Raw genomic sequence first — 55,498 nt, 5'->3', positions numbered from 1 at the left:
TGCTGGGCTCCGACGGGGAGGACCCGCCGGAGGCGGCGGCGCCGGACGACGCGGCGCCGGCCGAGCCGGAGCCGCGCCCCGAGCCGACGTCAGAGCCGGTGGCCGAACCGGAGCCGCTGCCGCGCCCCGAGCCGACGCCCGAGCCGTCCCCGTCCCCCTCCCCTTCACCCTCGCCCGAGCCCGCGCCGGCGCCGGCGCCGCCGGTGCCCGAACCCGAGCCGACGCCCGAGCCGTCCCCCTCGCCCACGCCCGAACCGGCGCCTCCCCCACCGGCGCCCCAGCCGTTCGAGCTGCGGCACCTGGCGTTCGACGTCGCCGGCGACGGCACGTCGCCGACCGTCCGGCTGGTGGGGAGCAGCCCCGTCTGGCAGCGGGACGACCTGACGATCGGCGGCCGGACGTACGAGCACGGGATCACCGTGAGTGCCTGGTCCTCGGTGACGATCGACCTGAACCTGGCCTGCGTCACCTACCAGGCGCTGGTGGGCGTCGACGACCTGGCGGCGGGCCTCGGCGCGGCGGTGTTCAGCGTCTACGGGGACGACCGGAAGCTCTGGGAGTCCGACGTGGTGTCGGGCGGCGACGAGGCGGTGCGGATGAGCGTGCCGCTGGCCGGCGTGGAGACCCTCCGCCTCGACGTCCACGGCGAGGGCTGGCTCGGCGCCACCACCCTGGCGGACTGGGCCGACTCCGAGATCACCTGCGAGTAAGGCCTGCCGGCCTACCGGCTCGAAGGACCGGTAGCCTCGCGGCGCCCGGACGGCGCGGATCGCACGCCGGACCGATCGGTTTCGGCACCCGGACGACACGGGCCGGGCCGCCGGCCCGAAGGCCAATCGATTACGGCGCCTGGACGGCGCGGGCCGCGCGCCGGGCCGCAGGCCCAAGGAGGCGGCGCTTGGCCGCCATCGCCCGGAGGGGCGGCGCCTGGGCGGCGCGGGGTCGTGGGCCCACCGGGCATGCCCGGCGGCGACGCACCGGAAGAGCGGACCGACCTCGCCGAGGCCCGGCGCCCAGCCGCCCGCGGGCCGCGCCGATGAAGCCGGCCGGGCCGCGCGCCAGCGCTGACGCGCCAGCGTGCCGTCGTGTTACAGGGTGACGCCGCTGGTGACGGCGCGGGGGTCGTGGTTGCCTTCGGCGGTCCAGCAGGAGCCGCGGCGGGTGAGGAGGCGGCGGAGCCAGACCTCCGTGGAGACGAGTTCGGCGAGGCCGTCGAGTGGGAGGCGCTCGCCCTGGGCGGCAGCCCGTAGCGCCTTGCGGACGACGCGGGCCTCGATCAGGCCCGCGTCGGCGAGCAGGGGCGCGTCGAAGAGGTTCACCAACTCGCCGATGTTGGCGCGAAGTCCCGCTCGCACGGATTCGGTGTGCGTGGCGTGGCTGGTGGCGCCCCAGCCCGGCGGCAGTTCGCGAACGCCCGCGCCCTCCAGCACGGCGCGCAGCACGTCCGCACGCGCCCCCGGCTGCACCCGCAGGCTCTCCGGCAACGCCTGGCAGGCCCGCACCACCTGGTTGTCGTAGAAGGGGGCGTGCAGTCGCTGGTGTCTGACCTCGGCGGCCTGCTCGAAGACCCGGTGGTCCGCGGCGTGTCTGGCCAGCACGGCGCGCGCCCGCTGCTCGCCGGGGCGCGAGCTGGCGGAGGCCGAGCGTGGCCGCGCGGCCGCGGCTTCGAGACGAATCGATACTTCGGCCAGCGCCTCGCCGGTCAGCCAGCGCGCCGCCGGGCCCGGGCGGCACCAGGCGAGCGCGGCCAGCGAGGCGCCGAGCGCGCCGTCGGCGTCCGGCGCGTCGCTGCCCGGGCCCTCGATGGTGTTGCGCAGCGCCAGCGCCGCCGAGGAGAGGCCCTCCGGATAGGGGGTGCGGGCCAGTCGCCGCGCCGCCCGGTACAGGGTGAACGGCACCAGCATCGCGCGGCCGCCGCCGCCGCTGGCCTTGGCCAGCGCGGTGGCCGGGCGCAGCAGGTGGCGGCGTCTGCGGTCGAGCAGCAGGTCGGCGAGGCGGGCCGGGTGCGCGTCGAGGACCTGCCGGGCGCCGTGCCCGACGAGGTGGTCGGCGCTGCCGGCGGCCAGCCGGTGGCGGTGCCGGGCGGCGGTGACCAGGGCCGGTCCCGGCTCGTCGGTGAGCGGCCCGTTCTCCAGGTCGGCGTAGGGCAGGGCCTCGTCGCCGGCCGCCACCACCACGTGGTGCAGCCGGGGGTTCTCGGCGATGGCGCGGGCCCGCTCCAGCTCGGCGGCGCGCGCGATGCCGCCGGGGCCGCCGCCGCCCGCGGTGAGGTCGTTGAAGGTGACGGCCAGCAGCCGCTCGCCGGCCTGGGTCGCGCCGGTGCCGAAGACCGTGCCGGGCATCCCCGGCAGTCCGGCGGCGAGCAGCGCGAGCGTCGCCGAGGCGCTGCCGCCCGAGAGGTCGGCGCCGACCCCCGGCGCGGGCTCGGGGCCGAAGCGCGCGGCACGCCGGTCGGCGGGGCCCATCCCGGGGACCGGGCCCGCGTCGCGCGCCGGCGCGTGTCGGGGCGCGGCGAGCCGGGTGCGGACGGCCTCGACGAGCGCGTCCCGGACGCCGGAGACGGCGGCTTCCCGCTCGACCGGGGGCGCGGCGACGACCAGCGGCGCGGTGGGTTCGTAGCCGACGACGTCGTGGCTGCCGCCCTCGCGCAGCATCAGCGCGTGCCCCTGCGGCACCCGGTGCACGCCCCGGTAGGGGGTGCCGGTGCCGAGCGCCTCCGGCGCCTCGGGGGCCGCGAGCAGCGCGGCGAGGTGGGCGACGTCCAGCTGGGCCTCGGTGAGGTCGGCCAGCGGCAGGGCGGCGGTGGCGTAGGCGGAGCCGCCGGCCCAGTCGGCGTGGAAGACGGGGCGGGTGCCGGCGAGGTCGGCCGGGATGACGGTGCGGCGGCCGAAACGGGCGATGGCGGTGTAGCTGCCGGGCCAGGTGGTGAGCTGGCGGAGTGCGCCGGCGCGCGCGGAGACGAGGGAGCGGCGCAGGGTGGCGTCGTCCGCGCCGCAGTAGCCGAAGACCGCGAGGTGGGTGTCGCCGTCGGCGTACACCAGGCGGATCTCGTCGGGGCGCCAGTCGCCGACCGCCCAGAGGGGGTCGGGGCCCTCCCACAGCAGTTGCGCGCCCAGCGGTTGGATGTCACGGGCAGCGCTGGCGGACGCCCCACACCACCCGACCAACCACCGCATCGCCGCCTCCCCCACGGAAGAACACTGAAGAACCGCGCCGTCGTTGAGCCCCATGCTGCCATGCGGCCGGCGGGAACGGGGCATGCCGGTGCGGTGGTTCGCCCCATGTGACGCGGCACATGGCGAACCACCTGATCACATCCGCCGGTTGTCGAAGGGGCGTGCGACGACGCCCGGTGCGGCCGGCGGCCCGGGAGCCGCGGCCCGATCGGGGACCGATCGCGGACCGGTCAGCCGACCGGTCGGCAACCGACGATTATTGGCCAAACTCTGGCTGGGGAACGGCTCATGAGGCGATCGCCCCTGGGCAGGAGATGTTGTGGTCCGGGAGACGCTGTCCGCCTCCCGGACCAGACCGCCGTCCGCGGGGAATGAGACGACGGCTTCCCCCGGCCCGCTTGCGCCTTCAAGGTGCTGCCCTCGAGGCAGCGGGCCGACCCACGCGGTACACATCGAAGCGCCGACCCCCCGCACTGCCCAGAGCGCACACCCGGGCGCACGGCCACATGCCCGGAGCACAATCCACTGGCGCGTAAGCGCTCGTACGCGCGTACGGTCACAAATCCGCCATCCGGGATCCACCCCCTTAACGGTCAGCAGGCACCGAACTACGCTGGGTTGGCGGAGCACGGAAAGGCCCCGCGCTGGTCGTGGGGCTGCCGTTGGTGTGTCAGGGGTACGCGCATGTCCAGGGAGCCACGCGGGCCGAACGAGAAGCTAGGGGCAGTTCTCGCTCTTGCGGGAATCAGCAACGCGGGTCTAGCCCGCAGGGTCAACGATCTCGGGGCCCAACGGGGATTGACGCTGCGATATGACAAGACGTCCGTCGCCCGCTGGGTGACCAAAGGCATGGTGCCACAGGGCTCAGCCCCCCATCTGATAGCCGCCGCCATCAGCAGCAAGCTGGGGCGTCCGGTGCCGTTACACGAGATCGGCCTCGCGGACACCGATCCGGCGCCCGAGGTGGGTCTCGCCTTCCCACGGGACGTGCCGAGCGCCGTGGAGTCCGCCACCGAGCTGTACCGACTCGACGTCACGCCCGGCAAGGGCATCTGGCAGTCCCTCGCCGGCTCGTTCGCCGTCACCGCCTACGCCACGCCCGTCTCGCGCTGGCTGATCAGCCCGGCGGACGCCTCGGTCGCCAGGGAGGCGCCGGCACCCCAGGAGGGCACCTTCGGGCGGGTCGGCCACTCCGACGTGTCCAAGCTCCGCGAGGCCGCCGAGGAGGCCAGGCGCTGGGACTCCAAGTACGGCGGCGGGGACTGGCGTTCCTCGATGGTGCCGGAGTGCCTGCGCACCGACGCCGCGCCGCTGCTGCTCGGCAGCTACAGCGACGACGTGGGCCGGTCCCTGTTCCGCGCCACCGCCGAACTCACCAGGCTCGCCGGCTGGATGGCGTTCGACACCGGCCAGCAGGAGGCCGCCCAGCGCTACTACATCCAGGCGCTGCGGCTCGCCAGGGCCGCGGCGGACGTGCCGCTCGGCGGCTACGTGCTGGCGTCGATGTCGCTCCAGGCCACCTACCGCGGCTTCGCCGAGGAGGGGGTCGACCTGGCGCAGGCCGCCCTGGAGCGCAACCGCTCGCTGGCCACCGCCCGCACCATGAGCTTCTTCCACACGGTCGAGGCGCGGGCCCTGGCCAAGGCGCAGGACGCGGCGGGCTGCGGCCTGGCGCTGTCGGCCGCCGAGGGCTGGCTGGAGCGCTCGCGCGACGGGGACGGCGATCCCAGCTGGTTGGACTTCTACACCTACGACCGGCTCGCCGCCGACGCCGCCGAATGCTACATCGACCTCAAGGTGCCGGGACAGGTGCGGCGCTTCACCGAGCAGGCGCTCTCCGAGCCCACCGAGGAGTTCGTCCGCTCGCACGGCCTGCGCCTGGTGGTGGGGGCCGTCGCCGAGCTGGAGTCCGGCAACCTGGACGCGGCCTGCGCGGCCGGCGCCCGGGCCGTGGAGGTCGCCGGGCGCATCTCCTCGGCGCGCACCACGGACTACGTCCGGGACCTGCTCAGCCGTCTCGCCCCCTATCAGCACGAGCCCTCGGTCAAGGAGTTGCAGGAGTTGGCGCGCCCGCTGCTCACGGCTCCGGCATGATGTCGCACATGACAGCGGCACGGGCTCTGCGAGGGGTGGCGTACGACTGTGACGTGGTGGTGGTCGGGGGCGGCATCGTCGGCCTCGCCACCGCCCACGCGCTGCGCGCCGCGCGGCCGGGTCTCGTCGTCACCGTGCTGGAGAAGGAGCCGCGGCTCGCCACGCACCAGAGCGGCCGCAACAGCGGGGTGATCCACAGCGGTGTCTACTACCGCCCCGGCTCGCTCAAGGCACGGCTCGCGGTGCGGGGCGCGGCGGAGTTGAAGAAGTTCTGCGCCGAGCACGGCATCCCGCACGCGGTGCCCGGCAAGCTGATCGTCGCCACCTCGCCGGCGGAGCTGCCGCGGCTGCACGAGCTGGCCCAGCGGGCCAGGCGCAACGGCGTGCCGGTGCGGGAGTTGGGCCAGGCGCAGATGGCCGAGTACGAGCCGGGCGTGCACGGGGTCGCGGCGCTGCGGGTGTTGACCACCGGGCAGTGCGACTTCGGCGCGGTGGCCCGGCGGTTGGCGGAGCTGGTCGACGTGCGGCGGGGCGCCGAGGTCGTCGCGATCGACCGGCGCCCCGGGCTCGGCGTCGCGATCCGCACGGCGCGCGGCGAGGTGCTGCGGGCGCGTGCCCTGGTGAACTGCGCCGGCCTGCACAGCGACCGGATCGCCCGGCTGGCCGGCGACGACCCGGGGCTGCGGATCGTGCCGTTCCGCGGCGAGTTCTACCGGCTGCGTCCCGAACGGGCCCACCTGGTGCGGGGCCTGGTCTACCCGGTGCCCGACCCGGCGTTCCCGTTCCTCGGCGTCCACCTGACGGTCGGCCTGGACGGCGAGGTGCACATCGGGCCCAACGCGGTGCTGGCGCTGGCCCGCGAGGGCTACGACTGGGGCGTGGTCCGGCCGGCCGAGCTGGCGGACGCGCTGGCCTACCCGGGGCTGTGGCGGATGGCCGCCCGCCACTGGCGGGCCGGCGCGGGCGAGCTTCTCCGCTCGCTCTCCAAGCGGGCCTTCACGGCGGCGGTGCGGCGCCTGCTGCCGGGCATCGAGGAGGACGATCTGCTCCCGGCGCCGGCGGGCGTCCGCGCCCAGGCGGTGCGGCCGGACGGCGGCCTCGTCGACGACTTCCACTTCGTCGAGCGCCCGCACACCGTGCACGTGCTCAACGCGCCCTCCCCCGCCGCCACCGCGTGCCTCCCGATCGGCCAGGAGATCGCCGCCCGGACCCTGACGGCGCTGGCCGGCGCGACGGCCGACACAGCCGGCCGGTAAGCCGGCGAGACCGGCGGTCGGGCGAGCCCACTAAAATCGGGCGTACTGTGACCGACAAGCACTCCTCCCACATGTTTCCCTCCGGCGTCGGGCCGGCCGCCGATCCGGCGGGGGATCGGCACGAGCGCCGGATCCGGAGCTTCCAGCCGCGCCGCAGCCGGGTCACCCCGGCGCAGCGCGAGGCCCTGCTGCGGCTGTGGCGGCGTTGGGGGGTGGAGGTCGACGGCGACGCCCGGCTCGACCTCGCGGCCCTCTTCGGCGGCCTGCCCGTGGTGCTGGAGATCGGCTTCGGGATGGGCGAGGCGACCGTGGAGATGGCCGCCGCCGACCCGGGGATCGGGATCCTGGCCGTCGACGTGCACACCCCCGGCCAGGGCAACCTGCTGCGGCTCGCCGAGCGCGCGGGTCTCACCAACGTCCGGGTGGCCAACGGTGACGCGATCATCCTGCTGCGCGAGATGATCGCCCCGGGCGCCCTGGCCGGGATCCGTGTCTTCTTCCCCGACCCCTGGCCCAAGAAGCGGCACCACAAGCGCCGCATCGTCCAGCCGGAGTTCGTCGAGCTGGCCGCGTCCCGGCTGCGCCCCGGCGGCCTGCTGCACTGCGCCACCGACTGGGAGCCGTACGCCGAGCGGATGCTGGAGGTGTTGTCCGCCAGTCCGTCCCTCGTCAACGCCGTCTCGTCCGGCGGCTTCGCGCCGGACCGGGCGGGCGGGCGGCCGCTGACCAGGTTCGAGCGGCAGGGGCTGGCCAAGGGCCACGTGGTGCGGGACCTCCTCTTCCGCCGCCCGGACTGACGCCGTACCGACGCCGGCCCGGCGGCCGCCCGGGGCGGCCGGATGAAACGACCGGACGGCGGCCGGATGACGTCCGACTCCGGCTGACGCATGGCCTGTTGGCGTGTCGGCGCCAGGACGTACAGTCAGGGGGTGCCCCCTGCGCTCCCCCCACGCGACCGTGCTCCCCGTCTGCGCCCGCTGGCCGGCATCGTGGGGCCGCTGGCCGTCTGCGGCGTGGTCGCGGCGGTGCTCGTGGGGCGCGAGACCGGCTGGGCCGGGTTCGGGGTCGGCTTCGGCCTCGCGCTGCTGCCGCTGCCGCTGCTGGTGCTCACCTTCCGGTGGATCGACGCGGTGCTGCCCAAGCCGCCGCGCACGCTCGCGTTCGCCTTCGGCTGGGGCGCCTGCGTGGCCACCCTCATCGCACTGTTCGCCAACGGGCTGCTGGTGCGGGTGCTCACCGGCTCCTCGGCCACCCTGGCACCGTCCCACGCGGACACCCTGGAGATGACGGTGATCGCGCCGGTGGTGGAGGAGACGGTCAAGGCGATCGCGGTGTTACTCGTCTTCCTGCACCGGCCCGAGGCGTTCAACGGCGTGCTGGCCGGGCTGGTGACCGCCGGGATGAGCGCGGCCGGCTTCGCGTTCACCGAGAACATCCTGTACCTGGGCAGCGCCTTCGACCAGGACCTGGAGTGGGGCCCCGAGACGGCGCTCGACTCGGCGACGGTGGTGACGTTCGTGGTGCGGATCGTGCTGGCGCCGTTCGCCCACCCCGTGTTCACGGCGCTGACCGGCATCGGCTTCGGCTTCGCGGCGATGCTGGCGCCCGACCGGCGCGCCCCGCGGTTCGGGCTGCCGCTGCTCGGGCTCGCCGCCGCGATGCTGCTGCACTCGGTGTGGAACGCGTCGACCTCGCTGCCGTTCCTCGGCTTCGCCGCGGTCTACGCACTGGTGATGGTGCCGGTCTTCGCCGCCCTGTGCTGGCTGGCCAGCACCGCCAGGGACCGCCAGCTGCGCCTCGTGCGGCGCACGTTGCCGGTGTACGCGAGCGCCGGCTGGCTGTCGCCCGAGGAGCCGGCCGCCCTCGGCTCGCTCGGCGCGCGCGCCGCCTCCCGCCGGCTGGCCCGCCGCAGGTACGGTCCCGCGGGCGTCCGCGCCGTCGCCGAGTACCAGGCGGCGGCCACCACGCTGGCGCTGCTGCGCGAGCGCGCCGACCGGGGCGCGGCCGGGCTCGACTTCCACGCCAGGGAGCGGGCGCTGCTCGGCCGCCTGTGGCGGCAGCGCGCCGTGGCCGGCCCGCTGACGGTCGCCTCGGCGCAGGAGACCAGGGCCGCCATGGCCGCCGAGCGCGCGGCCTGAGCGCGCCGGTCACCGGGCGGGTGGCGCCCCGGTCGACTCCATGAGCCGCTTGAGCCGGTCCAGGTCGGCGGCGACCGTGTCGGCGTCCCGCTGGAAGTCGGCGTCGCTCATGCCGGGCCGCCGGCGAAGGGTGAACACCACCTCGCTCCCGGCGCCGTCGGCGAGCACGCGGACCGGGTTGTGGACGGTCTCGCCCGAGGGGAGCGTGACGTCGTGGTCCAGCACGCCGAGGTCGTTGTCCGGGGCGAAGGCGATCTCGACCCGGCCCAGGGGCGAGGACGTCGCCACCCAGCGTCCATCCATCCGCTCGACGCTCCCGGTGCCGCCGAGGCCATGGGCCCACTCGGGCAGGTTGGCCGGTTGCGAGGCGTAGGCGTAGACGTCCTCGGCGGGTCGGTCGACGCGGACGGCGAGGTGGCGGGATTCCCAGGCTGCGCTGTTCATGGCGGCGACGGTAGTGGGCCACCGCGGTCGGTTTCTTGAACGAATCGGCCATGACCGGCCACGGCCCCGCGCCCGGGCCTCGGCCCCGGACAGCCGACGACACCGGGACGCCACCCCGGCGCCCGGAGGGCCGAGGCCAGCGCCGCGCCGCCGTGGTTGCCCTAGCGGAGCGAGACCCGGGGGCCGTCCGTGGCGCGGGCGTGGGCCAGCAGCCACTGGCGTTCCTCGGCGCGCAGCTGTCCCGGCAGGGTGAAGCCGACGAGGTCGATCCGGGCGGAGACGTCGAGGTGGTCGAGGAGCCGCGCCATGACGAAGCCGGTGCTGGCTTCGGCCGCCCATCGCGACTCGTTGATCAGCGCCGGGTCGCGGACCGGCCGGCTCAGCGTCCAGTCCCCGAGGAAGTCCTGCGCGCCCGGCACCAGACGGCGGCGGATCGCCTCCCGCCACTGGGCCGGCTCCTCGCCGAAGACCAGCCGGGTGCGGGCCTGCCGCCGCCAGCCGGGGCCGCCGCTGCGGCAGGAGACGGCGTGCAGGTCGACGCGTTCGCCGGTGGACGGAGCGTCGGTCTGGAACGAGTCCACCCGCACCACCACGTCGTAGCCGTCGATCACCCCGCCCAGGGCGCTGCCGGCGAGCCCCTCGCCGTTGGCCACCACGCACACCCGGCGCCCCGCCAGCTGCCCGCGTAGGTCGCCGACGCCGATGGTCCGCGCGCCGCGCGTCACCAGTTCCGGGTCGGCCTCGCCGGTCAGCGCGCGGCTCCGCTCGTGGGCGTCGGCCGCCTCGCGGTCCCGGCCGTCGGCCTCCAGCGCGCGGGCGCGCAGCCGCCAGGCCGCCCCCGACCTGCTGCGCAGCGCCACCGCCGAGTCGGCGACCCGGCGGGCGAGACGCACCTCGCCGGCGTCCAGCGCCCGGCGTCCCACCGTGAGCAGCGCGTCGAACGCGCGGTCCGCCGACGGCTCGTGGGCGGCGTGCTCCACCACCAACGCGCCGACAGCCGCGACGAGCTTCCTGTCCTCGGGTCCGGTGGCGACGTACGCGGCGCACTCCCGCACGCAGGCGGTGAGGAGGTCCACCGCCCGCGCGACGCTTCCCGGCCGCAGCCTCAGCTTCATACCCCGACTGTCGCCGAGCCAGGCGGCGCCCGGGTGAACGCCGGTTTGCGGTGAGCGGTCGCCGGCTTACGTCCGGCTGACGGCCGGGGCCGGATTTGACGTGGACGGCCCTGGCGCGGGGGACCGACGGACCGTAACGTCTCCCTCACACACCGCTGGGATGGAGCGCGATGTTCACCGATCACCAGCTGCAGCTCCGGGAGCGTTTCCTGGCCGCGCCGGTCGCCCCGGCGCCGGCCCCCTGGCGGCCGGTCTTCCGTCCCGGTCCCGCCGTCCGCATCGGCGGGCTGCTCGGCATCGGCTTCGCCGCCGACCCGGTGACCGGCCGGGACCTGGTCATGATCGTCTCGCAGGACGGGCACGGCGTGCTGGACGGCGCCACCGGCGCCGTGCTGGCGCGGGACCGGGACCCGGACCCGGATGTCTGCGATCCCACGGGGCCCTTCCTCACCTGTCCCGGGCTCGGCCCGCTCGCCGGCCTCCAGGTCCGCATAGCGGGCCTCTACGGCGGCGGGCTGCACGCCACCACGGCCGACGGCTGGACCCTGGACGTCGTCAGCCCGGACTGGCCGCACCAGCGCGTGCTGCTCTCCACGGACGGCGGCCTCTGCCACGGCCCGGCCGGCGGCTGCTGGTGGCACATCCACCACGCCACCCACGCCACCCTGCGCACCGCGGGCTTCTCCCCCTCGGGCCGCACCCTCGCCATCGCGACCAGTGCCGACCTGACCCTCCTCACGCGCGCCGACACCTCGTCAGAACCGAACGGTCACAAGACGAACGGACACGGTCATCCCCGCGCAACATCTCGCGCGTGAACAGTTCGGTTCACGGAACTTCTCGGTAGGCAACACGGCGCAACACGGATACGCCTCCGGCATTCGAACGAAACAGCGCTGACGGAACCTCGTGGGGCACGCCGGTCACGTCCGTATCACCCCGGTACGGCCTGATCGTTCACGCACCACCGCGACTCCGGCCGGCCCCCCGCCCACGGCCGCCACGGCCCTGGCCCTGGCCTCCGGGCGCCCGCTCGCCGCGCGTCGCGCCCCAAAGGAGGCAACATGGCAGTGGCAGCGTCGCGCCGCGACTTCCTGAGATCCGTCGGCGTCGCCGGCGGCGCCGGAGTGCTCTACTCCACCATGGGCGCCCTCGGGCTCGCCCCCGTCCCCGACGCCCGCGCCGAGGCGTACCGCCCGCCGTCGCCCGGCGACTTCACGCTCACCGGCCGCGCCGCGAAGAAGGTCCTGATCCTCGGCGCCGGTGTCGCCGGCCTGGCCACCGCCTACGAGTTGGGCAAGGCCGGGTACGACTGTCACATCCTGGAGGCCAAGGACCGCCCCGGCGGCCGCAACTGGACCGTGCGCGGCGGCACGACCGAGACCGACCTCGACGGCCGCACCCAGCGCGCCACCTTCTCCGACGGCGAGTACCTGAACGCCGGGCCCGCCCGGCTCCCGCAGTCCCATGTCTCGCTCGACTACTGCCGCGAACTCGGCGTCGAACTCCAGGTGTTCACCAACCAGAACGCCAACGCCTACATCCACCACGCCAACGTCCCCGGCGCCCTGGCCGGGCAGTCGGTGCGCTGGCGCACCGCCAAGGCCGACGTCTACGGCTATGTCTCCGAACTCCTCGCCAAGGCCACCGACCAGGGGGCGCTCGACGCCGAACTCACCGCCGACGACAAGGAGCGACTCCTCTCCTTCCTGCGGAACTTCGGCGCCATCGGCGGCCGCGCCGACGGCTGGTCGTACACCGGCACCAGCCGCCGCGGCTACTCGGTCGAGCCCGGCGCCGGTCTCGAGGCGGGCACCGTCCTCGGCTCGGTGCCGGCCATGTCCGACGTGATCTCCAGCGGCATCGGCACCCGCTTCTCCTTCGAGTTCGGCTACGACCAGGCCATGCTCATGTTCCAGCCGGTCGGCGGCATGGACGCGATACCGCGCGCCCTCGCCGAGGCGATAGGCCGCCGCCGCGTCAGCTACGGCGCCGAGGTCACCGCCGTCACCGACCGCGCCGACGGCGCCGAGGTGACCTGGCGGGACGGCCGGGGCCGGGTGCGCACCGAGACCGCGGACTTCGTGGTCGCCGCCATCCCGCCCATGGTCATGGCCCGCGTCCGGCACAACCTCGGCGCGGACGTGACCGCGGCGCTGCGGTACGCCACGCCGACCCCGGTCGGCAAGATCGGCCTGGAGTACCGGCGCCGCTGGTGGGAGGAGGACGAGCGCCTCTACGGCGGCATCACCAACACCGACCTCGACCTCTCCACCATCTGGTACCCGTCCCACGGCTTCCACGGGCGGCGCGGCACCGTCGTCGGCTACTACAACTTCGGCGAGAACGCGCTCGCCTACAGCCGGCTGCCGCACGAGGAGCGGCTCGCGCGGGCCCTCGACCGGGGCGTCCGCATACACGGCGAGAAGTACCGCTCGGAGCTGGCCCGTTCGTTCAGCGTGGCCTGGCACCGCACACCGTTCATCGAGGCCGGCTGGGTCGGCTGGCCGTCCCAGACCGGACCCGAGTACCGGCTGCTCAACGAGCCCGCCGGGCACGTCTACTTCGCCGGCGACTGGCTCAGCCACGCCATCGCCTGGCAGCACGGCGCGTTCACCTCGGCCCGCAAGGTCGTCACCGAGATCCACGAGAGGGTGCTGTCCGCATGACCACCACGATCCCGCGGAAGCTGACCGCGCTCACCGCCACCGGGCTCCTCGTGCTCACCGGAGCCACCGTCGCGCAGGCCGGCGGCTGGTGGCAGCCGCGCCCCACCCAGGTGCGGGTCATGCTGCCCGAGGGCAACACCAACCCGGCCATATCCAACGGCGTCGCCATGGGCGGCCAGGTCGCGACGTACGCCAGCAGCGGTCTCGGCCCCAGCGCCCTCAACCCGGCCGCCCCCACCGGCTCCCCCGAGCGCTACACCGACCCGTCACTCACCGAGGGCGCGACGGGCGTCACGGTCACCGAGGCCCAGGCCCTGGTCGTGCTCCGCAACATCGTGGACAACCTGGAGGCGGCCGGACTGCGCCCCGAGGACGTCGTCACGATGAAGTGCTACCTGATGGCGCCACCCGGCGCCGGCACCGCCGACTACGCCGGCTGGAACCGCGCCTACCGCCAGTACTTCGCCAACGTGGACCTGGCGACCGAGGAGGTCGTCCCGGTGCCGATGGGCACCTCGGCCCCGGCGCCGCCGCTCGTGGTCAACGACGCCCGCCCGGCCCGCGCCACCATGGAGGTCGCCTCGCTGGCCGTCCCCGGCTGGCTGGTGGAGGTCGAGGTGACGGCCACCTATCCGAACCGGCGTTAGTCCCCGACCGGCGTGCCGTCCGCCGCGATCTCCCGGAAGCCCAGGTAGGGCGCGAGCGCCTCGGGCAGCACGATCGAACCGTCCGCCCGCTGCCCGTTCTCCAGCAGCGCGGCCAGGGTGCGGCCGACCGGGAGGCCCGAGCCGTTGAGCGTGACCACCGGCCTGGGCTTCCCGTCGGCGCCCCGGGTGCGGATGTTGGCGCGCCGTGCCTGGAAGGTGCCGAAGTTCGACACTGACGAGATCTCGCGGTAGGTGTCCTGGCTCGGGAACCAGACCTCGATGTCGTAGGTGAACTGGGCGGAGAACCCGGTGTCGCCGGCCGGGAGGACGATCACCCGGTAGGGGAGGCCGAGTTCCTGCAGGCAGGCCTCGGCGTGGCCGAGCATCCGCTCCAACTCCTCGTCCGCGTGCTCGGGGTCGCAGATCCGCACCATCTCCACCTTGGAGAACTGGTGTTGCCGGATCAGCCCCCGGGTGTCGCGGCCGTAGGAGCCGGCCTCCGAGCGGAAGCACGGCGTCAACGCGGTGAGCGCGACCGGCAGTTCGGCGGGCGGGATGATCTCGTCGGCGTAGAGGTTGGTCAGCGGCACCTCGGCCGTCGGGACCAGGAACAGCTCCCGGTCACCGACGCCGGTCCTGAACAGGTCCTCCTCGAACTTCGGCAGCTGCCCCGTGCCGGTCATCGTCCGCCGGGTGACCAGGAGCGGCACCGCGTGCTCCACATAGCCGTGCCGGCGGGTGTGCAGATCCAGGAAGAACGCCCCGAGCGCCCGCTCCAACGCGGCCCCGGTACCACGCGAGACGGCGAAGCGCGGCCCCGACAGCTTGGTGGCCCGCCCGAAGTCCAGGATGCCGGCCGCCTCCCCGAGGTCCACGTGGTCCTTCGGCGCGAACGAGAACGCCGGCGGCTCCCCCACCCGCCGCACCTCGACCGCGAACTCCTCCGTGTCCCCGTCGGGCACCCGGTCGTCCGGCAGGTTGGGAATCCCGAGCAGCAGCCTCCGCAGCTCCTCGGCCACCGCCTCCTGCTCGACCTCCAACTCCCGGACCCGCTCCTTGATCTCCCGGGCCCGCTCCTTCGCCTTCGAGACGTCCTCACCGCGCCTCGCCCCCTGCTGCACCTCGGCCGCCACCCGCTTCCCCTCGGCGCGCAGCTCGTCCGCCGCCCGGATGGACCCGTTGCGTCGGGCCAACAGCCCCTCCACCGCGGACAGATCCAACGCGTACCCACGCCGCGCGAGCCGCCGAACCGCCTCTTCCCCCATCTCCAGCAGGGTGCGGGCATCATGCATGAGGAGTTTCCCGTTCTCCGACGAGTGACCTACGGACGTCGAAGGTAGCAACCGCCGGCCGGGCGTGCTTCACCACAGCCAGGGGTAGCCGAGCCGCTCGGCGAACTCCGCCGAGCCGCCGACGACTTCGGCGCCGGTGCGGGGGTCGGTGGCGGTGAGGTCGGCGTACAGGGTCTCCGGCTCGGCCAGGGGGAGGGCGCGGCGGAACTGGAGCCAGGGGGCGTCCGGGTGGCCGGTGGGGCGGTGGAAGAAGAGCAGGTCGAGTTGGGTGGGGGTGGCCGGGGAGGTGGCGAGGGTGGGAGTGTCGCACTCCCAGCGGGTCAGCCAGGCGGTGGCGTCGCGGAGGGCGGGTTCGAGGTGGCGGGCTATGGTGCGGGCCGGCCACTCCCAGGAGAAGTCGCCCATCGCACGGGCGAGTTCGGCGTCGTAGTGGCTGACGGGGAAGCGCAGGGTGGGGAGGGAGAGGCCGGGGCGGTCGGGGTCGCGCCAGCCGTGCCAGCGGACCTCGGTCGGGGTGCGGGTGATGGTGACATAGAGGGCGCCGCAGCAGCTCTCCATGCACTCGGCCTCGGCGAGGCGGGCCTCGTGCGGCTCCGCGGTGGCGGTCAGGGTCGGGAGGTGGCGGGGGTCCATGCCCGGTTCTTCGGGGAGGGCCGTGGCAAGCAGGTCGACGCCGTCGACCAGGGGGCGGGTCTGCACCCGGTGGTCGGCGGCGGCGATGTGGAGGGTGAGGCGGTTCACGCCTCGGAGGCCTCCGTCAGCTTCGTGACCTCCGCGTCGGTGAGGGTGAGGTCGGCGAGGGCGAGGAGCGCCGGGAGTTGGGAGAGGGTGCGGGCGCTGGAGATCGGGGCGGCGACGGTGGGCTGGGCGGCGAGCCAGGCCAGGGCGACGGTGGCGACCTCGGCGGAGTGCGCGGCGGCCACCTCGTCGAGGGCGGCGAGGACGCGGCGGCCGCGGTCGGTGGCCAGGTACTCGGCGGCGCGGCCGGCGCGGGCGGAGGCGACGTCGGTGTCGGGGCGGTACTTGCCGGTGAGGAAGCCGGCGGCGAGGGCGAAGTAGGGCATGGCGGCCAGGCCGTGCCGGGCGGCGACGGCGGCCAGGTCGCCCTCGTAGGTGTCGCGGGAGACCAGGTTGTAGTGCGGCTGGATCGCCACGTAGCGGGCCTTGTTCTCGCGGCGCGAGAAGTCGCGGGAGGCTTCGAGGCGGGCCGGGGAGATGTTGGAGGCGCCGATCTCGCGGACCTTGCCCTCCCGGACGAGGTCGTCGAGGGCGGTGACGATCTCGGAGACCTCGACCGACTCGTCGTCGAAGTGGGTGTAGTAGAGGTCGATGTGGTCGGTGCCGAGGCGGCGCAGCGACGCCTCGGCGGCGCGCTTGATGGTGGGCGCGGCCAGGCCCTTGAAGTCCGGGTGGGCGCCCACCTTGGTGGCGACGACGATCGCGTCGCGGTTGCCGCGGCTGGCCAGCCAGCGGCCGATGATGGTCTCGGACTCGCCGCCGCTGTTGCCCTCGATCCAGGCGGTGTAGGAGTCGGCGGTGTCGAGGAAGTTGCCGCCGGCCTCGGCGTAGGCGTCGAGGACGGCGAACGAGTCGGCCTCGTTCGCCGTCCAGCCGAAGACGTTGCCGCCGAGGCAGAGGGGGGAGACGCGGAGGTCGCCCACGGTGCGGGGAGTAGAGGTGGTCATGCGGCCAGCGTAGGCCGCGTGACCGGGGAGGCTCAGATCGACTGGCCCATGGAGCGGAGCCAGGCGAGCGGGTCGACCGGGTCGCCGCCGCCGGGGCGGACCTCGAGGTGGAGGTGGGCGCCGGTGACGTTGCCGGTGGCGCCGACGAGGCCGATCTGGTCGCCCGTGTTGACCGCCTGGCCCGCGCTGACGCTCATCGACGACAGGTGGTTGTACCAGACCTCGGTGCCGTCCTCCTGCTCGATGATGACGCGGTAGCCGTAGGAGCCGGCCCAGGCGGCCTCGACGACGGTGCCCGTGTGGATGTTGCTGACCGGGGTGCCGGTCGGGGCGGCGAAGTCCAGGCCGGTGTGGGAGCCGGAGCTCCACATCGAGCCGCTCTGGCCGAAGCTGGCGGTGAGGCGGTAGTTCTTCACCGGGATGGTGTAGCTGGCGCGCAGCTCGGCGAGCCGACGCTCCTCCTCCTGGCGCTGCCGCTCCTCCTCGAGCTCGCGCTGCCGCTCCTCCTCGGCGATCCGCTGCTGCTCGGCGAGCTCGGCCGCGGCGTCCGCGGCCTGGGTCTCGGCAGCCTGGATGGCGGCGGTCCTGGCCTGCGCGGCGGCGTTGCTCTCCTGGAAGTCGGCCTGCTGGAGGATGCGGGCGCGCAGCGCCTCGCCGGCGTCCTCGCTCATGCCGGCGGTGGTGAACGGGCTCGCGGTGGGGGCCGCTTCCTCCTCGCTCGCGAGGAAGCCGCCGACCACCGGGATGTTGCTCATGGTGTCGGTCGCGGCGTCCACGCCGGGCACGGAGGCGCCGCCCTCGTTGGCGGTGGCCATGCCGCCCGCGCCGACGGCGGCGATGACGCCGACGCCGAGCACGGCGCGGCTGCGGGCCATGGTGCCGCCGCGCTGGCGGGAGACCCGGTGCCGGCCGCGGACCGGGGCCAGCGTCTCCTCGCTGGGGTTCCAGGGCTCGCCGCCGACGGGCTCGGGGCCGTAGACCTCGGCGCCGTACGCGGCGAAGCCGGCCTCGGTCGTGTCGTCGGCCGGGCCGGCGGGGGTGTGCCCGGTCGGGGAGTCGCCGAACCAGCCACCGTCCCGGTCGTCGCGGACGGCGGCGAACTCACCGGTGGCGGTGGGGTCGTAGGCGCGACTCGGGTCGAACTCGCCGTAGGCGCCGAAGGCGTCCTGGGAGGGCTGGGCGTCGATCAGGTCGTAGGTGCCGTAAGTGCCGTACGGGGCTCCGGAGTCGTCGTCCGGGTGCCGGTCCGCGACGGAGGTCCCGGAGGCAACGGAGGCATAGCGATTCGACGCCACTGCAGGCGCTCTCCTTTCCTTCCTTCGCCTACCGGGTTAGCTGACGGGTTCGGAGCAGGAAGGTCTCCTACGGTCGGTCGAAGGGCCAGGGCTCTGCCCTCGACTGTCCGATTCACCCCAAGTGGTGGTTCCCCGGTTCCTTTGGTGCAGTTGTTGTGCACGTGCCGGATTCGGCGACAGAGCACGGTGCCGTCTCTTGCGACGGCGGTGACGACCGCGCTGCGTTATCGAACGTTAATAGACCCGGGCCCGGATTTCCAAGAGTCCCCGGGAATAAATGCGGAGCGGGGCGGGGACCTTAGGCGCCAAGGTCCCCAAAACGGGCGAAAAGTCGGCCGTTTCTCATGTCACTGTGCTCCAAATCGCATCCTGACGTTTCGTCAATTGTTATGCGGAGCGGTGCCTTTCACTCACGCACCGTGATCCTCAGGCGTCCCGCGCGGCTCCGGGTGGTGCAGGGCGAGCAGCGCCATGTCGTCGTTGAGCCGGGTGCTGTGCTTCACCACGTCCGCCACCACCCGGTCGAGCAGCAGCCCAGGACCGGGGAAGGAGCGGCCGTTCAGGTCCTCGACCGGGTCGAAGAAGACGCCGTGCTCGTCCCTGGCCTCGCTCACCCCGTCCGTGTACAGCAGCAGGTGCGAGCCGGGCGGGAACGGCGTGCTGCGCACCCGGCCCATCGGCGTGGGCAGCAGGTCGCCGAGGCCGAGCGGCAGCGCCGGCTCGGCCTCCAGGTAGCACGCGTCCCCGTCCGGGGTGAGCAGCACCGGCTGCGGATGGCCCCGGTTGAGGATCCGCACCGTGACCGGCCGCTCCCTCGGCACCTCGGCCAGCACGGCGGTGGTGAAGCCCTCCACCGGGTCGAGCGGGGCCCGCTGCTCGCGCTCCCGCACCAGCGCTGCCTCCAGGTAGGCGGCGACCTCGGCCAGCTCCGGCTCGCGGTCGGCGACCTCGCGGAAGGCGCCGAGGATGACGGCGACCGCCTCGGTGGCGGCGAGGCCCTTGCCGCGCACGTCCCCCACCAGCAGCCGCACCCCGAACGGCGTCTCGCGCACCGCGTAGAGGTCGCCGCCGATCAGCGTGTCGCGCTGCGCCGCCTGGTAACGGGTGGCGACCCGCAACGTCCCGGCCCGGTCGGGCGGCTCCGGCACCACGGCCCGCTGCACGGCCTCGGCGACCTCCCTGGCCGAGGCGAGACGCCGGTCGCGACGGGCCACGATGCGGTTGACGACCACCGCGAGGGCGGAGATGGTGGCGACGGTCGTCACCTTGACGATCGCCTCGCCGACGCTGGGCTCGCGCAGCAGCATCTGGACGCCGACGGAGGCGGTGGCCAGCAGGCCGTAGAGCGCGGTCACCCGCAGCGAGAGCACCGGGGCGGCCAGCATCGGGGCCGCCACGTAGAGCGGCGTGAGGGTCAGGTGCGGCGGGGTCAGGAGATCCGCCACGGTGCCGACGACGAGCAGCACGAGGGGCAGCCAGGGGTACCACGCCCCGCCACCCGCCCACCAGGGCGTTCCCGTCCGCACGTTCCCAATCTGCCCGCACCGGGGACGGCCGGCGAGTCGATCTTGCCGCCCCCGGTGCGCTCGTAGGCCGTGTGGGACTCGAACCCACAACCAACGGATTAAAAGTCCGCTGCTCTGCCAATTGAGCTAACGGCCCACCGGGAGAGCAGCATAAGCCCCCTGGCGGGGGCAGGGCCGAGACCCCCTGGCGGGGGCAGGGCCCAGAAGGGACACCGGGGAACGGAACGGGGGCCGGTGCGGACGGCGCGAGCCGCGCCGGAGGCCCGGCGGGACGGAGGGCGGAGGCGCGAGCGGCGCCGGCGGGATCGGAGGGGTCTGAGGGGTCGGAGGGCAGACGGCGCGGGACACCGCGGGTGCAGTGCAGACGGCGCGGGCGGCGCCGAGGCGCCGGAGGGCGGACGGCGCGGCGGTGGACGGGGCGCGGGGCTGCGGCGAGCCGCGGAACGGCCGGGACGCGAGGGCTCCGGAGGACGCGGAGCGCCGACGGACCGACCGTGCGGAACAGCCTGGAGCGCGACGACCCCGGACAGCGCGGGACACCGCGGGCGCAGCACGTGCGGCGCGGGCGGCGCCGAGGCCCCGGAGGGCGGACGGCGCGGCGGTGGACGGGGCACGGGTAGACGGAGCGCGGGGCTGCGGCGAGCCGCAGAACGGCCCGAAGCGCGAGGGCCCGGACGGCGCGGAACGCCATCGGACCAGGGCGTACGGAACAGCGCGGAGCGCGACGGTCCCGGACGGCGCCGGAACGCCGGCGGACCGGGCGCGGGCCGCGCAGCGGCCGGCCCGGTCCCCAACCGTCAGCCGGCCCGGCCGTCGGCAGACGGTTCCGCAGACGGTTCGTGCAGCGTGGTGCCCGGCAGCGCGTACTCGTCGCGGCGCCCGCACATGCCGTACCCGCCCTCCCGGCTCGGCGTGGCGTCGAAGGCGGTGGCCTCGGCCAGGTAGCCGGGGTCGCCCGCCTCCAGCGCGGCCAGCTGCGCGCCGGTGCGCTCGGCGGTCGCCAGCGCGCCGGCCCGCCACAGCTCCCGCCAGGCCGGCACCTTCGCGGCGACGAGCCGGGCGGCGGTGCGCTGGAACTCCAGGTAGGGCCCGTTGTCGCCGGCCGCCAGCGCCTCGCGCAGCGGCAGGTAGCCCTCGACCGCCAGGTCGCGCCGCCGGCGGGCCGCCTCGGCGACCTCGGCGTCGGTGCCGGCCGGCAGCGCCGCGGCCGCCGCGTACCGCTCGGGGTCGGCCAGCACCTCGGCCGGGAAGGTGAAGACGGCGTCCCCGGCCTCCGGCAGCCCGCTGTTCTGCATCAGCACGGTGATCCGCAGCCCGCCGCCCTGCACCATCCGGTGCACGGTGCCCGGCGTGAACCAGGCGACCGCCCCCGCCCGCAGCGGGATGTCGCGGTAGCCGTCCGGGCTGAGCGTCTGCACCGCGCCCTCGCCGCCGGTGACCACGTACGCCTCCGTGCACACCAGGTGCAGGTGCGGGCTGCCGCCGCAGACGCCGTCGGCGGCCTCCCAGTCGTACGCGCTCAGGTGCGAGAGCCCCACCGCGCCGGGCAGCGGGTGGGGCAGGCTCACCATGCCAGGCCCGCCAGGTGGGCGGCGATCCGGTCGGCGTCCCAGGTGCCGTCCGCGACGACCGTGCGGTAGCGGTAGGCGAACGAGGCGCCGGGCGCGAGTTCGAACTCCTCGAAGAACGCCCAGGAGAACGCGACCGTTGGGATGGGGTTGGAGCGGACGAACCAGTGCGACTCGTGGATGGCGCCGCCCGCCGGGTCGAGGTTCTCCGGCGCGTGCGCGAAGACGAGGGTGGTCGAGGCGTCCACGTCGTCGTGCACGGCGCTGAAGCCGAGCCACGGCGCCTGGGCGGCCGGGGTGCCCATGGTGTCCTGGTCGGTGGCCGGGCCCTTCGGGGTGATGACCTGGCCGCCGGTGAAGTCGCGCGGGCCGCGCCACTGGAGCCCGGTGTAGCCGGCCATCTCGCGGCCGGCCGTGGTCGGGGAGCCGAAGCGCAGCGGCTCGCCACGGACGTTGGTCAGGTCGATCGTCCAGTCAAGCGCCCAGGAACCGGAGGCGGGGTCGACGGAGTGCACGGTGATGGAGCGCTCCTCGCGCGCCCACTCCTCGCCGCCGTTGTTCACCCAGGTGAGGTTCTCGGTGAGGGTGAACCGGTCGTCGGCGGTGTCCAGCGCGGCGAAGCCGTCGTGCCGCATCGAGCCGACCCGTTCCTCGACCCGCTGGTAGCCGACCTCGGGGTTCAGGTAGCTGTTGCCGCCCCAGAAGTTCTGCTCGGAGAGGTGGCTGGCCGTCATCTGCAGGCCCTTGTGCCAGCGGTGGTCGTTGGGCCGGTAGCCGGAGGCGAGGTTGCCGGCCAGCGTGCGCAGCGGGTGCACGTAGGGCTTGCGGGACTCGAAGGCGTCCGGGTCGGGGCGGTAGACGTAGTGCAGCAGTTCGACGTCGCCGTGGCCGACGACGATCCGCTCGCCGAGGGTGTGGGTGACCTTGATCGTCATCGTGCGGGGCTCCAGTCCGGGTGGTTGCCGTGCATGGACGTGTAGAAGGGGTCGTCGGCGGTGATCTCGCCGGCGTGGACGGGCTTGCCGGTGAACGCCGACTTGTACAGCGCCGCGGCGAACTCCACGGTGGCGCGCGCGGCGGGGCCGCTGCCGGCCGGCCGCTCGCCGCGCTCGCGGGCGTCGAGGAGGGCGCCGAGCTGGGCGGCGTGCGAGCTGGGGACGTCGGCGGCCGGGGTGCGCCAGCGCTTGACGCGCGCCTCGTCGTCCAGGCCGGGGCGCGGCGTGTAGACCCAGTCCTCGTTGCGGTGGCCGTAGAGGTGGGTGAGCTCGACGGTGGCCTCGGCGCAGTCGACCCTGATCCGGCTGACCTCGTCCGGCGAGAGCACGCTGTTGACGACGGTGGCCAGCGCGCCGCTTTCGAACCTGACCAGCGCGGTGGAGACGTCCTCGCTCTCCACGTCGTGCACCAGGCGGCCGGCCATGGCGCGGATCTCGGTCCACTCGCCCAGCAGATGCAGCAGCAGGTCGTACTGGTGGATGCCGTGGCCCATGGTCGGGCCGCCGCCCTCGCTCTCCCACCGGCCACGCCAGGGCACGGCGTAGTAGGCGGTGTCCCGGTACCAGGTGGTCTGGCAGTGCGCCACCAGCGGCCGGCCGAGCTCGCCGCTCGATATCAGCTCGCGGGCGTGCACGGCGCCCGAGCCGTAGCGGTGCTGGAAGACCACCGCCGCGTAGTTGCCGGTGGCCTCCTCCGCCGCCGCGATCGCGTCGTACTCGGCGAGCGAGAGGGTCAGCGGCTTCTCCGACAGCACCCAGGCGCCGGCCTCCAACGCGGCCACGGTCTGCCCGTGGTGCAGCGCGGGCGGCGTGCCGATCAGCACCAGGTCGGGCCGCTCGGCCGCCAGCATCGCGCCGAGGTCCTGGTAGCCGGTGACGTCGCGCGCGCCCGCCTCGGCCGCGGCGACGCGGAAGGAGTCGAGCCGGCCCGCGTCGACGTCCACCGCGGCGACCAGGTCGACCCGGTCGGCGTGGGCGGTCAGGGCCGGGAGGTGAGCGCCGGTGACGATGCCACCGGTGCCGACGACGGCGGCGCGGGGGCGGGCGGAGGGCGGTGAGGACATGCGGGGCTCCTGGACGGCTCCGGTTTGGTAAGCGCTTGCTTCGCGGGAGCCTAGGCCCATGTGATCGATCACACAAGCCCTTTGGCCCTACTTGTCTGGTACTCGACGACCGCCTCGCGGCGGTCCTTTTCCCGGACATGCCGCATCAGTGTGCCCGGCGCGGGGCGTCCTCAGAAGGGTGCGTGGCGGCGGCGGGTCAACCGACCGAAGGGGGGAGTGGAAGAGGTAGGCCGTGTGGGACTCGAACCCACAACCAACGGATTAAAAGTCCGCTGCTCTGCCAATTGAGCTAACGGCCCGTGAGAAGCAGCATAAGCCCCCTGGCGGGGGCCGGGCCCGGAAGGGACGCCGGCCCGTCGCTCGTTCGGGACCCCTCCCGGCGGCGGTGCGAACAATCGGACAGGTCCGCGGTTGTTCGTTCGGGGGAGACGTTCCATGGACCCGGCACCAGATGCTCCGAAGCGGCCGGCGGCCCGCGACCCGTTCGCCGTCGCGCTCGCCAACGCCTCGCTCCTCGGCGCGGGTTACGCGATGCTCCGACGGTGGCGGCTCGCCCTCGGCAGCGCGGCCGTCACCCTGCTCCTGGTCACCATGCTGGCCGCGGGCGCGGAGACCGGGTGGCTCCGGGCCGCGGTGGTCACATGGTGGCTCTTCGTGACCGCGCACGGCTGGCGGCTGGCGCGGAGGGCGCGCGGGGAGCGCCGGGGCCGCGTGCGGGGACAGCGGCTCGTCGCCGCCGGAGTCACGCTCCCGCTGCTGGCGGTCCTCGTCGCCCTGCGGCTCGACGCCGCCGGGATCGAACGCGACGCGGCCGAGGCGCACCGCGGCGGCGACTGCGCCCGGGCGCTCTCCGTCCTGGACGGGCTGTGGCCCGGCCACCGGGTGGCCGATCCCCGGCTGGTGGTCCGAGCCGAGGACGCCGCCGAGGCGTGCGAGCTGCTGCTGCGCGCCGAGCGGCTGGACGGGAGCGATCGGCTACGGGCCGCAGGGGTGTTGGAGGAGTACGAGGCCCACCCCGGGGCGCGGTGGGAGGGCGCGCGCGACCGGCGGGCCGAACTCGTCCTCGCGGAGGCCACGGCGGAGTTGGACACGGCGCTCACCGGCGACACCGAGGCCCTGGCGACCGGCTTCGACCATCTCGCCACGGCCCTCGGGGAGTTCCCCGGCCAGGAGGACGCGGTCGGGGCGGTCCTCGACGGCTTCCTCGACGGCCTGCCGGTCGAGAACGCCTGCGAGACGCGGGAGATCACCGACTGGCTCGGCGACCGGCCGGGCAGCGGCGACGTGCTGGACCGCGCCGCCGAGGTCGTGCCGAGGATCGCGCCCGCCGCGATCCTCGGCTGCGGCGACGACGCGATGGCGGACCACGAGTGGAGTCAGGCGCGTGAGCGCTACCGACAGGTGCTCGACCAGTACCCGGACCACGAGCTGGCCACCGAGGCCGAGGAGGGGGTCGAGCGGGCCGAGACGGCGATCGAGCTCGACCGGCTGCGCGAACTCGTCAGCGTGGCCTACCCGAACGAGGAGCCCGCTTACTGCGACGACCCCGAGCCGTACCGGGGCGCCGCCCCCTACCGGGGCGGTGGGCCGCACCGCGCGCTGCTCTTCGGGAACAGCGGGCACGCGGACGACCTCCCGTCCTCCTGGCTGGCCGACAACGCGGACGAGGCGGTGCTGGTGATCTGCGTCGGGGAACGCGAGCAGGGCCGCTCGGTCGAGACCTGCCCGTACGAGAGCGACTTCGGCGTCCTCGGGTACCAGAACGTGACGTTCCACGAGCAGCGGTTCCCGGTGCGCGTCTACGAGGTGCGGACCGGCCGGCGGGTGGACGTGTCCAACGTCTCGATCGGTGGCGCCAGTTGCCCCGAGGTCCTGGAGTACGAGTACTACACCGTCGACATCGGCCCGCCGCCCGACGAGTACGTGGACTCGTCGGCGGCGGACGTGCGCGCCGCCTACGGTCGGCTGATCAACCCCTGACGGGGCCGACCAGCCGTCCCGTCAGTTGTCGCGCTTCCAGCGGGGACGGTCGTCGCGGCGCTCGAAGGAGGGGCGGTCGTCGCGGCGCTCGAAGGAAGGACGGTCGTCGCGGCGGAAGCCGTCGCGGCGGCCGTACGAGCCCCGCTCGCCACGGTCCCGGTCCCGGTCGCGGTCGTCGCGGCGGAAGCCGCCACCACCACCGCGCCGGTCGTCCCGGTGGAAGCCGCCGCCACCGCCACGCCGGTCGTCGCGGTGGAAGCCGCCGCCACCGCGCCGGTCGTCGTCGCGACGGCCGTAGGGGCGCCGCTCGCCACGGTCCCGGTCCCGGTCCCGGTCGTCGCGGCGGAAGCCACCGCCACCACCGCGCCGGTCGTCCCGGTCGCGCCGCTCGCCCCGCTCCGCCTCGGCGCGCGCCGCGCGCTCGGCGCGGCGGGCCTCGCGCTCGGCCTCCCGCTCCGCCTCGGCCAGGGCCTCGGCCCGCGCCTCGGCCGCCGTCGCGATGGCCTCGGCCGGGTCGTCGCCGCGCTCCCGCGCGGCACGCGCCGTGAGCCGCTCGGCCTCGTCCCGCAGCTCGGTCGCCCGCTCCCTGGCGCGCTCCAGCTCGCGGCCGAGCCGGGCCACCTCGCGCTCGGCGTGCGTGACGGCACCCATCGCCGCCTCGGCCTGCACCTCGGTGAGCGAGCGCGCGCCGATGATCTCGGCCACGTCCTCGTCGAAGAGGTCGCCGCGGCCGATGATGTGCCGCGAGGCGTCCACGCCCGCGTCCTCCATCAGCCGGAAGATGGTGCGCCGCTGGTGCGGCAGGGCCAGCGAGACGACGGTGCCCGAGCGGCCGGCGCGCGCGGTGCGGCCGGAGCGGTGCAGGTAGTCCTTGTGGTCGGCGGCCGGGTCGACGTTGAGCACCAGGTCGATGCCGTCGACGTGGATGCCGCGCGCGGCGACGTCGGTGGCGACCAGCACGCTGTTGCGGCCCTCCTTGAAGTCGGCCAGCGTGCGGGTGCGGGCGCCCTGCGTCATGCCGCCGTGCAGCGCGTCGGCCCGCACGCCCGCCTCGCGCAGCTGGCCGGCGACCCGGTCGGCGCCGAGCTGGGTGCGGACGAAGACGATGGTGCGGCCCTCGCGCTGCGCGATGGCGGCGGTCAGCGGGGCCTTGTCGCGCGGCTTCACGATCAGCACGTGGTGCGACATGGTCGTCACCGCGCCCTGCGCCGCGTCCACCTCGTGGCTGACCGGCTCCACCAGGTACCGCTTGACGAGGGTGTCGATCTCGTGTTCCAGAGTGGCGGAGAACAGCATCCGCTGCCCGCCGGGCGGCACCTGGTCGAGCAGCTCGGTGACCTCGGGCAGGAAGCCCAGGTCGGCCATCTGGTCGGCCTCGTCGAGCACCGCGATCTCGACGTCGTCGAGCGAGCAGGCGCCGCGCGCGATCACGTCGCGCAGCCGGCCGGGGGTGGCGACCAGGATGTCGACACCACGCTCCAGGGCGTAGATCTGGTTGCCCATCGAGGTGCCGCCGCAGACGACCTTGAGCCGCAGGCCGAGCACGTCACCGTAGGGCTCCAGCGCGTCGGAGACCTGCATGGCCAGCTCGCGGGTCGGGGTGAGGATCACGGCGCGCGGGTGCTTGGGGCGGGTGCGGCCCTCGGCGAGCCTGGCCAGCGTGGGCAGCCCGAAGCTGAGGGTCTTGCCGGAGCCGGTGCGGCCCCGACCGAGGACGTCCCGGCCGATCAGCGCGTCGGGAATGGTGGCGGCCTGGATGGGGAAGGGGGTGGTGACGCCGTTCTCGGCGAGCTTGCGGACGATGGCCTGCGGCAGGCCGAGGTCGGCGAAGGTGGTCGTGGGCTCGTCGTCCAGCGGTAGCAGGGCTTCGGGCGTGGTCACGGACATGCGAGGTGAGAACCTTCCGGAGTTCGGGTGGTCGGCACGCGCCTTAGCTCCGTAGGTGCTCTGGACCGCCTGGATGCGGTCAGCCACGGCTAGACGAGGAACGCGCCACACGGCGCGCTGCTTGGGGCGCCGGGCAAGTGGGATCAAACGATCTACAAGCATACGCACGCCCCGGCCCGCCGCGCAAACGGATCAGCCGCCGCCGCCCGCCCCGGGCGTCGGGGGCTCCGGCTCTGGCTGCGGGGTCGACGGCTCGGGCGTGGGCTCCGGCTCTGGCTCCGGCCGCGGCTCCTCGGTGGTGGGCTCGGGCTCCGGCTCGACGGTCGGCGGCTCGTCCGGCGTGGTGGGGTCGGCCGGCCGGGGCTCGGGCGCCGGCTCGGGTTCGGGATCGCGCTCGCCGGACGGCCGGCTGGGCGAGGCGGCCTCCCGCTCGCTCGGCCCGGCCGGGTCGACGGGCGGCCGCTTGCCCGTGCCGCCCGGCTCGGCGCCGGGCTCCTCCGGATCGGACTCCTCCTCGGCCGGCCGCGCGTCGTCCCGCTCCGCACCGGCCGCCGGCGCGCCCTCGGCGGCCGGCTCCGCGCCGCCGTCGGGCCGGGTGTCGTCGGTCGACGAGGTGTGCCCCACCTCGGCGGGCTCGTGGCTTCGCTCGGAGTCGGCGGTGACGCAGCCGCCGAGCCCGGCCGCCAGCGCGGCGGTCAGGGTGGCGACGGGGACGAGACGGCGCACGGTCGGGAAACCTTTCGGCGGTGACGGGCGTGGTGACGTTCGCCCCCTTCAACCCCCGCACCGGTACGAAAGACACGCCATCGCATTCCCACGTGTGGGGGACCACCCGCGGGTCAGCTCCTGGCCGCGACGGCCTCCACCTCGAACAGCACGTCGGGCGTGGCCAGGCTGGCGACGCCGACGAGGGTCTGCGTGGGCGGCTTCGCGCCCCAGCCCTCCCGCACGGCCTCGGCGATCGGCCCGAGCCTGCTGACGTCGTGGTTCACCACGTACGTCCTGAGCTGGACGACATGGCCGAGGTCGAGCCCGTGGGCGGCGAGCGCGACGCCGAGGTTGTGGAACGTCTGCTTCACCTGTTGGGTGAAGTCGTTCGAGACGACCGCGCCGTCCGGGCCCGAACCGTACTGACCGGCGACGAGCACCAGTTCGGTGCCCGCGGGGACGGCGGCGGTGTGGCTGTAGCCGAACGGGACCGGGTCGTGCAGGCCGGCCGGGTTGACGATGGCGTGTGCCATGGGAAGCACCTCTCCTGTGCGGTGGATCTTCGTCCGCCGAGAAGCCTCGCAACCCATACACGACATCCTCTGTCACGTATTCCCGTAGGGTTTTCGCATGCGCGCCGACCGGTTGGTATCGCTGGTGCTGCTGCTGCGGCAGCACGGCCGGCTGTCCGCGACCGCGCTGGCCCGCGAGCTCGAGGTGTCCACCCGCACCGTGCTGCGCGACATCGACGCGCTGTCCGCGGCCGGTGTCCCGGTCTACGCCGAACGTGGCCGGCACGGCGGCTTCGCGCTGCTGCCCGGCTTCCAGACCGAGCTCACCGGGCTGAACCACGACGAGGCGCTCGCCCTGCTGGTCGCCGGCTCGCGGCGCGGCGCGCAGGCGTTCGGCCTCGGCTCGGCGCTCGCCTCGGCCATGCGCAAGGTGGTCGACGCGCTGCCGGAGAGCCAGCGGGCCACCGCGGCCGGCGCGGCCAGGCGACTGCTCATCGACCCGGAGACCGACCTGCTGTCGCGTCGGCAGGTCGCCGAGGAGCTGCCCGACACCGTCGTGGCCGAGGTCCGGCGCGCGGTGTTCGCCGGACACCGGCTGCGCATCCACTACGCGGCCGTGGGCCGGAGCCCGACGTGGCGCACCGTGGACCCCGTCGGCCTGGTCACGGTGCGCGACCAGGGCTACCTGCTGGCCACCCGGTCCGGCGCGGACCGCACCTACCGGCTGTCCCGGATCCTCGCCGCCGAGGAGCTCGACGAACCGGCCCAGCGCCCGGAGCGGGTCGATCTGGACCGGGCCTGGCAGGAACGCGGCACGCGGTTCCGACACGGCGGCGACCTCGTCACCGTGCTGCTCCGGCTGAACCCGGCGCGGCGGCAGGAGCTGGCGGGCACCGCGCTGGCCGTCCGCACCGAGGAGACCGACGCGGACGGCTGGCTGAGGCTGGAGGTGACCTTCCAGGACCCGAGACACGCCGAATGGGCGCTGTGGCAGCTCGCCACGGACGCGGAAGCCCTGGCCCCGCGGTGGCTGCGCGACACCCTCCGCGAGCGCGCCGCCGCGCTCGCCGCCCGCTACGCGACGGGCGCCGGGGAACCCGGGCGGACTCAGCCGTAGCCGAGGGCGTGCAGCCGCTCGTCGTCGATGCCGAAGTGGTGCGCGATCTCGTGCACCACGGTGATCTCGACCTCCTCGACCACCAGCTCCCGGTCGCCGCCCTCGCGCTCGACCAGCCGCAGCGTGGGCCCCATGTAGACGGAGATCCGGTCCGGCAGCGCCCCCGCGTACCACTCGCCGCGCTCGGTGAGCGGGATGCCCTCGTAGAGCCCGAGCAGCTCGGGGCTGCCGACCGGTGGCTCCTCCTCCACGAAGACGGCGACGTTGTCCATGAGCCTGGTCAGCTCGGGCGGTATCCGGTCGAGCGCCTCGCTGACCAGTTCCTCGAACTCCTCGCGCGTCATCTCCAGCACATGCCCATTGTCCGTCGCCCCCACCCTCCCCGGGAAACGTGGGCGGCCATGGGGGTCCCGTAGTAGGATCACCTCGTTCTATCCGGCCCCCATCGTCTAGCGGCCTAGGACGCCGCCCTTTCAAGGCGGTAGCGCGGGTTCGAATCCCGTTGGGGGTACTCACGGATCCCGCGATGAGTTCTCGTCGCGGCGCGAGTCGACACGGTCATGAACGTACGGATACTGCGGACCCCCGACGCCGACCTCGCCTACCACGTCCACGGCCCACTGCCGACCGCCGACGGGCGCCCTCCGCTGGTCATGATCGGCCAGCCCATGGACTCCAGTGGCTTCCGCACCCTGGCCTCGCTCTTCCCCGAGCGCACGGTCGTCACCTACGACCCACGCGGCCTCGGTGAGAGCGTCCGCAGGGACGGCCGGGTCGACCACGATCCGGTGACCCAGGCGGCCGACGTGCACGCGCTCGTCGAGGCGCTCGGGGCGGGCCCGGTCGAGATGTTCGCGAGCAGCGGCGGCGCGGTGACCGCGCTCGCCCTCGTCGCGGCGTACCCGGACGACGTGACCACGCTGGTGGCGCACGAGCCGCCGCTGTTCTCGGTGCTCCCCGACGCCCCGGCCGCCGAGCGCGCCAGCGCCGCCGTCGGGAAGGCGTACCAGGAGCGGGGCTGGGGCGCCGGCATGGCGGCCTTCGTCGCGATGACGTCCTGGCAGGGCGAGTTCACCGACGCCTACTTCGCGCAGCCGGCGCCCGACCCGGCCGCGTTCGGCATGCCGACCGAGGACGACGGCTCGCGCGACGACCCGCTGCTCTCCGACCGCTCCGCGGCGGTCAGCGGCCACCGCCCCGACGTCGCCGCGCTCACCGCGGCGCCGACCCGGATCGTGATCGCGGTCGGCGAGGAGTCCCGCGACACCCTCACCGGCCGCACCGCGGTGGCCACGGCCGAACTACTCGGCCACCGAGCGGCGGTGTTCCCGAGCCACCACGGCGGCTTCCTCGGCCCCGAGTCCGGCTACGCCGGCCAACCGGAGGCGTTCGCCCGCCGGCTCCGGGAGGTCCTGGCCGACGCGGACTGAGCGCCGGGGCGCGGGCGGCCGATCAGTTTTGCCTGGCTCTCCGGTAGGCGTCCAGTATCTCGTCGCGCTCCGACACATCGGCGGAGTACCACCCCGGCGGCCGGTCCAGTTCGTCCACCCATCCTTGGTTGAACTCGCTGGCCACGTCGCGGGGCAGTGCGTACTCGATGCGCTGCCCCTCCGGGTTGAAAGGGCTGCCGGCCTCGTCCTTGGGGATGCCGCTGTAGTCGACGTCGCCGACACCGGCGTGGATCGCGCGCAGCATGGCGTCGTCACCGTGGAGGCGTTCGTTGTACCGCCTGACGTCGTCGTTCTCCCCGGCCGTCGGCTCGGGTTCGAACGGCACGGAGAGGGCGTCCGCGACACCCGCGGCCGCCCCCCATCCGCCGGGTGCGACTCCGGCCGCGGTGACGGCCATGGTCCAGCCTTTCCAAAGCATGTCCGCGCGCTCGTCGTCGCGGTTCTCGTCGCGGTAGACAAGATCCAGTTGGGCGTTGGTCACCGCGCCCTGGAGGTGGCCGAGGTCCCGCATCCGCTCTCGCAGGGAGCCGCCCTCCGGGGGCCCGCCGGGGTTCTCGTCGGTCGCCCGCGCCGTGTCCCGAGCGGTGTCCCGGGCGTGCTGGAGCAGGTCGGTCTGGAATTCCTGCTGCGTCTGCTGGTCCCCGCCGAGCAGGTCGCGGAAGAGGCTGTGGCGCTCGTCCCCGGTGAGCACGAAGACGTTGGACTGGTCGGAGGGGAAACCGCCAGGCCCCTCCTTCGCGATGTTCGCCAGGCGGTCGAGGTACTCCCCGTGACCGGCGATGTCCGCGTACGCCTCCCGCACCGCCGCGTGCACCGGCTCGTGAGCCCGGTTCCTGCCGGAGCCGGGTGGAACCTCGGTGAACTCCTCGGGATGGTTGGCGACGTACTGCAGGGTGTTGTAGCCGGCCCGTACCCGGGCCAGGTCCTCCGGCGAGTCGGTGAAGCGGAACCCGTCGGCCGGCACGGACGCGGCGCGCAACAGATCGCCGGCGGCGTTGCCCTGGTCGCTCCAGTTCAGGCGCATCATGTCGGCGACGCGGTTCTGGTCGCCGAAGGCGGTGGCCGCGGCGCCGCTGTTGTCGTCGGCGACCGCCAGTAGTTCGGGAGCGCCGTCGAGCCGCGGGGTGTGGACCCACGCCTCGGTGTTCTCCCACCACCGCTGCCGGTCGGCGGCGGCGTCGATCATGCTGGTGGCGAGCTGGTCGTTGGGCGACATGGTCGAGTGGCTCATCAGCGAGCCGAAGTCGTTGAACCGCTGGACGGCCTGCTTCATCTGCTCCGGGTCGCGTACCCCGTCGAGGGCTCCCTTGTCGAGGAACTCCCGTAGCGCAGCGGGTCGTTGGCCGTCCCCCGACCAGGCGACGTTGACGCCGTTGGCCAGGGTCTCCTGGACCTCCCGGTACTGGTCCCCCTGGAGGCGGCCGGCGGCTGCCAGGCCCTCGCTGCCGAGCGCGTCATAGAACGTCCGGGCGAACTCCCGGTCCGACGGCTTGAGTCCGGCGAACGCCTCGGGCCCGTCGCCGGCCCGCCGCAGGAGGATGTCGCTGAGGAGAGCAGTGCGTTCGGCCAGTTCCTCGGGGCTGGGGTCGCCGGTCTTCAGCAGCTTCGCCAGCTCTTCCCCCTCGTGCTCGGCCCGGCCCGCGGTGCGCCAGATGTTGACGGGCGAGTCGCCGACGTCGTAACCGAGGTCCTTCAGGTCCTGCTGCCAACGGTTGAGCCTCCCGTAGTACTCGTCCCGCTGGTCGTCCATGGCCTGGAAGGTCTCGGTCGCGAGGCGGCCGGCCTCGCCGGTGCGAACCCGCTCGATGTGGGCGCGGATCTGCTCCTCGATGCCGGGTGCGTCCGGGAAGCTCTCGCCGTAGACCATGATGCGGCGGCCGGCCCGGTCCGGCGTCGGCGCGCTCAGCTGTTCCACGACGCTGGCATAGTCCCGGTTGGCCTGCGCCTCCTGCTGGTCCACGGCCGCGTCGAGCCCGCCGCCGCCCTCGATGGCCGTGGTGTGGGCCTCGAGCACGTCCTCGGCCATGCCGTGCACCTGCCGCAGAACGCGCGAGATGCCGTCGAGATCGTCGGCGCCCAGTTCCTCGCGGGTGCGCGCGACGTGCCGTTCGGCGTCGGCGTAGATGGCCTGCCCGCCGTGGTCGCCGGCGTTCTGCTCGGTCTCGTCGGCGTGCCGCGCGGTGTCGCCGGCCCGCTCGGCCTCGGCGGCGCCGTTGCGGAAGGTCGTGGCCAGGGTCTCGATCGCCTCCAGCTGGGTCTGCGAGCGGAACTCCTCACGCAGCGCCCACGGGTCCTTGCCGGCCGCCGCGACGACCTCCTTGTTGGTGATGGTGATGGCGCTCATGCCAGTCCCCCGTGGTCCTCGTCTCACATGCCGTCGGCTATCCGGCGGGCTTCCTCGCCGAGTTGGCCCCGGCCGACCGCCGTGGCGGCCAGCCCATCGGTCTCCTCGCCGAGGGCCGCCGCCCCGGTGGCGCCCTCGCCGGTGGCGTCCCGGTCCTCCCCCGCCCGCTGGGCGGCTCTGGCCCGCTCGTCGGCGGTCCGGCCGAGCGCGGCGGTGAAACCGGCCGCGCCGGCCCCGCCGAACTGGCCGGCGGCGGGGGCGACCCGGCCGACGAGCCGGGACAGTGACTCGGCCAGGTCGGCGGACTCGTGGTGCAGTCCGGCGCTCACCCGGAACTGCTCCGGCAGGTACTGGGTCGGGTCGTCGCTCATCGTTCGTCCTCTCCGTTCACCGGCCGGACACGCCGCCCGGTGGTGTCCGGGCCCGTGTCCTGGCGCGGCTCGGCCAGTCGCTTCTTCGGCTTCGTCGGCTCCTGCCGCCGCGGGTGGCGCCTTCGGCACCTGACGTGGTGTGCCGGGTGCGGGACGGTTCGGCCGACAACGGCCGGCGCGCGCGGCGCGGCGGTCGGCGCCCTGCCGGGGCCTGGCGAGCCCTCGGCCGAGGCGGCGACGGCCGCCCCGGCCCGCGCCCGGCCGGGTTGAGGGCCCACTCCCCCGTCGTGGTGCCCCGGGTCAGCGGCCGCCGCCCATCGCGGCCCGGACCATGGCGGCGCCGCCCTCGTTGCCGATGGTCTGGACGTCGCGGATCGCCCGGTTCTGGGCGACGACGCTGTCGTCGAAGCCGGTGGACTCGCGCCGGAACTGCTGGTCGCGCTCCTCGAGCACCTGGCCGATGGCGGCGTCCACCTGGCCCTGTTCGACGAGCCCGAGCAGCTGCTGGTGGACGCTGTCCCAGATGGTCGTGTACTGCTGCTGCTGGCTGACCGTCCGGGACTGGATGCCCTCCAGGTTCTCGTTGCTGAAACGGATCAGGTCCCCGTAGCCGTTCACGTCTCCTCGTGCCCCTTCTGCTGGTCGGGTGGCGCGGTCACATGCCGCGTGCGACGGACATGTCCACGCCGGTGCCGGCGTCCCCGACGCTGGTGACCTGCACCCGGTTCAGGACCCCCTCGGCGTCGGCGTCGGTCTCGCGGCCGGTGTTGGCGGTCAGGCCGAGGTCCTGCGAGAGGCCGTCGAGGACGGTGGCCAGCGCCTGGCCGGCGCGCCCGAGGTCCTCGTAGGTGGCCATCGCGGTGCGGGTGCCCGAACCCTGGTAGGCGGAGCCGACGTTGGCGCTGTGCCCGCCGATCCCGGTCGCCACGGCCTCCATCTCGCTGTAGGCCTGGGCGATGACGCCCATCACCCGGTCGACCTCTTCCGGTGCGAGCTTGACCTCGTCACTCATGGTGTGACTCCCCCGTCTCGTTACGTGTCCCGTGGGTGGCGGCGCGGCGGTGGATGCCGCGGTCGCCTCGACCACGCTGCCCGGGCCGGTCGACGCGGGGCAACGGTTGGCGGCCGTCCCGGACAGTCCCGGACAGCGGCTCGATGTCCGTGCAGGTCAGCGGGGTGGCCGGGGTGAGCGGCCCGGGTCGGGACGTCCGGCGCGTTGCCACCGCGGGCGTGCGTCCCCGACCATGGTCACCATGGGGCAGGGTGGGGAAGGCCGTTGGCGCGAACCGCGGGACGTCGCGGAGTTCTCCGCCGCGTTACGCGCGCTGCGGCAGCGCTCCGGGCTGACGTTCCGGGAGTTGGAGCGGGCGGCGGAGCGCCGGGGCGAGGTGCTGCCGCGCAGCACCGCCGCCGAGATGCTGCGCCGGGGGACGCCGCCGACGCCGCGCCTGCTGACCGCCTTCGTGCGGGCCTGCGGCGACGACGCCAACCTGGAGCGCTGGCACGCGGCCCGCGCCAGGCTCGCCGACGAAGCCCACCCAGCCGACCAGCAAGGCCAGTTCGACGAGCCTGAGGCGGCCTCGCCGCCCACCGCCGCGCCCGACCGGATACCGCGCCAACTCCCCCACGCACCCGCGACGTTCGTCGGCCGGGACCGGGAGCTCACGGCGCTCGACCGCCTGTTGGCGGAGGACGCGGGGGACGCCGGCGGCTCCCCGCGCCTGCTGACGATCAGCGGCGTGGGCGGCGTCGGCAAGACCTGGCTGGCGCTGCGCTGGGGCCACCGGCACCGCGACCGCCACCCCGACGGGCAGCTATATGTGAACCTGCGCGGCTTCGACCCCTCGGCGGAGCCCGTCCCACCGGCGGCCGCCGTGCGCGGCTTCCTCGACGCGCTGGGCGACGACCCGCTGGCGCTGCCGCCGGAGCCCGAGGCGCAGGCCGCGCGGTACCGGTCGCTCATCGCCGGGCGCCGGATGCTGATCGTCCTCGACAACGCGGCCGGCGCCGACCAGGTGCGGTCACTCCTGCCGGGCTCCGGCGCCAGCACCGTCATCGTGACCAGCCGGGACCGGCTCACCGGACTGATCGCCGCCGACGGGGCGCGGGCGCTGCCGCTCGGGCTGCTCGCCGAGGACGAGGCGCGACGCCTGCTGGACCGGCACCTCGGCCCGGAGCGGACGACCGCCGAGCCGTCGGCCGTCGACGAGATCGTGTCGGTCTGCGGCGGGCTGCCGCTGGCGCTCGCCGTCGTCGCGGCCCGGGCCGCGACCCACCCCGGGCTGCCGCTGCGGGCGCTCGCCGCCGAGCTGCGCGACGCCAGGCTCGGCCTCGACGCCTTCGACGGCGGCGACACCGCCACCGACGTCCGCGCCGTCTTCTCCTGGTCCTACCGGGCGTTGAGCGAGGGCGCCGCCCGGCTCTTCCGGCTGCTCGGCCTCCACCCGGGGCCCGACCTGTCGCTGCCGGCCGCCGCCAGCCTGGCCGGCGCGCCGGAGCACCGGGTGCGGCCGCTGCTGGCCGAGCTGACCCGGGTCCACCTCGTCGACCGGCCGACGCCCGACCGCCACGCCCCGCACGACCTGCTGCGCGCGTACGCCCGCGAGCTGGCGGACGCCGTCGACCCGGAGGCCGACCGGCGGGCCGCCCGCCGCCGCCTGGTGGAGCACTACCTGCGCTCGGCCGAGGGCGCCGACCGCCGGCTGGCCCCGCGCCCCGAGCCGCTCGGGCTCGGGCCGGCGCCGACCGGGGTCACCGTGGTGGAGCCGGCGGACCGCGAGGCGGCGCTCGACTGGTTCACCGCGGAGCACCCGGTGCTGCTCGGCGCCCTCGACCTGGCGGTGGCCGCCGACGCGCCGGCCGAGGCGTGCGGGCTCGCCAGGGCGCTGGAGACGTTCTTCGACTACCGCGGGCACTGGCACGACTGGGCCGCCACCCAGCGGATCGCGCTGGACGCGGCCGGCCGGCTCGGCGATCCGGCCCGCGCGGCCGACGCGCACCGCTCCCTGGGCCGCGCCCACACCCAGATGGGGCGCCTCGAGGACGGGCACCGGCACTTCACCGAGGCGCTGGCGCGGTACCGGGAGCTGGGCGACGACGTCAGCCAGGCGGACACCAGGCGCGGCCTGGGCTGGGTCTGCGACCAGCTCGGCCGGCCGCGGGACGCGCTCGACCACAACGACCGGGCGCTCGAGCTCTACCGGCGGGCCGGTCACCGCCCCGGGCAGGCGATGGCGCTGAACAACGTCGGCTGGCTGCACGTCGTGCTCGGCGACCACCGGCGGGCGCTCGACTACTGCGCCCAGGCCGTGGAGCTCAACCGGGAGCTCGGCGAACGGCACGCGGAGGCCGGCGCCTGGGACAGCCTCGGCTACGCCCACCACCACCTCGCCCAGTACGCCGAGGCCGCCCGCTGCTTCGCCCGCGCCCTCGACCTGGTGCGGGGCTTCGGCGACCGCTATGGCGAGACCGAGATCCTCAACCACCTCGGCGACACCCAGCTGGCCGCCGGCGACGTCGACGCGGCCCGGCGCACGCGGCGGACGGCGGTGGAGATCGGCTCCCAGATCGGGCACCCGGCCGTCGAGGAGCTGCGGGCCAAGCTCAAGGAGACGGACCCGGAGTAGCCGCTTCACGACCCCCTTCCGCTACCGCCGCGTACATGACATGCTGCGCCACGACGCGCGTAGACCACGCGTGCAGCTCTCCGTACGGCAGGCCAGCTGGAGGACCTTCCGCCATGAGAATCCGCCCCCTTCTCGCCGCGCTCGCGCTCGCCGGCGCCGCGCTCACCGCCGCCCCCGCCACCGCGGCCGCGGCGCAGCCCCAGGTCCAGGACCAGACCCAGGTCCAGGCCCAGGCGTCCGACGTCTCCGTCCTCGTCACCAAGATCAGCCACTCCACCGCCACCTCGATGTTCCGCGAGGTCGGCATCACCTGGTCCTCGTCCGGCGGCTGTTCCGACCGGAACAACCCCACCTGCACCTCGTTCGAGCAGCTCAACCTCGCCACCGCCCAGGGCGCCCAGACCCTCAGGCGGGCCAGCGGCTGCGCCCTCAACATCACCGGCGGCACCGAGACCGGCCACGCCGGCGGCACCTACAGCCACTGGAACGGCTACAAGCTCGACTACGGCCTGAACACCTGCGTCAACGGCTACATCACCAACAACTTCGCCTTCATCGGCTACCGGAGCGACGGCGCCGCCCAGTACCAGTCGGGCTCGGGCAACATCTACGCCCGCGAGGGCAACCACTGGGACGTCACCTACTACAACTGCGGCGGCTGCTGACCCCTCGCCCCACCACGCCCCCCACCGCCGCCGGCGGGCCTGACCGGCGGTCAACGCGACGAGGGGCCCGCTTTCCGCGTGATACGCTGCTTCAGCGACATCGCCCCGGCGTTCGGGGGAATCGCGACAAGCCGGGTCCTGTGGAGCAGTTTGGAGTGCTCGCCACCCTGTCAAGGTGGAGGCCGCGGGTTCAAATCCCGTCAGGACCGCTCCGGCTGGGTAGCTCAGTTGGTACGAGCGTCCGCCTGAAAAGCGGAAGGTCGCCGGTTCGACCCCGGCCCCAGCCACAGTTCGTCGAGCAGGATCAGGACCCCTTCGGTGTCACCGAGGGGGTCTTCTCATGTGCGCCGGCGGCCCGGTGGGCGGGCGCGCAGGGCCCAGAAGACGGCGAGGGAGAGCAGCGCCCAGCCGCCGAGCACCAGGTAGGGCTGGAGGTGCTGGTGGCCGGCGAAGTAGATCGCGGTGTGCTGCGCGTTGACCGAGGCGCCGGGTGGCAGCCAGCGGCCGATGACGCCGAGGGCGGTCGGCAGCAGCGGCCAGGAGACGGCGCCGCCCGACGAGGGGTTGCCGAGCATCACCATCAGCGCCCAGGTCGGCAGCAGCGCCCAGCGGCCGAAGAGGACGTTGAACATCGTGTAGACCATGCCGGCCGTGAACATGGTCAGCGTGAGGATCCCCCACGAGCCGAACACCGGGAGCTCGAGCGCGCCGAGCCACCAGTCGACGACCACCACGATCCCGAAGCCGCCGAGCCCCGCGTAGCCCGCGGTGAACGCCAGCCGCGCCGCCGGCCGCAGCGCCGGGGCGTTGACGACGAGCTGGACGGTGCCGAGGAAGCCGATGATCACCGCGGCGATGGTGATGTAGAAGACGGCCAGGCCCCGGGGGTCGCCGGACTGCAGGGGCTTGATGTCCCGCACGGTGATCCGCGCGCCGGCCGCCTCGGCCGCCGGCGGGCCCTCCTTGGTCAGCAGCTCGGCGACGCTGGCCCCGGCCGCGCTCGCCACGTCCATCTCGACCTGGTCCCGCCGGCCGCGCAGGATCGCGAACTCGCGCTGCGCCTCCACGGCGTCCACAGCCTGTGGATAGTCGGCGTAGCGGTGGAGTTCCAACGATGCGCCGAGCCGGTGCTCCAGTTCCTCGACGAAGGCGCGGGCCTCGGTGCCGGAGGTCGGCGGGCCGACGACCGCGACCGGCACGTGGCGCGGGGTCGGGTTGGCCAGCGCGTAGGTGTAGGAGCCGGCGAACGCGGCGGCGGAGGCGGCGGCGAGCAGCGACACCACCGCGGCGGGGAGGTAGGGCGTGCGACGGAAGGCCCGCCACCGCTCGCTGAGCACCCGGGTCAGCCGGGCCCACGGAGTCGCCCCTGTCACCCGGCCACGATATGCCGAAACGGCACGTATGCCGCATATCCGGACGCGTCGGTGCCGGGGTGCCGGCGACGCCGCGCCCGGCGGGCGATAACGGCTCGCCGCCGGCCGGCCCGGGGTGAGACCCTGGGGTGCGTATGTCTACGCACTCCTCCTCCCTCTCCGCCCTCGCCGCGCGGCTGCCCGAGCTGACCCTGCGCGACGAGCGCCGGCTCGGCCGCCGTCTCGACGGCGCGCGCCGGATCCGCAAGCCGGCCGCCCAACAGGCCGTGCTGGCCGAGATCGCCGAGGCCGTCGACGCCGCCGAGGCGCACGTCGCCGCGCGGCGCGCCGCCGTGCCCGCGATCGGCTACCCGGAACAGCTGCCGGTGAGCCAGAAGAAGGACGAGATCCTGGCCGCGATACGCGACCACCAGGTGGTGATCGTGGCCGGCGAGACGGGCTCGGGCAAGACCACCCAGCTGCCCAAGATCTGCCTGGAGCTCGGCCGCGGCATCCGGGGCCTCATCGGCCACACCCAGCCGCGCCGGCTGGCCGCCCGCACCGTCGCCCAGCGGGTCGCCGACGAGCTGCGCACCCCGCTCGGCGCGTCCGTCGGCTTCAAGGTCCGCTTCACCGACCAGGCCAGGGACGACACGCTGGTCAAGCTGATGACGGACGGCATCCTGCTGGCCGAGATCCAGCACGACCGCGAGCTGCGCCAGTACGACACGATCATCATCGACGAGGCGCACGAGCGCAGCCTCAACATCGACTTCCTACTCGGCTACCTCGCCCAGCTGCTGCCCAGGAGACCCGACCTCAAGGTCGTCATCACCTCCGCCACCATCGACCCGGAGCGCTTCGCCCGCCACTTCCGGCAGGCGAACGGCGAGCCGGCCCCGATCATCGAGGTCTCGGGCCGCACCTATCCGGTCGAGGTCCGCTACCGCCCCCTGCTGGAGGAGGACAGCGAGGCGCCCGACCGGGACCAGATCACCGCCATCTGCGACGCCGTCGACGAGCTGCAGGCCGAGGGCCCGGGCGACATCCTGGTCTTCCTCTCCGGCGAGCGCGAGATCAGGGACACGGCGGACGCGCTGGAGAAGCGGCGGCTGCCGCACACGGAGGTGCTGCCGCTCTACGCCCGCCTCTCGCACGGCGAGCAGCAGCGCGTCTTCCAGCCGCATCCGGGCCGCCGGGTCGTGCTGGCCACCAACGTCGCCGAGACCTCGCTCACGGTGCCCGGCATCAAGTACGTCATCGACCCCGGCACCGCCCGCATCTCCCGCTACAGCCACCGCACCAAGGTGCAGCGGCTGCCGATCGAGCCCGTCTCGCAGGCCAGCGCCAACCAGCGCAAGGGCCGCTGCGGCCGCACCAGCGACGGCATCTGCGTCCGGCTCTACGCGGAGGAGGACTTCCTCTCCCGCCCGGAGTTCACCGACGCCGAGATCCTGCGCACCAACCTGGCCTCCGTGATCCTCCAGATGAACGCGGCGGGCCTCGGCGAGATCGAGCGCTTCCCCTTCATCGACCCGCCGGACCACCGTTCGATCAAGGCGGGCGTGCAGCTGCTGGAGGAGCTGGGCGCGCTGTCCGGCGCCAAGCTCACCGAGCTGGGCCGCAAGCTGGCGCAGCTGCCGGTGGATCCCCGGCTGGCGAGGATGGTCCTGGAGGCCGGGCGGAACGGCTGCGCCCGCGAGGTGATGGTGATCGCCGCCGCGCTCTCCATCCAGGACCCGCGGGAGCGGCCGAGCGACAAGCAGCAGCAGGCGGACGCCAAGCACCAGCGGTTCCGCGAGGGGCCGGCCGAGGAGTCGGACTTCCTGGCGCTGCTCAACCTGTGGGAGTACGTGCGCGAGCGGCAACGCGCCCTCTCCTCCTCGGCGTTCCGCCGCATGTGCCGCACCGAGTTCCTCAACTACCTGCGGATACGGGAGTGGCAGGACATCTACGCGCAGCTGCGCCAGGTCGGCCGCTCGCTCGGCGTCGAGGCCGTCGAGCCGGCGGAGGGCGGGCAGGCGCCGGACCCGGCGCGCGTCCACCAGTCGCTGCTGGCCGGCCTGTTGTCGCAGCTGGGCCTGAAGGACACCGAGAAGCACGAGTACCTGGGCGCGCGCGGCGCCAAGTTCGCGATCTTCCCCGGCTCGGCGCTGTTCAGGAAGCCGCCGCGCTGGGTGATGTCGGCCGAGCTGGTGGAGACCTCACGGCTGTGGGCGCGGGTCAACGCGCGCATCGAGCCGGAGTGGATCGAGCCGCTCGCCGGCCACCTGGTCAAGCGCACCTACAGCGAGCCGCACTGGGAGCAGAAGCAGGCGGCGGTGATGGCCTACGAGCGGGTGACGCTGTACGGCGTGCCGATCGTGGCCCAGCGCAAGGTCAACTACGGCCGGATCGACGCCGAGACCTCCCGTGACCTGTTCATCCGCAACGCCCTGGTGGAGGGCGACTGGCGGACCTCGCACGAGTTCTTCCACGAGAACCGCAAGCTGCTCGCGGAGGTCGAGGAGCTCGAACACCGGGCCAGGCGGCGGGACATCCTCGTCGACGACGAGACGCTGTACGACTTCTACGACCAGCGGGTGCCGGAGTTCGTGGTCTCCGGGGCGCACTTCGACTCCTGGTGGAAGAAGAAGCGCCGCGAGGAACCAGACCTGCTCAACTTCGAGAAGTCCATGCTCATCAACGAGCGGGCCGGGCGGGTCACCAAGGACGACTACCCGGACGTCTGGCGACAGGGGCGGCTCTCGCTGCGCGTCACCTACCAGTTCGAGCCGGGCGCCGACGCGGACGGCGTGACCGTCCACGTGCCGCTCCAGGTCCTCAACCAGATCACCCCCGAGGGCTTCGACTGGCAGATCCCGGGCCTGCGCGAGCAGTTGGTGACCGAGATGATCAGGTCGCTGCCCAAGCCGATCAGGCGGCACTGTGTGCCCGCGCCGGACGTGGCGCGGCGCTTCCTCGCCGAGGTGGGTCCCGAGCCGACGAACGAGCCGCTGCGGGTGGCGATGGCCCGCGAGCTGACCAGGATGACCGGCGTCCGGGTCACCCCGGAGGACTTCGACGAGAGCCGGATCCCGGACCATCTGCGGATCACCTTCCGCGGCGTGGACGAACGGCGCCGCCGGGCCTCCGCCGACGCGGAGGACAAGGACCTCATGGCGCTCACCCAGCGCCTGCGGCCGCTCGCCCAGCGGGCGTTGGACCGCGCCTTCGCCACCGAGGCTCGGGCCGCCGGGCCGAGCGGACCGGCCCAGGCCACGGCCGGCCTCGCCGGCCAGCCGGGCGGCGGCGCGGCCGAGCCGCGCGGCGCCAGCCGCGTCGGGCTGACCGCATGGTCGATCGGCACGCTCGACCGGGTCTTCGAGACCCGGCGCGGCGGCCAGCCGGTGAAGGCGTACCCGGCGCTGGTGGACGAGGGCTCCTCGGTCGCCGTGCGGCTCTTCGACAGCGAGGAGGAGCAGCGGCGGGCGATGGCGCGCGGCACCAGGCGGCTGGTGCTGCTCAACCTCCCGTCGGATCCGGCCAAGTTCGCGCAGCGGCAGTTGGACAACGCGGCGAAGCTGGCGCTGGCCAGTTCCCCGCACGGTGGCGTGCCGGCGCTGCTCGCCGACTGCGTGAGCGCGGCGGCCGACCAGTTGATCGCGGCGCACGGCGGCCCCGCCTGGGACGAGGAGGGCTTCCGCAAGCTCTTCGACGCGGTGCGGGCCGACATCACCGACCTCACCCTGCGGATCCTGGGGCGGGTGCGCGAGGTGCTGCTGGCCTGGGGCACCTGTGAGCGGCGGCTGCGCTCGATCACCAGCCCGGTGCTCGCCGACTCGTTGGCGGACGTGCGGGAGCAGCTGGCGGGCTTGGTGCCGCCCGGCTTCGTGACCGAGCACGGCGCGCGCCGGCTGCCGGACCTGCTGCGCTATCTGACGGCCGTGGACCGGCGGTTGCAGCAGTTGCCGCAGCACGCCGAGCGGGACCGGGCACGGATGGCGAAGGTCCGGGAGATGCAGGACGAACACGCCTGGCTGCTGGAGCAGTTCCCGCCCGGCCGGCCGGTGCCTGAGCGGGCCGCCGAGATCCGCTGGATGATCGAGGAGCTGCGGGTCAGCTACTTCGCGCACGCGCTCGGCACGGCGTATCCGATCTCGGACAAGCGCATCCTGAAGGCGATCGACGCCCTGGTCCCGTGACCGGGGCGCCGGCCGGGGGCGATTGGCTCCGCGCCGGCCATCTGGGGTAGAGTCGCGCTCGCGACCTGGTCCTGTGGAGCAGTTTGGAGTGCTCGCCACCCTGTCAAGGTGGAGGCCGCGGGTTCAAATCCCGTCAGGACCGCACACGTTGAAAACCGGAAGCCCGGATCCCCACAGGGATCCGGGCTTTTTCCATGACTCGGCGAGTGGCATGCCCGAGAGGTGTGAGCCGGGCAGGGAGGGTGGGTAGGAGACAGCTACGCGTGGTGCGGCGACGCTGCCGCCCGGCGGGGCCCTACTACCGCAAGATCAGCGGGTCCGGCAAGGGATGCGAAGTGTGACGGGAGTCACGGAACTTGATCGCTCACTGAGCTCGGCTGACCCCGTAGAGAAACCCACCAATTTAATATGTGCAATTGCACGCCCTTGCACAGGGCCGCCGAGCGGCTCTTCAACCCCCCGGGGGCGGGCATGCAAATCGCGCCGGACTCGGCGGAGTCCGGCGCGATCTGGAGCCAAGCAGGCGGGGTGGGGGCCCCGAAGCCTGGGTCGTGCTGCTTTGCTCAGGCCTCGCCGCGCTGCTGCGGGATGCCCGCGAGCAGTGCGCGCACCTCCGCTTCGCGGTAGCGGCGGTGCCCACCGAGCGTGCGGATAGACGTGAGCTTGCCCGCCTTTGCCCAGCGTGTGACCGTTTTCGGGTCCACGGGGAACATCGAGGCAACCTCAGCCGGGGTCAGCAGCGGCTCGGCATCAGGGGTGCGAGCGGTCATGAGCGGCCTCCTCGGGAGAACCGAACCATCACGGTTCTTTCCTCTAAATTCTGCACCTTGACCCGCGTTGCCCGAAATGACAGGCGCGGGTCGAGTCGGTTATAGGACGAACGGCTTGTCCTCGGCACTACAACTACACCATCCGTCCAGCCGGGTCGGCCAAACCGATGGAATTGCCCTCTCAGGTGTTCAACCTTGGTGGAAGCCGACTGGAACATGCCATAACGGACAGTTACCCAATCTCTACGATCAGTCACCCCGTGTTGGCCGGTCATCGCACCCACCCAGGAAGGAGCCCCGCCGAGCTCGTTGTCCTATTTTGACACGAGGAGACTACTTGAAGGCAAGAGTTCCTTACAGTGCCATCCATCACGCTTGGGGCTTTAGTCCCACCTAAGGAGCGGATCAGTTGGCGAACTGGCGCTCGCGGATCGTCAGCCAACGGTCGGTGAGCTCCTCGTAAAGCCGGGTCGCCCGCTCCACGTCACCCGCGGCGAGCGCGGCCAGCCCCTCGGTGACCTCCGCCACCGAGTGGTCAGCCGCCAACTGGTCTTCGGGAATCGTATAGATCAATCCGCCGTAGTCCAGTTCGACAAGTGACCGGGGGTGGAACTCCTCGAGCCACCGTCCCACATCGGTCAGCGCCTCCACCATCGGCCCCTCGGGCATCGCCTCCCGCACGGTGCGCAGCCCGCGCGCCACCCGCCGCCGCGCCTGGACCATCGGCGTCCGGTAGCCGAGGGCCGGCTCGCCCGCGTCGGACCCGGAGCCGTCCCCGGCCTTCCGGAAGATCCGCTCCTCGTCCGCGAAGAGCACGAACCAGCGGACCGGGACGTGCCACAGCGCCGACCTGATCCACGGCCGCGCGTCCGGATTGCGCTCCCGCCAGCGGTCGTACTCCTCGGCCGCGCTCCGCCGCGCCCCGGGCGGCAGCGCCAGGTCCACCACCGACTGCGGCATCAGCCAGTGCCCCACGTCGCCCAGCGCCTGCCACGCGCGCAGCCTGGTCCGCCACGGGCAGACGCAGACGACCCCGTCCACCGTGGCCACGAAGGCGTCCGCGCTCTCCGCCGCCGGCGCCACCCGCACCGGCCGCGCCACCAGGCCGGCCAGCGCCCCCCGCACCTCGTCCTGGGCGGTGGGCAGGCGCTCCCGCCGCGCGTACCCGGCCCAGTGCGAGCGCTCCGGCTCGGGAAAGGCCGCCAGCGGCTCGTAGACCCGGAGATACGCCGCGTAGGGAACCTTGGGCACTCTGCCTCCCGCGTCTCGTGGTCGCCCCCACCCATCGTCGCCCCCGATCGTGTCAGCCCTCGGAAGACCCCGGTACCCGGCGTTCGGCGACGGCCGTAGGCTCATCCCATCGGGAACACGACACCGCCCTCCACGACGGATCCGCCACGAGGGCGTCCAGACCGCGATACGCAGGAGTCACCACCGTGACCGACGTACGTCCCGCTGTCAGCGTCGACAGCAGCACCGCAGCACCGGGGGCCGCGAGCGCCCTGGACATCCTCTTCACCTCCGAGCGGGGCGGCCACGAGCAGGTCATGCTCTGCCAGGACCGGGCCACCGGGCTCCGGGCCGTGATCGCCATCCACTCCACCGCGCTCGGCCCGGCCCTGGGCGGCACCCGCTTCCACGCCTACGCGGGCTCCCCGAGCCCCGAGGAGGCCGCCGTCCGCGACGCCCTCAACCTCTCGCGGGGCATGAGCTACAAGAACGCGCTCGCCGGCCTCCCGCACGGCGGCGGCAAGGCCGTGATCATCGGCGATCCGGCCCACCTGAAGACCGAGGAACTGCTGCTCGCCTACGGCCGCTTCGTCGCCTCCCTCGGCGGCCGCTACGTCACCGCCTGCGACGTCGGCACCTACGTCCAGGACATGGACGTGATCGCCCGCGAGTGCCGCTGGACCACGGGCCGCTCCCCCGAACAGGGCGGCGCGGGGGACTCCTCGGTGCTCACCGCCTTCGGCGTCTTCCAGGGCATGCGCGCCTCGGCCGAGCACCGCTGGGGCTCTCCCGAGCTGGCCGACCGCACCGTGGGCGTGGCCGGCGTCGGCAAGGTCGGCCACCTGCTGGTCGACCACCTGGTCGAGGCCGGCGCCCGGGTGGTGATCACCGATGTCGACCAGGCCGCCGTGCGCCGCGTGCTGGACGCCCACCCGGAGCGGGTCACCGCCGTGGCCGACGCCGATGCCCTGATCCGGACCCCCGGGCTTGACATCTACGCCCCGTGCGCCCTCGGCGGCGCGCTCAACGACCGGACCGTGCCGCTGCTGACGGCCGGCATCGTCTGCGGCGCGGCCAACAACCAGCTCGACCATCCCGGCGTCGAGAAGGACCTCGCCGACCGCGGCATCCTCTACGCGCCGGACTACGTGGTGAACTCCGGCGGCGTGATCCAGGTCGCCGACGAGCTCCACGGTTTCGACTTCGCACGTGCGAAGGCAAAGGCCGCGCTGATCCACGACACGACGCTGGAGATCTTCGAACGGGCCCGCGCCGAGGGCGTCCCCCCTGCTGTGGCGGCCGACCGGCTGGCCGAACACCGAATGGCCCAGGCCGCCGGCCGCTGATCGGCCATTTGCGTAAGACATGTCACCCCCCTCATGCGGGGTGTGTCGAGAAAGAAGGTAAAATCGCCGCTGACCAGCAAAGAGAAGGTCACCGGGCGACGATCGGGCGACCCGGGTCCTGCGGACGACGTACCGTAGGCCCGCGGAAGCAGGTACGGTTGAAGGCCGATGGATCGGGCGCTCGTCCGAGGGCCCGCTCTCAATCATGAACGGATGTCAACACTCCGGGGCCGCAGGGTCCCGTCGTTGAGGGGGTCGAGCCAATGGGGCGCGGCCGGGCCAAGGCCAAGCAGACGAAGGTCGCCCGCCAGCTGAAGTACAACAGCGGCCGGACGGACCTTTCCCGTCTGGCCGAAGAGCTGGGTGCGGGTGCATCAAAGCCTGACCAGGCGCCGACGAACGGCGAGCGGGTCGAGGACGACGAAGAGCTGGAAGACGACCTGTACGCACGGTACGCGGAGATGTACAACGACGAGGATGACGAGGAGGACGGCGAGGAGCCGTACTCCAACGGTCACTCCTCCAAACGGCGCGGCGCCTGACCAGCGCCCCCGACCGCCGGTCAACCGGCCGGTCGCCGACCCGCGATCGAGCCAACTGAGCCACCCGGGAGAACGCGCTCCCCGCCCCGGTCCGGTTTCGCCGGACCGGGCTCAGTTGTGTCGTGCCGCCTGCGGCCCCGGACATGGTTACCGCGCGTAGTCCCCGGTGAGCGTGGCGGCGTCCGCGCCGCTCCCCCGCGCCTCGACCCGGCCGGCCACCCAGGCCGGCACGCCCCGCGCGGAGAGGGTGGCGAGCGCCGTGTCGACGGACGCCTCGGGCACCACCGCCACCATCCCGACGCCCATGTTGAGGGTGCGCTCCAGCTCGCCGCGCGCCACCCGGCCGGCCGCGCCGACCACGTCGAACACGGGCGCCGGCGCCCAGCTGGCCCGGTCGATCACGGCCGCAAGACCGTCCGGGATGACCCGGGCCACGTTGGCCGCCAGGCCGCCGCCCGTGATGTGGGCGAACGCGTGCACCTCGGTGGCGCGGGCCAGCGCCAGGCAGTCGAGCGAGTAGATCCTGGTCGGTTCGAGCAGCTCCTCCCCCAGCGTCCGGCCGAACTCGGGGACGTGGCGCTCGATGGACCAGCCCGCCAGGTCGAAGAAGACGTGCCGGACCAGCGAGTACCCGTTGGAGTGAAGGCCGGACGAGGCGAGCGCGACGACGACGTCCCCCGCCCTGACCCGCTCCGCGCCCAGCAGCGCGTCCGCCTCGACGACGCCGGTGCCGGCGCCCGCCAGGTCGTACTCCTCGGGCCCGAGCAGCCCCGGGTGCTCGGCGGTCTCGCCGCCGACCAGCGCGCAGCCGGCCAGCGTGCAGCCCTCCGCGACGCCCTTGACGATGGCGGCGACCCGCTCCGGGTAGACCTTGCCGACGCAGACGTAGTCGGTCATGAACAGCGGCTCGGCGCCGCACACCACCAGGTCGTCCACGACCATGGCGACCAGGTCGCGGCCGATCGTGTCGTGCACGTCCATCCGCTGGGCGACGGCCACCTTGGTGCCGACCCCGTCGGTCGCCGAGGCGAGCAGCGGGCGCCGGTAGCCCTTGAGCGCCGAGGCGTCGAAGAGCCCGGCGAAGCCGCCGATGGCGCCCACGCTCTCCGGCCGCTGGGCCTTGGCGACCCAGCTGCGCATCAGCTCGACGGCCGTCTCCCCGGCCTCGATGTCGACTCCCGCCGCCGCGTAGCTGACACCACTGACACCGGACGCGTTCTCTGTCATCGGATCTCTCTGACTGCTGTGTGGTGGGACGTCGCGCCCCGCTTAGGGACGGCGCAGGGCGTCGCCCGCGCCGGGGCCGGTGGCCAGCAGCGGAAGCGTGAGCCGCGCGCGCTCCGCCCGCTCCCGGTCGGCGTCGGCGGACTGCTCGAGCACGTCCTTGCCGAGGAGCGCCGGGTCGGGCAGCTCCACGGGGTACGTGCCGTCGAAGCAGGCCCGGCACAGGTTCGGCTTGGCGATCGTGGTGGCCTCGACCATCGCGTCGAGCGAGATGTAGGCCAGCGAGTCGGCGCCGAGCGAGGTGCCGATCTCCTCGACCGACAGGCCGTTGGCGATGAGCTCGGCACGGGTCGCGAAGTCGATGCCGAAGAAGCACGGCCACTTGATGGGCGGCGAGCTGATCCGCACGTGGACCTCGGCGGCGCCGGCCTCGCGGAGCATTCTGACCAGGGCCCGCTGGGTGTTGCCGCGGACGATCGAGTCGTCGACGACGACTAGGCGCTTGCCGCGGATGACCTCCTTCAGCGGGTTCAGTTTCAGCCTGATGCCCAGCTGTCTGATGGTCTGGCTCGGCTGGATGAAGGTGCGGCCGACGTAGGAGTTCTTGACCAGGCCCGAGCCGTAGGGGATGCCGCTGGCCTCGGCGTACCCGATGGCCGCGGGGGTGCCGGACTCCGGCGTCGATATCACCAGGTCGGCGTCGGCCGGGGCCTCGGCGGCGAGCCGGCGGCCCATCTCGACCCGGGAGAGGTACACGTTCCGCCCGGCGATGTCGGTGTCGGGCCGCGCCAGGTACACGTACTCGAAGACACAGCCGCGAGGCTTCGCTTCCGCGAATCGCGAAGCGCGGAGCCCGTTCTCGTCGATGGCGACCAGCTCGCCGGGCTCGATCTCGCGGACCACCGAGGCGCCCACGATGTCCAGCGCCGCGGTCTCCGAGGCGACCACCCAGCCGCGCTCCAGGCGGCCGAGGACCAGCGGGCGGAAGCCCTGCGGGTCGCGGGCCGCGTAGAGGGTGCCCTCGTCCATGAAGACGAAGCTGTAGGCGCCCTTGACCTTCGGCAGCACCAGCGGGGCCGCCTGCTCGACGGTCAGCGGCGTGCCGTCCTCGGCGCGCTGACCCGCGAGCAGCACCGTGACCAGGTCGGTGTCGTTGGTGACCGCGGCGCGGTTGCGCGGCCCGCGGTCGTCGGGGAGCTCCGCCACGAGCTCGGCGAGCTCGGCGGTGTTGACCAGGTTGCCGTTGTGGCCGAGCGCGATCGAGCCGTGCCCGGTGGCACGGAAGGTCGGCTGGGCGTTCTCCCAGGTCGGGGCCCCGGTGGTCGAGTACCGGGTGTGGCCCACGGCGATATGGCCCGAGAGGGAACTGAGGGAGGTCTCGTCGAAGACCTGGGAGACCAGCCCCATGTCCTTGAAGACCAGGATCTTGGAGCCGTCGCTCACCGCGATGCCCGCGGACTCCTGCCCGCGGTGCTGCAATGCGTAAAGGCCGAAGTAGGTGAGCTTGGCGACCTCCTCGCCCGGGGCCCAGACGCCGAAGACGCCGCAGGCGTCCCTCGGGCCTCGTTCTCCGGGGTCAAGGTCGTGGCTGAGTCGTCCATCACCACGCACACGTCGAGTCTAGGCCAGGATCCGGGGGGCGCGAGAACCCCGCGATTGTGAGACATGCCCCATACGGAACGGGTGTGGGGCGGGATGGGGGACGGGCTGCGATCAGCCGAGCACGGGCAGTTCGCCGGCGAGCGCCCCGGCCCGCTCCCCGCTGGCCCGCAGCCGGCCGCTCGCGGTGGCCGCCTCCCAGCCGACCCGCCCGGTGGCGAGCCGCAGCCAGGTCACCGGGTCGGTCTCCACCACGTTCGGCGGGGTACCGCGGGTGTGCCGGGGTCCCGCCAGGCACTGGACGGCGGCGAACGGCGGGATCCTGACCTCGGTGGAGGCGCCCGGCGCCTTGGCGGCGAGCGCGTCGGCCAGCACCCGGGTAGTGATGGCGAGCGCCCCCCGGTCGAGTCGCACGGGGCGGGCGGTGGCCCGGGTCAGGTCGTCGCTGTGCAGGGTCAGCTCGACGATCCGGGTGACGGTGAAGTCCACGGCGCGCATGGCGCCCAGGTGGTGCGGGATCAGCACGTCCTCGCGGACGCCCGTGTCCACCACGGCCTCCATCTCCTCGGCGGCCGCGCTGATCACGTCGGCGTCCGCGGTGTCCCGCTCCTCGTGCACGGTGGCGGCGACCCAGTCGGTGACGTCGACCTCGGGGCGGGTGGCGGCGGGCGCCGGCTCGGCGAGCAGCCTGGGCAGCGCGTCGATCTGCCGGGCCAGGTGCCCGAGCAGCATGGCGAGCTCGGTCTGCCGCTCGGGGGTCAGCTCCCGCACGGCCGACCGCAGCAACTCGACCTGCGCGAGCAGCGCGTCGCGGACCCGGTCGGGATGGTAGGCGCGGGGCTTGCGTCGGACGGCACCAGACATGTCAGGAGCTTACGACGGACCGCCGCGGACCGTCCCGCGAGCGGTACCCTCGGCGCGCTGTCAAGATGACAAGGCCATATCAACTGGACGACCGCCGGCCCGCGGCCCCGTGCCGCGTGTCAGGATCGCGGCATGGCTATCGCGGACCGTTACCTCGCCGAAGACGAAGTGCTGATCTACGAGACGCGCCAGCACTGGACCACGCTGATCAGCGAGTTCGTGCAGCTGGTCGTCATCGTCGCCGCGGCCGCCGCCCTGGCGTTCGTGCTCCCCACCGAGGAGGACTGGGGGCGGATCGCCACCTGGGTGGTCGTCGGGCTCGCGGCGGTCCTGGCCCTGTGGCGGTGGCTGGTGCCGCTGCTGCGGTGGCGCGCCACGCTGTACTTCCTCACCAGCCGCCGGCTGCACAAGCGCTCGGGCTTCCTCTCCAAGGCCGGCACCAGCATCCCGCTGAGCCGGGTCAACGACGTGTCGTTCTCGGCCTCGCTGTGGGAGCGGATCTGGCGCTACGGCACGGTGCGGGTGCAGTCCGCCTCGGAGCAGGGCCTGATGGTCTTCAAGCACGTCCCGGAGCCGGAGACGTTGAAGCAGCACATCCACCAGGCCATCGACGGTCTCGTCGAGACCAGGTGATTCACCCCTTTTCGGACGTTTCAGGCTGAATGCCTCCACCGATCCCGGGTACCTCGGCCCCATGACTGGTATGGAGGACACCTACGAGAACCCCGCCCAGGACGGCTTCCACCTGCGGAGCCCCGCGTTCGACGACCGGGCGCCCATCCCGCCCCGGTTCTCGGCCGACGGCGGCAACGTCTCACCCCCGCTGAGCTGGACCAGACCCCCGCCCGGCACCCAGGAACTGGCACTGCTGTGCGAGGACCCGGACGCGCCGGCGGGGACGTACGTGCACTGGCTGGTCACGGACATCGACCCGGGCGCCCGCGGCATCGCCGAGGGCGAACTGCCGGCCGGCGGTCGCGCGCACGCCAACACCATGGGCGACCACGGCTGGGACGGCCCGCGCCCGCCGGTCGGCGACGCGGCGCACCGCTACCGGTTCCGGCTGTACGCGCTGCCGTTCCACATCCCGATCCCGGACCACGCCTCGGCCTCCGAGGTGCACCGGGCGCTGGAGGACGAGCGGCTCGCCGAGTCCACCCTGACCGGCCTCTACCAGCGGTAGGTGGTGACGGACGACATGAGCAAGAAGATGGAGGGCAACGAGGTCCAGCGCCGGCGGGCGGCGCGCGACGCCCAGCGGGCCGGCGACCTGCCCAGCGCCCGCAAGTCGACGACCGGGGCCTCCAAGCAACGCGGCACCCCGCACGCCGACAAGGAGACCCCGCTCCCCCACCGGGGCAAGCAGCGCGAGCTGGCCGAGGAGCGGGCCGAGCAGCGCCGCACCTCCCGGGCGCCGCTGCCGCCGCCGGGCCGCACCTTCGCGGGGCGCGGCCGCCCCGACTACGGACCCGACCACGCCAGGGTCTTCGAGGCCCTGACGGAGGCCGAGCGTCGGCACGGCGGCGAGGGGGTGTACGCGCCGGAGATCGCCCGCACGGCCGACCTCCCGGTGGAACGCACCCGGGGCGTGCTGCACGACCTGGCGGTCACCCACCATCTGGTCACCGAGCTCAAGGGCGCGGACCGCCCCGACCTCGGCACCCGCTACGCGTCGACGTAGCCGCTCTCCCCGGTCAGTCCGCGTAGCGGAACGGCAGCCGCTCGGGGCGCGGGCTCCTGACCGGGGTGCACAGCGCCAACGCGGCGATCCCCAGGAAGCCGACGCCCGCGGCCAGCGCCACCGGCGTGGTGCCGCGGTGCTGCGCGGCCCAGGTGAGCACGGCGGCGCCGATCGGCGCCGCCGAGTAGTGCAGGGTCCAGAACGCCGAGGTCACCCGCCCCAGCAGGTGCTCCGGCGTCACCTCCTGCCGCAGCGACATCGAGCAGGTGCCGGCCATGCTGACCGAGCCGAGGAACAGTGCGACGCACAGGGCGACCCCGACGACCGAGTCGGCCAGGCCCATGCCCGCCACGGCCGCCCCGCCGACCACGACGGTGCTGATCCAGGTCGGCCCGAAGCCGAACCTGCGGCGCACCGCGGCCACCAACAGGGCGCCGGTGACGGTGCCGAGGGCGCCGATCCCGAAGACCGTGCCGACGGCGCCGTCGCCCTGCCCGAGGTCGTGCTTCAGGTGGTAGATCACCAGGTCGTTGAGGCCGAGCTGGAGGAAGCTGAAGAGGGTCAGCAGCACGGTCAGCGCCCGCAGCACCGGGTGCCGGCGCAGGAACGCCACCCCGGCGAACAGGTCACGCCACAGCCCACGTCGTGCGCCGGTGGTCTCCGGGGCGCCGAACCTGACCAGGCTGAGGCAGACCGCCGACACCGCGAAGCTCGCCGCGTCCACGCCGACGGCCGCCGCCGGCCCGAACCGCGCCGCCACCACGCCCGCGCACAGCGGCCCGAGCACCCCGGCCGCGGCGGCCGTCGCGTTGAGCCGGCCGTTGGCCTCCGTCAGCCGCTCGGTGCCGACCAGCCCACGGACGACGGTCACATAGGTGACCATGAAGAGCATGCCGACGGCCTCGCCGAGCGGCAGCACCACGTAGAGCAGCCATACTTCGGGGCCGAACGCCCAGGCCAGCGGGATCAGCGCGTACAGCACCATGCGGGCGAGGTCGCAGCCGATCAGCAGCTTCCTGCGGTCGAACCGGTCGGCCACCACCCCCGCGAAGACCCCGGCCAGCAGCGAGGCGGCGCCGGCCACGGCGGTCAACAGGCCCATCTGCGCGACCGATCCGGTGGCGTGCAGCACCAGCAGCGGCAGCGCGATCAGCGCGAACGAGTCCCCGACGACGGAGAGCGTCTGCGCCGCCCAGAAGATCGAGAAGTTCCGGTCACGCCACAACGGGCGCGGCTTCGCGCTGGCCTCCGACACGGCGGGGAGTCTAGGCCGCGGCCGGCCACGGGCGCCTCCCCTTTTCGGTATGGCGGTCCGTACGGCGGGCCGCTGTCCGGCTGAAGCTGGCCGGATTCGGGAACGCGCCGTGACGCGGCGGTGTTGTGCCCGGCATGACGACACTCGGACTCATCGGCAGTGGAAACATCGGCGGCACCGTGGCGCGGCTCGCGATCGCGGCCGGCCTCGACGTGGTGGTCAGCAACTCGCGCGGGCCCGAGACACTGGTCGGGCTCGTCCAGGAGCTGGGCGACCGGGCGCGGGCCGGGACCACGGAGGAGGCGGCGGAGGACGGGGACATCGTGGTGGTGTCGATCCCGCTGAAGGCGTACCGGGACGTGCCGGTGACGCCGCTGGCCGGGAAGCTGGTGCTGGAGACCCTGAACTACTACCCGCAGCGCGACGGGAACGTCCCCGAGCTCGACTCGGGCGAGACGACGAGTAGCGAGCTGGTGCAGCGGCACCTGGCCGGCGCGCAGGTGGTCAAGGCGTTCAACAACATCTACTGGGGACACCTGTTGAACTACGCCCGGCCGTCCGGCGCCGAGGACCGGAGCGCGCTGCCGATCGCGGGCGACGACGCGGAGGCGAAGGCGCGGGCGACCGAACTCCTCGACCGGCTCGGCTGGGACGCGGTGGACGCCGGCACGCTGGCCGACAGCTGGCGCTTCCAGCCGGGCACGCCCGCCTACGGCGCGCCGTACATGGCCGACCCGAAGGTCGGCTTCGAGGGCCTGGCGACCGACCCGGGCACGACGGCCCCGGCGGCGAAGGTGCGGGCGGCGCTGGCCGCGGCCACGCGTTGACTTCAAGTCGTATTGAGGTTCTAGTGTCGGCCGCATGATTCTTGTGACCGGCGCGACCGGCAACATCGGCCGCCCCCTCGTCCGGCAGCTCCACGCGGCGGGCGTCGGCCCGCTGCGGGCCCTCACCAGGGACCCCGCGCGGGGCGGCCTCCCGGACGGGGTGGCGGTGGTCGGGGGCGACCTCGCGCGGCCCGACTCGTTGAAGTCGGCGCTGGCCGGCGTGCGTTCCCTGTTCCTGCCGTCGGGGCTCGGCGCCGACGCGGAGGTGCTCGCGGCGGCGCGGGACGCGGGCGTCGAACACGTGGTGCTGGTCTCGTCCATCACCGTGGAGACCCACCCGCACCTGCCGCAGGCGGCCGCGAACGCGGCTGTCGAGCGGGCGCTGCGGGAGAGCGGGATGGCGTGGACGGTGCTGCGGCCGACGCAGTTCGCGTCCAACGCGCTGTGGTGGGCCGAGGCGATCCGCGCGGGCGGCGCGGTCCGCCTGCCCTACCCGGAGGTCGGCCTGCCGGCCGTCCACCCCGCCGACATCGCCGCCGTGGCCGGCGCGGCGCTGACCGAGCCCGGCCATCGGGGCCGGACCCACGCCCTGACCGGGCCGGCCCGCGTCACGGCGCGGGAGCAGGTCGAGACGATCGCCGACGTGCTGGGCCGGGAGGCCCGCTGGGAGGCGGTCACCCGCGAGACGGCCCACGCCGAGCTGGCCCCCTTCCTCGGCGCGGGGGTCGCCGACGCGGTGCTGGACCTGATGGGCGGCGACGTCAACGACGCGCTGCTCGCCGTCCACGACACGGTCCCCCGCGTCACCGGCAAGCCGGGCCGCACCTTCCGCCAGTGGGCCGAGGAGAACGCGACGGCGTTCGCGCCCTAGGTGTATTGCCCTGTGAGGTTGGGGACGCGGCTGGCGGGTGGTTGGCCTTTGAGTGCGGTGTGTCCGCGGTGGTGATTGTAGGTGTGGAGCCAGTTGGGGAAGGCGTCGCGTCGTTCTTGCTCTGATCG

Annotated in this window: 47 protein-coding genes, 6 tRNA genes, 1 pseudogene and 1 riboswitch (1 of these 55 cut by a window edge); of the genes and pseudogenes, 25 read left to right on the top strand and 29 right to left on the bottom strand. The window is 73.9% G+C overall.

All coding sequences use genetic code 11. The features are described 5' to 3' along the window. Window positions 1-710 carry the final stretch of a sigma-70 family RNA polymerase sigma factor gene (locus RNC47_RS23525; protein ID WP_311601508.1) on the top strand. 1,045 nt of this gene lie to the left of the window's left edge, so 710 of the gene's 1,755 nt are visible here — the last part of the coding sequence; the start codon falls outside the window, past its left edge; it ends in the stop codon at window positions 708-710. 378 nt (window positions 711-1,088) lie between these two features. On the opposite strand, the gene RNC47_RS23520 is transcribed toward RNC47_RS23525, so the two are convergent. After that, on the bottom strand, window positions 1,089-3,176 hold the full coding sequence (locus RNC47_RS23520; RefSeq protein ID WP_311601507.1) for an asparagine synthase-related protein: 2,088 nt from the start codon (window positions 3,174-3,176) through the stop codon (window positions 1,089-1,091). A 684-nt stretch (window positions 3,177-3,860) separates the two neighbouring features. On the opposite strand from RNC47_RS23520, the gene RNC47_RS23515 reads away from it, so the two are divergent. The 4 genes from RNC47_RS23515 (at window position 3,861) to RNC47_RS23500 (ending at window position 8,664) form a co-directional block, all read left to right on the top strand. Next, window positions 3,861-5,270 (top strand): MFS transporter, encoded by a 1,410-nt coding sequence (locus RNC47_RS23515; RefSeq protein WP_311601506.1) that lies wholly within the window; start codon window positions 3,861-3,863, stop codon window positions 5,268-5,270. 8 nt (window positions 5,271-5,278) lie between these two features. Continuing rightward, a complete protein-coding gene (gene lhgO / locus RNC47_RS23510) occupies window positions 5,279-6,526 on the top strand; it encodes an L-2-hydroxyglutarate oxidase (protein ID WP_311601505.1) in 1,248 nt (415 codons plus the stop codon). 71 nt (window positions 6,527-6,597) lie between these two features. Then, window positions 6,598-7,323: a tRNA (guanosine(46)-N7)-methyltransferase TrmB gene (gene trmB, locus RNC47_RS23505; protein ID WP_311601514.1), complete on the top strand. Its 726-nt coding sequence runs from the start codon at window positions 6,598-6,600 to the stop codon at window positions 7,321-7,323. A gap of 132 nt (window positions 7,324-7,455) precedes the next feature. After that, entirely contained in the window at window positions 7,456-8,664 is a 1,209-nt protein-coding gene (locus tag RNC47_RS23500) for a PrsW family intramembrane metalloprotease (protein WP_311601504.1), read from the top strand. 9 nt (window positions 8,665-8,673) lie between these two features. On the opposite strand, the gene RNC47_RS23495 is transcribed toward RNC47_RS23500, so the two are convergent. Then, window positions 8,674-9,108, bottom strand: a complete 435-nt coding sequence (locus RNC47_RS23495; RefSeq protein WP_311601503.1) for an SRPBCC family protein — start codon at window positions 9,106-9,108, stop codon at window positions 8,674-8,676. Window positions 9,109-9,269: 161 nt separating this feature from the next. After that, window positions 9,270-10,223 (bottom strand): hypothetical protein, encoded by a 954-nt coding sequence (locus tag RNC47_RS23490; RefSeq protein ID WP_311601502.1) that lies wholly within the window; start codon window positions 10,221-10,223, stop codon window positions 9,270-9,272. 170 nt (window positions 10,224-10,393) lie between these two features. On the opposite strand from RNC47_RS23490, the gene RNC47_RS23485 reads away from it, so the two are divergent. From RNC47_RS23485 to RNC47_RS23475, 3 genes are all read left to right on the top strand, one after another. Further along, the gene (locus RNC47_RS23485; protein ID WP_311601501.1) at window positions 10,394-11,041 is read left to right on the top strand and encodes a hypothetical protein; all 648 of its coding nucleotides are present in this window, start codon (window positions 10,394-10,396) and stop codon (window positions 11,039-11,041) included. A gap of 246 nt (window positions 11,042-11,287) precedes the next feature. Beyond that, window positions 11,288-12,892, top strand: a complete 1,605-nt coding sequence (locus tag RNC47_RS23480; RefSeq protein WP_311601499.1) for a flavin monoamine oxidase family protein — start codon at window positions 11,288-11,290, stop codon at window positions 12,890-12,892. Beyond that, window positions 12,889-13,539 carry a Rid family hydrolase gene (locus RNC47_RS23475; RefSeq protein WP_311601498.1) on the top strand — a complete coding sequence of 217 codons (651 nt, stop codon included), beginning with the start codon at window positions 12,889-12,891 and terminating at the stop codon, window positions 13,537-13,539. Before RNC47_RS23480 ends, RNC47_RS23475 begins: the two co-directional genes overlap by 4 nt. On the opposite strand, the gene serS is transcribed toward RNC47_RS23475, so the two are convergent. From serS to RNC47_RS23425, 10 genes are all read right to left on the bottom strand, one after another. Beyond that, complete coding sequence (serS, locus tag RNC47_RS23470) at window positions 13,536-14,831, bottom strand: serine--tRNA ligase (RefSeq protein WP_311601497.1); 1,296 nt, start codon at window positions 14,829-14,831, stop codon at window positions 13,536-13,538. The genes RNC47_RS23475 and serS overlap by 4 nt on opposite strands. A gap of 69 nt (window positions 14,832-14,900) precedes the next feature. Further along, entirely contained in the window at window positions 14,901-15,572 is a 672-nt protein-coding gene (locus tag RNC47_RS23465) for a hypothetical protein (RefSeq protein WP_311601496.1), read from the bottom strand. After that, complete coding sequence (locus RNC47_RS23460) at window positions 15,569-16,516, bottom strand: aldo/keto reductase (RefSeq protein WP_311601495.1); 948 nt, start codon at window positions 16,514-16,516, stop codon at window positions 15,569-15,571. Before RNC47_RS23460 ends, RNC47_RS23465 begins: the two co-directional genes overlap by 4 nt. Before the next feature lie 32 nt (window positions 16,517-16,548). Beyond that, on the bottom strand, window positions 16,549-17,706 hold the full coding sequence (locus tag RNC47_RS23455; protein WP_394814853.1) for a M23 family metallopeptidase: 1,158 nt from the start codon (window positions 17,704-17,706) through the stop codon (window positions 16,549-16,551). Window positions 17,707-17,821: 115 nt separating this feature from the next. Then, window positions 17,822-17,997: riboswitch (cyclic di-AMP (ydaO/yuaA leader) on the bottom strand. 224 nt (window positions 17,998-18,221) lie between these two features. After that, window positions 18,222-19,337 (bottom strand): PP2C family protein-serine/threonine phosphatase, encoded by a 1,116-nt coding sequence (locus tag RNC47_RS23450; protein WP_311601493.1) that lies wholly within the window; start codon window positions 19,335-19,337, stop codon window positions 18,222-18,224. Between the two features lie 63 nt (window positions 19,338-19,400). Then, window positions 19,401-19,473 (bottom strand) — tRNA-Lys (locus tag RNC47_RS23445). 661 nt (window positions 19,474-20,134) lie between these two features. Further along, window positions 20,135-20,908, bottom strand: a complete 774-nt coding sequence (locus RNC47_RS23440; protein ID WP_311601491.1) for a cupin domain-containing protein — start codon at window positions 20,906-20,908, stop codon at window positions 20,135-20,137. Next, window positions 20,902-21,840, bottom strand: coding sequence for a DUF6807 domain-containing protein (locus RNC47_RS23435; protein WP_311601490.1), 939 nt, complete (start codon window positions 21,838-21,840; stop codon window positions 20,902-20,904). The genes RNC47_RS23440 and RNC47_RS23435 overlap by 7 nt, the downstream gene beginning before the upstream one ends. Further along, a complete protein-coding gene (locus RNC47_RS23430; RefSeq protein WP_311601489.1) occupies window positions 21,837-22,964 on the bottom strand; it encodes a Gfo/Idh/MocA family protein in 1,128 nt (375 codons plus the stop codon). The genes RNC47_RS23435 and RNC47_RS23430 overlap by 4 nt, the downstream gene beginning before the upstream one ends. A gap of 226 nt (window positions 22,965-23,190) precedes the next feature. Continuing rightward, window positions 23,191-23,263: transfer RNA gene (locus tag RNC47_RS23425), tRNA-Lys, on the bottom strand. 136 nt (window positions 23,264-23,399) lie between these two features. Between RNC47_RS23425 and RNC47_RS23420 the strand changes: the two genes are divergently transcribed. Beyond that, window positions 23,400-24,944, top strand: a complete 1,545-nt coding sequence (locus tag RNC47_RS23420; protein WP_311601488.1) for a hypothetical protein — start codon at window positions 23,400-23,402, stop codon at window positions 24,942-24,944. 21 nt (window positions 24,945-24,965) lie between these two features. On the opposite strand, the gene RNC47_RS23415 is transcribed toward RNC47_RS23420, so the two are convergent. From RNC47_RS23415 to RNC47_RS23405, 3 genes are all read right to left on the bottom strand, one after another. Continuing rightward, window positions 24,966-26,831, bottom strand: a complete 1,866-nt coding sequence (locus RNC47_RS23415; RefSeq protein ID WP_311601487.1) for a DEAD/DEAH box helicase — start codon at window positions 26,829-26,831, stop codon at window positions 24,966-24,968. Window positions 26,832-27,023: 192 nt separating this feature from the next. Continuing rightward, on the bottom strand, window positions 27,024-27,557 hold the full coding sequence (locus RNC47_RS23410) for a hypothetical protein (protein ID WP_311601486.1): 534 nt from the start codon (window positions 27,555-27,557) through the stop codon (window positions 27,024-27,026). 113 nt (window positions 27,558-27,670) lie between these two features. After that, entirely contained in the window at window positions 27,671-28,072 is a 402-nt protein-coding gene (locus tag RNC47_RS23405) for a RidA family protein (protein WP_311601485.1), read from the bottom strand. A 97-nt stretch (window positions 28,073-28,169) separates the two neighbouring features. Between RNC47_RS23405 and RNC47_RS23400 the strand changes: the two genes are divergently transcribed. Beyond that, window positions 28,170-29,168 carry a helix-turn-helix transcriptional regulator gene (locus RNC47_RS23400; RefSeq protein ID WP_311601484.1) on the top strand — a complete coding sequence of 333 codons (999 nt, stop codon included), beginning with the start codon at window positions 28,170-28,172 and terminating at the stop codon, window positions 29,166-29,168. Here the strand turns inward: RNC47_RS23400 and RNC47_RS23395 are convergent. Continuing rightward, a complete protein-coding gene (locus RNC47_RS23395; protein ID WP_311601513.1) occupies window positions 29,159-29,512 on the bottom strand; it encodes a metallopeptidase family protein in 354 nt (117 codons plus the stop codon). The genes RNC47_RS23400 and RNC47_RS23395 overlap by 10 nt on opposite strands. 94 nt (window positions 29,513-29,606) lie before the next feature. On the opposite strand from RNC47_RS23395, the gene RNC47_RS23390 reads away from it, so the two are divergent. Together RNC47_RS23390 and RNC47_RS23385 are read left to right on the top strand one after the other, a co-directional pair. Continuing rightward, window positions 29,607-29,679: transfer RNA gene (locus RNC47_RS23390), tRNA-Glu, on the top strand. A 49-nt stretch (window positions 29,680-29,728) separates the two neighbouring features. Then, window positions 29,729-30,598: an alpha/beta fold hydrolase gene (locus RNC47_RS23385; RefSeq protein ID WP_311601483.1), complete on the top strand. Its 870-nt coding sequence runs from the start codon at window positions 29,729-29,731 to the stop codon at window positions 30,596-30,598. A gap of 22 nt (window positions 30,599-30,620) precedes the next feature. Here RNC47_RS23385 and RNC47_RS23380 read toward each other — a convergent pair whose 3' ends face one another. The 4 genes from RNC47_RS23380 to RNC47_RS23365 form a co-directional block, all read right to left on the bottom strand. Further along, the gene (locus tag RNC47_RS23380) at window positions 30,621-32,963 is read right to left on the bottom strand and encodes a putative alpha/beta hydrolase (RefSeq protein ID WP_311601482.1); all 2,343 of its coding nucleotides are present in this window, start codon (window positions 32,961-32,963) and stop codon (window positions 30,621-30,623) included. A 23-nt stretch (window positions 32,964-32,986) separates the two neighbouring features. Then, the gene (locus RNC47_RS23375; RefSeq protein ID WP_311601481.1) at window positions 32,987-33,334 is read right to left on the bottom strand and encodes a hypothetical protein; all 348 of its coding nucleotides are present in this window, start codon (window positions 33,332-33,334) and stop codon (window positions 32,987-32,989) included. 300 nt (window positions 33,335-33,634) lie between these two features. Further along, window positions 33,635-33,952, bottom strand: coding sequence for a hypothetical protein (locus tag RNC47_RS23370; protein WP_311601480.1), 318 nt, complete (start codon window positions 33,950-33,952; stop codon window positions 33,635-33,637). Window positions 33,953-33,989: 37 nt separating this feature from the next. Next, the gene (locus tag RNC47_RS23365; RefSeq protein ID WP_311601479.1) at window positions 33,990-34,346 is read right to left on the bottom strand and encodes a WXG100 family type VII secretion target; all 357 of its coding nucleotides are present in this window, start codon (window positions 34,344-34,346) and stop codon (window positions 33,990-33,992) included. A 241-nt stretch (window positions 34,347-34,587) separates the two neighbouring features. On the opposite strand from RNC47_RS23365, the gene RNC47_RS23360 reads away from it, so the two are divergent. The 4 genes from RNC47_RS23360 (at window position 34,588) to RNC47_RS23345 (ending at window position 37,912) form a co-directional block, all read left to right on the top strand. After that, window positions 34,588-36,960 carry an ATP-binding protein gene (locus tag RNC47_RS23360; RefSeq protein ID WP_311601478.1) on the top strand — a complete coding sequence of 791 codons (2,373 nt, stop codon included), beginning with the start codon at window positions 34,588-34,590 and terminating at the stop codon, window positions 36,958-36,960. Window positions 36,961-37,073: 113 nt separating this feature from the next. Further along, complete coding sequence (locus RNC47_RS23355) at window positions 37,074-37,625, top strand: hypothetical protein (protein ID WP_311601477.1); 552 nt, start codon at window positions 37,074-37,076, stop codon at window positions 37,623-37,625. Window positions 37,626-37,759: 134 nt separating this feature from the next. After that, window positions 37,760-37,834 (top strand) — tRNA-Asp (locus tag RNC47_RS23350). Window positions 37,835-37,838: 4 nt separating this feature from the next. Then, window positions 37,839-37,912: transfer RNA gene (locus RNC47_RS23345), tRNA-Phe, on the top strand. Window positions 37,913-37,963: 51 nt separating this feature from the next. On the opposite strand, the gene RNC47_RS23340 is transcribed toward RNC47_RS23345, so the two are convergent. Next, a complete protein-coding gene (locus tag RNC47_RS23340; RefSeq protein ID WP_311601476.1) occupies window positions 37,964-38,998 on the bottom strand; it encodes an ABC-2 transporter permease in 1,035 nt (344 codons plus the stop codon). A gap of 134 nt (window positions 38,999-39,132) precedes the next feature. Between RNC47_RS23340 and hrpA the strand changes: the two genes are divergently transcribed. After that, window positions 39,133-43,161 carry an ATP-dependent RNA helicase HrpA gene (gene hrpA, locus RNC47_RS23335; protein ID WP_311601475.1) on the top strand — a complete coding sequence of 1,343 codons (4,029 nt, stop codon included), beginning with the start codon at window positions 39,133-39,135 and terminating at the stop codon, window positions 43,159-43,161. 67 nt (window positions 43,162-43,228) lie between these two features. Further along, window positions 43,229-43,303: transfer RNA gene (locus RNC47_RS23330), tRNA-Asp, on the top strand. 421 nt (window positions 43,304-43,724) lie between these two features. On the opposite strand, the gene bldC is transcribed toward RNC47_RS23330, so the two are convergent. Beyond that, on the bottom strand, window positions 43,725-43,931 hold the full coding sequence (gene bldC / locus RNC47_RS23325; protein WP_311601474.1) for a developmental transcriptional regulator BldC: 207 nt from the start codon (window positions 43,929-43,931) through the stop codon (window positions 43,725-43,727). Window positions 43,932-44,336: 405 nt separating this feature from the next. Next, window positions 44,337-45,182 (bottom strand): hypothetical protein, encoded by an 846-nt coding sequence (locus RNC47_RS23320; RefSeq protein ID WP_311601473.1) that lies wholly within the window; start codon window positions 45,180-45,182, stop codon window positions 44,337-44,339. A gap of 185 nt (window positions 45,183-45,367) precedes the next feature. Between RNC47_RS23320 and RNC47_RS23315 the strand changes: the two genes are divergently transcribed. Both RNC47_RS23315 and RNC47_RS23310 read left to right on the top strand, forming a co-directional pair. Further along, window positions 45,368-46,507 (top strand): Leu/Phe/Val dehydrogenase, encoded by a 1,140-nt coding sequence (locus tag RNC47_RS23315; RefSeq protein WP_394814852.1) that lies wholly within the window; start codon window positions 45,368-45,370, stop codon window positions 46,505-46,507. Window positions 46,508-46,770: 263 nt separating this feature from the next. Then, the gene (locus RNC47_RS23310; protein WP_311601472.1) at window positions 46,771-47,049 is read left to right on the top strand and encodes a DUF3073 domain-containing protein; all 279 of its coding nucleotides are present in this window, start codon (window positions 46,771-46,773) and stop codon (window positions 47,047-47,049) included. Between the two features lie 147 nt (window positions 47,050-47,196). Here RNC47_RS23310 and purM read toward each other — a convergent pair whose 3' ends face one another. From purM to RNC47_RS23295, 3 genes are all read right to left on the bottom strand, one after another. Continuing rightward, a complete protein-coding gene (gene purM / locus RNC47_RS23305) occupies window positions 47,197-48,276 on the bottom strand; it encodes a phosphoribosylformylglycinamidine cyclo-ligase (RefSeq protein WP_311601471.1) in 1,080 nt (359 codons plus the stop codon). Window positions 48,277-48,318: 42 nt separating this feature from the next. Then, window positions 48,319-49,884 carry an amidophosphoribosyltransferase gene (purF, locus tag RNC47_RS23300; protein WP_311601470.1) on the bottom strand — a complete coding sequence of 522 codons (1,566 nt, stop codon included), beginning with the start codon at window positions 49,882-49,884 and terminating at the stop codon, window positions 48,319-48,321. A 102-nt stretch (window positions 49,885-49,986) separates the two neighbouring features. Continuing rightward, entirely contained in the window at window positions 49,987-50,736 is a 750-nt protein-coding gene (locus RNC47_RS23295; protein WP_311601469.1) for a sterol carrier family protein, read from the bottom strand. Window positions 50,737-50,868: 132 nt separating this feature from the next. On the opposite strand from RNC47_RS23295, the gene RNC47_RS23290 reads away from it, so the two are divergent. The 3 genes from RNC47_RS23290 to RNC47_RS23280 all read left to right on the top strand — a co-directional run bounded on the left by RNC47_RS23290 (window position 50,869) and on the right by RNC47_RS23280 (window position 52,417). Further along, entirely contained in the window at window positions 50,869-51,369 is a 501-nt protein-coding gene (locus RNC47_RS23290) for a PH domain-containing protein (protein WP_311601468.1), read from the top strand. Between the two features lie 61 nt (window positions 51,370-51,430). Then, the gene (locus RNC47_RS23285) at window positions 51,431-51,919 is read left to right on the top strand and encodes a YbhB/YbcL family Raf kinase inhibitor-like protein (protein WP_311601467.1); all 489 of its coding nucleotides are present in this window, start codon (window positions 51,431-51,433) and stop codon (window positions 51,917-51,919) included. Between the two features lie 15 nt (window positions 51,920-51,934). Further along, window positions 51,935-52,417, top strand: a complete 483-nt coding sequence (locus tag RNC47_RS23280) for a hypothetical protein (protein ID WP_311601466.1) — start codon at window positions 51,935-51,937, stop codon at window positions 52,415-52,417. A gap of 13 nt (window positions 52,418-52,430) precedes the next feature. On the opposite strand, the gene RNC47_RS23275 is transcribed toward RNC47_RS23280, so the two are convergent. Continuing rightward, window positions 52,431-53,672, bottom strand: coding sequence for an MFS transporter (locus tag RNC47_RS23275; protein WP_311601465.1), 1,242 nt, complete (start codon window positions 53,670-53,672; stop codon window positions 52,431-52,433). 134 nt (window positions 53,673-53,806) lie between these two features. Here RNC47_RS23275 and RNC47_RS23270 point away from each other — a divergent pair, with 134 nt between their 5' ends. Both RNC47_RS23270 and RNC47_RS23265 read left to right on the top strand, forming a co-directional pair. Further along, complete coding sequence (locus RNC47_RS23270) at window positions 53,807-54,499, top strand: NADPH-dependent F420 reductase (RefSeq protein ID WP_311601464.1); 693 nt, start codon at window positions 53,807-53,809, stop codon at window positions 54,497-54,499. Window positions 54,500-54,533: 34 nt separating this feature from the next. Continuing rightward, entirely contained in the window at window positions 54,534-55,370 is an 837-nt protein-coding gene (locus RNC47_RS23265; RefSeq protein ID WP_311601463.1) for an NAD(P)H-binding protein, read from the top strand. Here RNC47_RS23265 and RNC47_RS23260 read toward each other — a convergent pair. Beyond that, window positions 55,367-55,498, bottom strand: a pseudogene (locus RNC47_RS23260) (IS481 family transposase); the annotation flags it as partial. The gene RNC47_RS23265 and the pseudogene RNC47_RS23260 sit on opposite strands and share 4 nt — an antisense overlap.

The organism is Streptomyces millisiae (assembly GCF_031845425.1).
Classification (GTDB): domain Bacteria; phylum Actinomycetota; class Actinomycetes; order Streptomycetales; family Streptomycetaceae; genus Streptomyces; species Streptomyces millisiae.
This window is presented reverse-complemented; position numbering and strand designations above follow the sequence as displayed.

Excerpts from the sequence above, each read along its gene's own strand:
- RNC47_RS23520 (WP_311601507.1), bottom strand. The coding sequence starts at position 3,176 with ATGCGGTGGTTGGTCGGGTGGTGTGGGGCGTCCGCCAGCGCTGCCCGT.
- RNC47_RS23515 (WP_311601506.1), top strand. The coding sequence starts at position 3,861 with ATGTCCAGGGAGCCACGCGGGCCGAACGAGAAGCTAGGGGCAGTTCTC.
- lhgO (WP_311601505.1), top strand. The coding sequence starts at position 5,279 with ATGACAGCGGCACGGGCTCTGCGAGGGGTGGCGTACGACTGTGACGTG.
- trmB (WP_311601514.1), top strand. The coding sequence starts at position 6,598 with ATGTTTCCCTCCGGCGTCGGGCCGGCCGCCGATCCGGCGGGGGATCGG.
- RNC47_RS23495 (WP_311601503.1), bottom strand. The coding sequence starts at position 9,108 with ATGAACAGCGCAGCCTGGGAATCCCGCCACCTCGCCGTCCGCGTCGAC.
- RNC47_RS23490 (WP_311601502.1), bottom strand. The coding sequence starts at position 10,223 with ATGAAGCTGAGGCTGCGGCCGGGAAGCGTCGCGCGGGCGGTGGACCTC.
- RNC47_RS23485 (WP_311601501.1), top strand. The coding sequence starts at position 10,394 with ATGTTCACCGATCACCAGCTGCAGCTCCGGGAGCGTTTCCTGGCCGCG.
- RNC47_RS23480 (WP_311601499.1), top strand. The coding sequence starts at position 11,288 with ATGGCAGTGGCAGCGTCGCGCCGCGACTTCCTGAGATCCGTCGGCGTC.
- RNC47_RS23475 (WP_311601498.1), top strand. The coding sequence starts at position 12,889 with ATGACCACCACGATCCCGCGGAAGCTGACCGCGCTCACCGCCACCGGG.
- serS (WP_311601497.1), bottom strand. The coding sequence starts at position 14,831 with ATGCATGATGCCCGCACCCTGCTGGAGATGGGGGAAGAGGCGGTTCGG.
- RNC47_RS23460 (WP_311601495.1), bottom strand. The coding sequence starts at position 16,516 with ATGACCACCTCTACTCCCCGCACCGTGGGCGACCTCCGCGTCTCCCCC.
- RNC47_RS23440 (WP_311601491.1), bottom strand. The coding sequence starts at position 20,908 with ATGGTGAGCCTGCCCCACCCGCTGCCCGGCGCGGTGGGGCTCTCGCAC.
- RNC47_RS23435 (WP_311601490.1), bottom strand. The coding sequence starts at position 21,840 with ATGACGATCAAGGTCACCCACACCCTCGGCGAGCGGATCGTCGTCGGC.
- RNC47_RS23430 (WP_311601489.1), bottom strand. The coding sequence starts at position 22,964 with ATGTCCTCACCGCCCTCCGCCCGCCCCCGCGCCGCCGTCGTCGGCACC.
- RNC47_RS23420 (WP_311601488.1), top strand. The coding sequence starts at position 23,400 with ATGGACCCGGCACCAGATGCTCCGAAGCGGCCGGCGGCCCGCGACCCG.
- RNC47_RS23415 (WP_311601487.1), bottom strand. The coding sequence starts at position 26,831 with ATGTCCGTGACCACGCCCGAAGCCCTGCTACCGCTGGACGACGAGCCC.
- RNC47_RS23405 (WP_311601485.1), bottom strand. The coding sequence starts at position 28,072 with ATGGCACACGCCATCGTCAACCCGGCCGGCCTGCACGACCCGGTCCCG.
- RNC47_RS23400 (WP_311601484.1), top strand. The coding sequence starts at position 28,170 with ATGCGCGCCGACCGGTTGGTATCGCTGGTGCTGCTGCTGCGGCAGCAC.
- RNC47_RS23395 (WP_311601513.1), bottom strand. The coding sequence starts at position 29,512 with ATGACGCGCGAGGAGTTCGAGGAACTGGTCAGCGAGGCGCTCGACCGG.
- RNC47_RS23385 (WP_311601483.1), top strand. The coding sequence starts at position 29,729 with ATGAACGTACGGATACTGCGGACCCCCGACGCCGACCTCGCCTACCAC.
- RNC47_RS23380 (WP_311601482.1), bottom strand. The coding sequence starts at position 32,963 with ATGAGCGCCATCACCATCACCAACAAGGAGGTCGTCGCGGCGGCCGGC.
- RNC47_RS23375 (WP_311601481.1), bottom strand. The coding sequence starts at position 33,334 with ATGAGCGACGACCCGACCCAGTACCTGCCGGAGCAGTTCCGGGTGAGC.
- RNC47_RS23365 (WP_311601479.1), bottom strand. The coding sequence starts at position 34,346 with ATGAGTGACGAGGTCAAGCTCGCACCGGAAGAGGTCGACCGGGTGATG.
- RNC47_RS23360 (WP_311601478.1), top strand. The coding sequence starts at position 34,588 with ATGGGGCAGGGTGGGGAAGGCCGTTGGCGCGAACCGCGGGACGTCGCG.
- RNC47_RS23355 (WP_311601477.1), top strand. The coding sequence starts at position 37,074 with ATGAGAATCCGCCCCCTTCTCGCCGCGCTCGCGCTCGCCGGCGCCGCG.
- hrpA (WP_311601475.1), top strand. The coding sequence starts at position 39,133 with ATGTCTACGCACTCCTCCTCCCTCTCCGCCCTCGCCGCGCGGCTGCCC.
- bldC (WP_311601474.1), bottom strand. The coding sequence starts at position 43,931 with ATGACCGCTCGCACCCCTGATGCCGAGCCGCTGCTGACCCCGGCTGAG.
- RNC47_RS23310 (WP_311601472.1), top strand. The coding sequence starts at position 46,771 with ATGGGGCGCGGCCGGGCCAAGGCCAAGCAGACGAAGGTCGCCCGCCAG.
- purM (WP_311601471.1), bottom strand. The coding sequence starts at position 48,276 with ATGACAGAGAACGCGTCCGGTGTCAGTGGTGTCAGCTACGCGGCGGCG.
- RNC47_RS23295 (WP_311601469.1), bottom strand. The coding sequence starts at position 50,736 with ATGTCTGGTGCCGTCCGACGCAAGCCCCGCGCCTACCATCCCGACCGG.
- RNC47_RS23290 (WP_311601468.1), top strand. The coding sequence starts at position 50,869 with ATGGCTATCGCGGACCGTTACCTCGCCGAAGACGAAGTGCTGATCTAC.
- RNC47_RS23285 (WP_311601467.1), top strand. The coding sequence starts at position 51,431 with ATGACTGGTATGGAGGACACCTACGAGAACCCCGCCCAGGACGGCTTC.
- RNC47_RS23280 (WP_311601466.1), top strand. The coding sequence starts at position 51,935 with ATGAGCAAGAAGATGGAGGGCAACGAGGTCCAGCGCCGGCGGGCGGCG.
- RNC47_RS23270 (WP_311601464.1), top strand. The coding sequence starts at position 53,807 with ATGACGACACTCGGACTCATCGGCAGTGGAAACATCGGCGGCACCGTG.
- RNC47_RS23265 (WP_311601463.1), top strand. The coding sequence starts at position 54,534 with ATGATTCTTGTGACCGGCGCGACCGGCAACATCGGCCGCCCCCTCGTC.